The 56,982-nt window shown below is 73.3% G+C and carries 48 protein-coding genes and 3 pseudogenes (2 of these 51 cut by a window edge); 33 read left to right on the plus strand and 18 right to left on the minus strand.

The genetic code is table 11. The features are described from left to right. From ACGFYU_RS10320 to ACGFYU_RS10335, 4 genes are all read left to right on the plus strand, one after another. Positions 1-483, plus strand: partial view of a LysR substrate-binding domain-containing protein gene (locus ACGFYU_RS10320; protein ID WP_393826844.1) — the 3' portion only. The gene continues 318 nt to the left of window position 1, outside the view; the window shows 483 of its 801 coding nt (coding positions 319-801); its start codon lies off the left edge, out of view; it ends in the stop codon at positions 481-483. Positions 484-630: 147 nt separating this feature from the next. Then, a complete protein-coding gene (locus tag ACGFYU_RS10325) occupies positions 631-1,713 on the plus strand; it encodes a PP2C family protein-serine/threonine phosphatase (RefSeq protein WP_393826845.1) in 1,083 nt (360 codons plus the stop codon). 37 nt (positions 1,714-1,750) lie between these two features. After that, the gene (locus ACGFYU_RS10330; RefSeq protein ID WP_393826846.1) at positions 1,751-2,122 is read left to right on the plus strand and encodes a VOC family protein; all 372 of its coding nucleotides are present in this window, start codon (positions 1,751-1,753) and stop codon (positions 2,120-2,122) included. Positions 2,123-2,292: 170 nt separating this feature from the next. Further along, complete coding sequence (locus ACGFYU_RS10335) at positions 2,293-3,774, plus strand: cellulose binding domain-containing protein (RefSeq protein ID WP_393826847.1); 1,482 nt, start codon at positions 2,293-2,295, stop codon at positions 3,772-3,774. A 110-nt stretch (positions 3,775-3,884) separates the two neighbouring features. Here the strand turns inward: ACGFYU_RS10335 and ACGFYU_RS10340 are convergent, their stop codons facing one another. Further along, positions 3,885-5,015, minus strand: a complete 1,131-nt coding sequence (locus ACGFYU_RS10340) for an FAD-dependent monooxygenase (protein ID WP_393826848.1) — start codon at positions 5,013-5,015, stop codon at positions 3,885-3,887. A gap of 219 nt (positions 5,016-5,234) precedes the next feature. Here ACGFYU_RS10340 and ACGFYU_RS10345 point away from each other — a divergent pair, with 219 nt between their 5' ends. The 5 genes from ACGFYU_RS10345 to ACGFYU_RS10365 all read left to right on the plus strand — a co-directional run bounded on the left by ACGFYU_RS10345 (position 5,235) and on the right by ACGFYU_RS10365 (position 10,642). Then, positions 5,235-6,473 (plus strand): serine hydrolase domain-containing protein, encoded by a 1,239-nt coding sequence (locus ACGFYU_RS10345; protein WP_393827136.1) that lies wholly within the window; start codon positions 5,235-5,237, stop codon positions 6,471-6,473. 163 nt (positions 6,474-6,636) lie between these two features. Next, a complete protein-coding gene (locus ACGFYU_RS10350) occupies positions 6,637-8,073 on the plus strand; it encodes a recombinase family protein (protein WP_393826849.1) in 1,437 nt (478 codons plus the stop codon). Between the two features lie 199 nt (positions 8,074-8,272). Further along, positions 8,273-9,016, plus strand: a complete 744-nt coding sequence (locus ACGFYU_RS10355) for a DUF2182 domain-containing protein (protein ID WP_393827137.1) — start codon at positions 8,273-8,275, stop codon at positions 9,014-9,016. Between the two features lie 63 nt (positions 9,017-9,079). Continuing rightward, positions 9,080-9,733: a DUF1326 domain-containing protein gene (locus ACGFYU_RS10360; RefSeq protein WP_393826850.1), complete on the plus strand. Its 654-nt coding sequence runs from the start codon at positions 9,080-9,082 to the stop codon at positions 9,731-9,733. A gap of 165 nt (positions 9,734-9,898) precedes the next feature. Then, on the plus strand, positions 9,899-10,642 hold the full coding sequence (locus ACGFYU_RS10365; protein WP_393826851.1) for a carbonic anhydrase: 744 nt from the start codon (positions 9,899-9,901) through the stop codon (positions 10,640-10,642). 43 nt (positions 10,643-10,685) lie between these two features. Here ACGFYU_RS10365 and ACGFYU_RS10370 read toward each other — a convergent pair whose 3' ends face one another. Next, positions 10,686-11,147, minus strand: a complete 462-nt coding sequence (locus tag ACGFYU_RS10370; RefSeq protein WP_393826852.1) for a hypothetical protein — start codon at positions 11,145-11,147, stop codon at positions 10,686-10,688. On the opposite strand from ACGFYU_RS10370, the pseudogene ACGFYU_RS10375 reads away from it, so the two are divergent. The 3 genes and pseudogenes from ACGFYU_RS10375 to ACGFYU_RS10385 form a co-directional block, all read left to right on the plus strand. After that, a pseudogene (locus ACGFYU_RS10375) lies at positions 11,049-11,282 on the plus strand (bacillolysin); the annotation flags it as partial. The gene ACGFYU_RS10370 and the pseudogene ACGFYU_RS10375 sit on opposite strands and share 99 nt — an antisense overlap. A 154-nt stretch (positions 11,283-11,436) precedes the next feature. Further along, a pseudogene (locus ACGFYU_RS10380) lies at positions 11,437-12,705 on the plus strand (M4 family metallopeptidase); the annotation flags it as partial. 193 nt (positions 12,706-12,898) lie between these two features. Beyond that, entirely contained in the window at positions 12,899-14,995 is a 2,097-nt protein-coding gene (locus tag ACGFYU_RS10385) for a SpoIIE family protein phosphatase (RefSeq protein WP_393826853.1), read from the plus strand. Here ACGFYU_RS10385 and ACGFYU_RS10390 read toward each other — a convergent pair. Next, on the minus strand, positions 14,992-15,546 hold the full coding sequence (locus tag ACGFYU_RS10390) for a YbaK/EbsC family protein (protein ID WP_393826854.1): 555 nt from the start codon (positions 15,544-15,546) through the stop codon (positions 14,992-14,994). The two genes, ACGFYU_RS10385 and ACGFYU_RS10390, sit on opposite strands and share 4 nt — an antisense overlap. A gap of 52 nt (positions 15,547-15,598) precedes the next feature. Beyond that, entirely contained in the window at positions 15,599-16,522 is a 924-nt protein-coding gene (locus tag ACGFYU_RS10395; protein WP_393826855.1) for a LysR family transcriptional regulator, read from the minus strand. A 72-nt stretch (positions 16,523-16,594) separates the two neighbouring features. On the opposite strand from ACGFYU_RS10395, the gene ACGFYU_RS10400 reads away from it, so the two are divergent. From ACGFYU_RS10400 to ACGFYU_RS10420, 5 genes are all read left to right on the plus strand, one after another. Beyond that, complete coding sequence (locus ACGFYU_RS10400) at positions 16,595-18,094, plus strand: aminotransferase class I/II-fold pyridoxal phosphate-dependent enzyme (RefSeq protein ID WP_393826856.1); 1,500 nt, start codon at positions 16,595-16,597, stop codon at positions 18,092-18,094. Positions 18,095-18,209: 115 nt separating this feature from the next. Beyond that, positions 18,210-19,043: an alpha/beta fold hydrolase gene (locus ACGFYU_RS10405; RefSeq protein ID WP_393826857.1), complete on the plus strand. Its 834-nt coding sequence runs from the start codon at positions 18,210-18,212 to the stop codon at positions 19,041-19,043. 57 nt (positions 19,044-19,100) lie between these two features. Beyond that, a complete protein-coding gene (locus tag ACGFYU_RS10410) occupies positions 19,101-19,520 on the plus strand; it encodes a DUF6153 family protein (RefSeq protein ID WP_393826858.1) in 420 nt (139 codons plus the stop codon). Positions 19,521-19,600: 80 nt separating this feature from the next. Beyond that, positions 19,601-20,239, plus strand: coding sequence for a DUF305 domain-containing protein (locus ACGFYU_RS10415; protein WP_393826859.1), 639 nt, complete (start codon positions 19,601-19,603; stop codon positions 20,237-20,239). A gap of 397 nt (positions 20,240-20,636) precedes the next feature. Continuing rightward, on the plus strand, positions 20,637-21,119 hold the full coding sequence (locus ACGFYU_RS10420; RefSeq protein ID WP_393826860.1) for a hypothetical protein: 483 nt from the start codon (positions 20,637-20,639) through the stop codon (positions 21,117-21,119). Between the two features lie 28 nt (positions 21,120-21,147). Here the strand turns inward: ACGFYU_RS10420 and ACGFYU_RS10425 are convergent, their stop codons facing one another. After that, positions 21,148-21,426: a hypothetical protein gene (locus tag ACGFYU_RS10425; RefSeq protein WP_393826861.1), complete on the minus strand. Its 279-nt coding sequence runs from the start codon at positions 21,424-21,426 to the stop codon at positions 21,148-21,150. Positions 21,427-21,643: 217 nt separating this feature from the next. On the opposite strand from ACGFYU_RS10425, the gene ACGFYU_RS10430 reads away from it, so the two are divergent. The 4 genes from ACGFYU_RS10430 (at position 21,644) to ACGFYU_RS10445 (ending at position 25,075) form a co-directional block, all read left to right on the plus strand. Next, positions 21,644-22,018 carry a hypothetical protein gene (locus tag ACGFYU_RS10430; RefSeq protein ID WP_393826862.1) on the plus strand — a complete coding sequence of 125 codons (375 nt, stop codon included), beginning with the start codon at positions 21,644-21,646 and terminating at the stop codon, positions 22,016-22,018. 175 nt (positions 22,019-22,193) lie between these two features. After that, a complete protein-coding gene (locus ACGFYU_RS10435; RefSeq protein ID WP_393826863.1) occupies positions 22,194-22,604 on the plus strand; it encodes a hypothetical protein in 411 nt (136 codons plus the stop codon). 75 nt (positions 22,605-22,679) lie between these two features. Then, complete coding sequence (locus ACGFYU_RS10440) at positions 22,680-23,789, plus strand: PLP-dependent cysteine synthase family protein (protein ID WP_393826864.1); 1,110 nt, start codon at positions 22,680-22,682, stop codon at positions 23,787-23,789. Further along, positions 23,789-25,075, plus strand: coding sequence for an MDR family MFS transporter (locus tag ACGFYU_RS10445; protein WP_393826865.1), 1,287 nt, complete (start codon positions 23,789-23,791; stop codon positions 25,073-25,075). The genes ACGFYU_RS10440 and ACGFYU_RS10445 overlap by 1 nt, the downstream gene beginning before the upstream one ends. Before the next feature lie 46 nt (positions 25,076-25,121). Here ACGFYU_RS10445 and ACGFYU_RS10450 read toward each other — a convergent pair whose 3' ends face one another. Further along, positions 25,122-26,015, minus strand: a complete 894-nt coding sequence (locus ACGFYU_RS10450; protein ID WP_393826866.1) for a hypothetical protein — start codon at positions 26,013-26,015, stop codon at positions 25,122-25,124. Between the two features lie 256 nt (positions 26,016-26,271). On the opposite strand from ACGFYU_RS10450, the gene ACGFYU_RS10455 reads away from it, so the two are divergent. After that, positions 26,272-28,524 (plus strand): heavy metal translocating P-type ATPase, encoded by a 2,253-nt coding sequence (locus ACGFYU_RS10455; protein WP_393826867.1) that lies wholly within the window; start codon positions 26,272-26,274, stop codon positions 28,522-28,524. 83 nt (positions 28,525-28,607) lie between these two features. On the opposite strand, the pseudogene ACGFYU_RS10460 reads toward ACGFYU_RS10455, so the two are convergent. From ACGFYU_RS10460 to ACGFYU_RS10500, 9 genes and pseudogenes are all read right to left on the minus strand, one after another. Further along, positions 28,608-28,955: pseudogene (locus ACGFYU_RS10460) on the minus strand (holo-ACP synthase); the annotation flags it as partial. 6 nt (positions 28,956-28,961) lie between these two features. Continuing rightward, positions 28,962-29,789 carry a hypothetical protein gene (locus ACGFYU_RS10465; RefSeq protein WP_393826868.1) on the minus strand — a complete coding sequence of 276 codons (828 nt, stop codon included), beginning with the start codon at positions 29,787-29,789 and terminating at the stop codon, positions 28,962-28,964. Continuing rightward, positions 29,786-30,055 carry a phosphopantetheine-binding protein gene (locus ACGFYU_RS10470; protein WP_393826869.1) on the minus strand — a complete coding sequence of 90 codons (270 nt, stop codon included), beginning with the start codon at positions 30,053-30,055 and terminating at the stop codon, positions 29,786-29,788. The genes ACGFYU_RS10465 and ACGFYU_RS10470 overlap by 4 nt, the downstream gene beginning before the upstream one ends. Continuing rightward, entirely contained in the window at positions 30,052-31,011 is a 960-nt protein-coding gene (locus ACGFYU_RS10475) for a 3-oxoacyl-[acyl-carrier-protein] synthase III C-terminal domain-containing protein (protein WP_393826870.1), read from the minus strand. The genes ACGFYU_RS10470 and ACGFYU_RS10475 overlap by 4 nt, the downstream gene beginning before the upstream one ends. After that, a complete protein-coding gene (locus ACGFYU_RS10480; protein ID WP_393826871.1) occupies positions 31,011-31,835 on the minus strand; it encodes a class I SAM-dependent methyltransferase in 825 nt (274 codons plus the stop codon). The genes ACGFYU_RS10475 and ACGFYU_RS10480 overlap by 1 nt, the downstream gene beginning before the upstream one ends. 53 nt (positions 31,836-31,888) lie before the next feature. Beyond that, positions 31,889-32,149: an acyl carrier protein gene (locus ACGFYU_RS10485; protein ID WP_393826872.1), complete on the minus strand. Its 261-nt coding sequence runs from the start codon at positions 32,147-32,149 to the stop codon at positions 31,889-31,891. Positions 32,150-32,159: 10 nt separating this feature from the next. After that, complete coding sequence (locus ACGFYU_RS10490; RefSeq protein ID WP_393826873.1) at positions 32,160-32,603, minus strand: holo-ACP synthase; 444 nt, start codon at positions 32,601-32,603, stop codon at positions 32,160-32,162. A gap of 1 nt (position 32,604) precedes the next feature. Beyond that, positions 32,605-33,450: a hypothetical protein gene (locus tag ACGFYU_RS10495; protein ID WP_393826874.1), complete on the minus strand. Its 846-nt coding sequence runs from the start codon at positions 33,448-33,450 to the stop codon at positions 32,605-32,607. Continuing rightward, the gene (locus ACGFYU_RS10500) at positions 33,447-34,325 is read right to left on the minus strand and encodes a diiron oxygenase (RefSeq protein ID WP_393826875.1); all 879 of its coding nucleotides are present in this window, start codon (positions 34,323-34,325) and stop codon (positions 33,447-33,449) included. Before ACGFYU_RS10500 ends, ACGFYU_RS10495 begins: the two co-directional genes overlap by 4 nt. 277 nt (positions 34,326-34,602) lie before the next feature. Between ACGFYU_RS10500 and ACGFYU_RS10505 the strand changes: the two genes are divergently transcribed. The 6 genes from ACGFYU_RS10505 to ACGFYU_RS10530 all read left to right on the plus strand — a co-directional run bounded on the left by ACGFYU_RS10505 (position 34,603) and on the right by ACGFYU_RS10530 (position 44,269). Continuing rightward, positions 34,603-38,244, plus strand: a complete 3,642-nt coding sequence (locus ACGFYU_RS10505) for a BTAD domain-containing putative transcriptional regulator (RefSeq protein WP_393826876.1) — start codon at positions 34,603-34,605, stop codon at positions 38,242-38,244. A 232-nt stretch (positions 38,245-38,476) separates the two neighbouring features. Continuing rightward, the gene (locus ACGFYU_RS10510) at positions 38,477-39,139 is read left to right on the plus strand and encodes a hypothetical protein (protein WP_393826877.1); all 663 of its coding nucleotides are present in this window, start codon (positions 38,477-38,479) and stop codon (positions 39,137-39,139) included. A 306-nt stretch (positions 39,140-39,445) separates the two neighbouring features. Next, positions 39,446-41,242, plus strand: coding sequence for a condensation domain-containing protein (locus ACGFYU_RS10515; RefSeq protein ID WP_393826878.1), 1,797 nt, complete (start codon positions 39,446-39,448; stop codon positions 41,240-41,242). Then, complete coding sequence (locus tag ACGFYU_RS10520) at positions 41,239-42,546, plus strand: MFS transporter (protein WP_393826879.1); 1,308 nt, start codon at positions 41,239-41,241, stop codon at positions 42,544-42,546. The genes ACGFYU_RS10515 and ACGFYU_RS10520 overlap by 4 nt, the downstream gene beginning before the upstream one ends. Before the next feature lie 5 nt (positions 42,547-42,551). Next, positions 42,552-43,637, plus strand: coding sequence for a LuxR family transcriptional regulator (locus tag ACGFYU_RS10525; protein WP_393826880.1), 1,086 nt, complete (start codon positions 42,552-42,554; stop codon positions 43,635-43,637). Continuing rightward, positions 43,634-44,269: a pyridoxamine 5'-phosphate oxidase family protein gene (locus tag ACGFYU_RS10530; RefSeq protein WP_393826881.1), complete on the plus strand. Its 636-nt coding sequence runs from the start codon at positions 43,634-43,636 to the stop codon at positions 44,267-44,269. The genes ACGFYU_RS10525 and ACGFYU_RS10530 overlap by 4 nt, the downstream gene beginning before the upstream one ends. 70 nt (positions 44,270-44,339) lie before the next feature. Here ACGFYU_RS10530 and ACGFYU_RS10535 read toward each other — a convergent pair whose 3' ends face one another. Further along, positions 44,340-45,002 (minus strand): prolyl oligopeptidase family serine peptidase, encoded by a 663-nt coding sequence (locus tag ACGFYU_RS10535; RefSeq protein WP_393826882.1) that lies wholly within the window; start codon positions 45,000-45,002, stop codon positions 44,340-44,342. A 335-nt stretch (positions 45,003-45,337) separates the two neighbouring features. Here ACGFYU_RS10535 and ngcE point away from each other — a divergent pair, with 335 nt between their 5' ends. Next, complete coding sequence (ngcE, locus tag ACGFYU_RS10540) at positions 45,338-46,633, plus strand: N-acetylglucosamine/diacetylchitobiose ABC transporter substrate-binding protein (RefSeq protein WP_393826883.1); 1,296 nt, start codon at positions 45,338-45,340, stop codon at positions 46,631-46,633. A gap of 17 nt (positions 46,634-46,650) precedes the next feature. Here ngcE and ACGFYU_RS10545 read toward each other — a convergent pair whose 3' ends face one another. Both ACGFYU_RS10545 and ACGFYU_RS10550 read right to left on the minus strand, forming a co-directional pair. Continuing rightward, positions 46,651-49,098, minus strand: a complete 2,448-nt coding sequence (locus tag ACGFYU_RS10545; RefSeq protein WP_393826884.1) for a WD40/YVTN/BNR-like repeat-containing protein — start codon at positions 49,096-49,098, stop codon at positions 46,651-46,653. 36 nt (positions 49,099-49,134) lie between these two features. After that, positions 49,135-49,857: a PQQ-binding-like beta-propeller repeat protein gene (locus ACGFYU_RS10550; RefSeq protein ID WP_393826885.1), complete on the minus strand. Its 723-nt coding sequence runs from the start codon at positions 49,855-49,857 to the stop codon at positions 49,135-49,137. A 196-nt stretch (positions 49,858-50,053) separates the two neighbouring features. Here ACGFYU_RS10550 and ACGFYU_RS10555 point away from each other — a divergent pair, with 196 nt between their 5' ends. The 4 genes from ACGFYU_RS10555 to ACGFYU_RS10570 all read left to right on the plus strand — a co-directional run. After that, the gene (locus ACGFYU_RS10555) at positions 50,054-52,318 is read left to right on the plus strand and encodes a protein kinase (RefSeq protein WP_393826886.1); all 2,265 of its coding nucleotides are present in this window, start codon (positions 50,054-50,056) and stop codon (positions 52,316-52,318) included. An 11-nt stretch (positions 52,319-52,329) separates the two neighbouring features. Continuing rightward, positions 52,330-54,735 carry a PQQ-binding-like beta-propeller repeat protein gene (locus ACGFYU_RS10560; RefSeq protein ID WP_393826887.1) on the plus strand — a complete coding sequence of 802 codons (2,406 nt, stop codon included), beginning with the start codon at positions 52,330-52,332 and terminating at the stop codon, positions 54,733-54,735. 156 nt (positions 54,736-54,891) lie between these two features. Continuing rightward, entirely contained in the window at positions 54,892-55,566 is a 675-nt protein-coding gene (locus ACGFYU_RS10565; RefSeq protein ID WP_393826888.1) for a pyridoxal 5'-phosphate synthase, read from the plus strand. A 336-nt stretch (positions 55,567-55,902) separates the two neighbouring features. After that, positions 55,903-56,982: the 5' portion of a methyltransferase domain-containing protein gene (locus ACGFYU_RS10570; RefSeq protein ID WP_393826889.1), read on the plus strand. It continues 120 nt past the right edge of the window; the window shows 1,080 of its 1,200 coding nt (coding positions 1-1,080); the start codon lies at positions 55,903-55,905; the stop codon falls past the right edge of the window.

A 56,982-nucleotide genomic window follows, 5' to 3' on the forward strand; every position in this document is an offset into this window, starting at 1 on the left:
CATCCTCTCGACGACACCCTCGGCTGGGAGCGGCTGCCGGGCCGGCCCGCGATCGAGCGCCCCGCGACGACGGCGGACGCCATCGAGCTGGTGGCCGCCGGGGTGGGCGTCCTGGTCGTCCCCCAGTCGCTGGCGCGCCTGCACCACCGCAAGGACCTCACCTACCGCACGGTCACGGACGCCCCCACCTCGCGCGTCGCGCTGTCGTGGCCGCAGGCGGAGACCACCCCCGACCTGGTCGAGGAGTTCATCGGCATCGTCCGCGGGCGGACCGTCAACAGCACCCGCGGCCGGGCGCAGACCGCGCCGCAGCCGAAGGCCACCGCCAAGGCGAAGGCCAAGGCCAAGCGCCCGGAGGCGGGCGGCGGGCAGCGGAAGCCCGGATCAGGCAAGGCGGCCGGCAAGTCGACGGGCAAGAACCCGCGTGGCGGCTCCGGCGGCCCCAAGGGCGGCAAGACCGGCAAGCCGCGCCGCCGCCCGTAGAGCCGGCCCGCCGCCCGTGGGCGGCGGAGCCGACGGGGGAAGGGCGGCCGTCGACGGCCGGGGCGAGGGGCGCACGATCGCCGTTCGGTGTATGCAGGAGGGATGGACCTCCGCCCGCCGCGTACGTCTCGCCCACGATCCCGGCGGATGCGCCACGCGCAGCTGGCGGTCCCGTTCGCGCTGATCGCCCTCGTGACGGTGGTCGACGTCCTCGCCCCTCGCGATGTGCACCTCGGTCCGTTCCTGGTGGCCGCGCCGGCCTTGACGGCCTCGTTCGCCGGGCCGCGGATGACGGGCTTCGTGGGCCTGGTCGCCGTACTGGCCCAGTCGGTGGTCGCGGCGGTGCGCACCACCCTGACCGATCTGAACCACACCTTCCAGATCGGTGCGCTGGTCATGATCTCGGTGTTCGTGACCTTCTTCGCCCATCTGCGCGAGGTGCACGAGAAGGAGCTGGTCCAGCTGCGCTCGGTGGCCGAGACGGCGCAGCAGGTGGTGCTGCGGCCGCTGCGCGACCGGATCGGGCCGCTGGGCGTCGCCTCCGTGTACCTGGCGGCCGCGGCCGAGGCCCAGATCGGCGGCGATCTGTACGCGGCCGCCCGGACGGCCCGCGGCACCCGGCTGATCGTCGGTGATGTCCGCGGCAAGGGCCTGGAGGCGGTCGGGGACGCCGCGCTCGTCCTCGGCGCGTTCCGGGCCGCCGCCCACCGGGAGGCGGGGCTGCCCGGGCTGGTGGACTACCTGGAGGGCGCGGTCTCCCCCGACGTGGACGACGGCGTGGACCGGGGCGAGAGCTTCATCACCGCGGCCGTGCTGGACGTCCCGGACGACGAGCCGGTGGTGCACCTGGTCAGCTGCGGGCATCCGCCGCCGCTGGTGCTGCGGCGCGATGGGCGGGTCGATCCGCTCGATGTGGAGCAGCCCGCGCCGCCGCTGGGCCTGGCCGGGCTGGTGGAGTCCTCCCGCGGCGTCGGTCTGGGGGCACCCCCGGTCACCTCGCAGACGTTCGACTTCGGGGAGGGCGAGGTCCTGCTGCTCTACACGGACGGGGTCCTGGAGGCACGCGACCGGTCGGGGGCCTTCTACCCCCTCGCCGAGCGGGCGGCCGCCTGGTCGGGCCTGCACCCCCGCGTCCTGCTGGAGCGGTTGTGCGAGGACCTGCTCGCCCACGCGACCGGCAACACGCTCGGCGACGACGCCGCGATGGTGGCGGTCGAGCGGCTCGGGTAACCGCCGGGCGCTCCGGCCCCTTTGCCAGAATCGGATCATGCTGAGCATCGGAACGATCGTGATGGGCGCCGCCGACGTACGGCGGGCGGCGGAATTCTGGGGCCGGGCGCTGGGGTACGTCCCCCGCGACGGCGAGGTCGACGACGCCTGGACCGTCCTGGTCCCGGCCGACGGCGCCGGGCCCGGGCTGGCCCTCGGCCGCAGCACGACGCCCGTACAGGAGCATCCGCGCGTCCACCTGGACCTGTACGCCGCGGACGCGGCCGAGCAGGAGGCGGAGGTGGCACGCCTGGTGGCGCTGGGAGCCCTGCGGGTCGACTGGGACTCCTACCCCGACGACCCCGACTTCGTGGTATTGGCCGACCCGGAAGGCAACCGCTTCTGCGTCATCGACGCCACGCACGGCTGACCGCCCGCACGGCGCCGGATCCGGCCAGGGCGGCTTAATGGCCGCCGATCCCTTCCTTAAGCGGAACCTAAGTTCTCGGCCGCCGCCCCGAAGCGAACGAATGTCCGTTTCGGGGCGGCTAGCGTGCTGCCGCACCCCCAACTCCCCGGTAATAAAGAGGCAGGCACGCGATGAGCAGCACAGGTGGGCACCGGCGCAGGACCAGTCGTACGGCGAAGGTCACCGGCGCGATCGTGGCGGCGGCGGTGATCGGTGGCGCGGCCTTCGCGTTCACCGGAACCGCGCAGGCCAGCTCCGTCGGAGCCGTGTACACCAAGTCCAGCTCCTGGAGCGGCGGTTACACCGGCCAGTACGTCATCACCAACCACACCGGCGGCAAGCAGTCGGACTGGACGCTGCAGTTCGACCTCCCGGCGGGCACGAAGATCGACTCGCTGTGGAACGGGACCCACACGGTCGACGGGCAGCGCGTCACGGTGAAGCCCGCGGGCTGGAACCGGGAGCTGGCGGCGGGCGCTTCGGTCACCGTCGGCTTCGTGACCAGCGGATCCGCCGCCCCCGGTGACCCGACCGGCTGCCGCATCAACGGGCTGAAGTGCTCGGTGGATCCGGGCGCGACGGCCGGTCCGAGCGGACGCCCGACCGTCCGGCCGACACAGACACCGACACCGACACCGACGGCCACGGCCGCGCCGACCTCCGCACAGCCCACCCGGACCCCGTCAGCCACCCCCACCGCGACGCCGACCGCCCCGGCGGCGGGCGCGCGCTTCGCCCCGTACGTGGACACCTCGCTGTACCCGACGTACGACCTGCTCGACACGGCGGCGGCGACGGGCGTGAAGGAGTTCCACCTCGCCTTCATCACCTCCGGCGGCGGCTGCGCTCCGCTGTGGGGCGGGGTCACGGACCTGTCGGGCGACAAGGTCGCCGCCCAGATCGGCGCGCTGCGCGCCAAGGGCGGCGACGTCCGGGTGTCCTTCGGCGGGGCCGCCGGGCACGAGCTGGCGCTGAACTGCGCCACCGTCGACGACCTGGCCGCCGCCTACGGCAAGGTCATCGACCAGTACCGGCTGACCAAGGTCGACTTCGACATCGAGGGCGCGGCCCTGCCGGACACCGCGGCCAACACCCGCCGCGCCCAGGCCATCGCCCGGCTCCAGAAGTCCCACCCGGGCCTGGACGTGGCGTTCACCCTGCCCGTGATGCCGGAGGGGCTCACCCAGCCCGGCGTGGCCCTGCTGGGCGACGCCCGCAAGAACGGCGTGCGGATCGACGCCGTCAACATCATGGCGATGGACTACGGGCCGGCGTACGGCGGCGACATGGGCTCGTACGCGATCCAGGCGGCGACGGCCACCCAGGCCCAGCTCAAGGGGGTGCTCGGGCTGTCCGACGCGGCGGCCTGGAAGGCGGTCGCCGTCACCCCGATGATCGGCGTGAACGACGTGGCGAGCGAGATCTTCACCGTCGCGGACGCCACGCAGCTCGTGGACTTCGCGGCGTCGAAGGGCATCGGCCGACTGGCCATGTGGTCCTCGGCCCGGGACCGGCAGTGCGCGGCCGGGGCCGTCGGCTACGCGGACGCCACCTGCAGCTCGATCCTCCAGCAGCCACTGGCCTTCACCAGGGCGTTCTCGGCCCTCAAGTAGCCGACCCGGGGGTGTCCGGCGGGCTGCCGTACACCCCCGGCCCGGCCAGGAGCTGCCGCCATGCTCGTGCTCGAGTCCTCCCGTACGCCTGAGCGGGCCCGGTGGAGCGGTCAGTCGTCGAGGCTGATGGCGTTCTTGGCCCGTGCCACCGACTCTTCGGGGGCGGGTCCGCCCGGGTTCTCGGTGGCCAGGGCCTGGTTGAGCTCGACGAACGGCCGCATGCGCTCCTCGTACCGGGCGAAGGCGGCGCGGTGGTCCGCACCCGGCCGGGCCAGCTCGTCCGCGAGGACGCGGGCGCCGACGAGGGCCAGGCTCGTGCCCTGACCCGACAGCGGGGACGGGCAGTAGCCGGCGTCGCCGAGCAGCACGACCCGGCCGCGCGACCAGTGGTCGACGTGGATCTGGGCCATCGCGTCGCAGTAGAAGTCGGGCGCCTCGGCGGCGGCCTTGGCCAGCCTCTCCCCCTCCCAGCGCAGGGCGGCGGCCTTCTCGGTGACCAGCCTGCGCAGCCGTTCGGGGTCGCGCTGGTCGCCGTCGAGCGGGCCGGAGGCGAATCCGAGGGCGATCCGCAGCTCGGTGTTGTCGCGGACCGGCATGATCCCGAAGCCCACCTCGCCGTCCTGGAGCCACGTCTGCCAGTTGTCCAGCCCCAGGAAGTTCTCGGCGCCGAACACCGAGAGGTAGCTGCCGAGATGCCGCGAGAACTGCTCCTCGGGGCCGAAGACCAGCCGGCGCACCGTCGAGTGCAGGCCGTCGGCCGCCACCACCAGGTCGAATGTGCGGGAGGGGCCGTTCGCGAAGTCGACCCGTACGCCGCCGACTCCCCCGGCGTCCTCGCCCTCGTCCTGCGTGAGCGCCGTGATGCTGTCGCCGAAGAGGTACTCGACTCCCTCGCGCGTGTGGTCGTGCAGCAACCCGACCAGGTCGTCGCGGAGCACCTCGATGTCGGCGCTGTCGAGCCGGCCGCTGCTGAAGGTCGCCTCGGTGGACCGGTGGACCTCGTTGCCGTCGGCGTCGAGGACCGACATCCCGCGCATGTGGGTGCGTACCGCTCTCGCGCGCTCCAGCAGACCCATGCGCTCGACGACGTCGAGGGCGACGCCTCGGATGTCGACGGCCTGGCCGCCCCGGCGCGGGCCGGGCGCGCGCTCCACGACGGTGGGGACGAGGCCGCGGTCGCGCAGCAGGCCGGCCAGCGCGGAACCGGCGATACCGCCACCCGAAATCAGGACCGTTCGCATCAGATACCCCCCAATTGGATACGGTGTACGCGGCTGAATCTACGACGTACCCACCTCCCGATGAACGACTGTTTTCGGCCATCCGTCCTGAATCGGACCGTCCTGCCGCCACCGCCCGGGCGCGGAACACACCCTGACGGCATGCCCGTTCGGCCCGTGGATCTTCCGTAGGCTCGGTACCCCTACCCGGTACCCGCTGAGTCGAGGATCCCCGTGCCCCTGCCCGTGACCCCGCCCCCGAACCGACGTCTGGTCCTCGGCGCCGCCCTGCTGGCCCTGGTCGCCGGCGTGGTGCCGATCACCGTCACCCTCGCCGCGGCCACCGCCGCCCGGGCCGCCGAGGCGCCGGCCGCCGATCTCCCGGCCCTGGACCGGGCGTTGCGGAACACCATCGACGCCGGGGCGCCGGGCGCGGCGGCCCGGATCACCGGACCGGACGGCGTCCGGACCTCGGCGGTGGGCGTACGCGACCGGCGCACGGGCGCGGCCATGGACCCCCGGGCCCGCTTCCGGATCGGCAGCGTCACGAAGAGCTTCACCGCCGTGGTGGCGCTGCAGCTCGTCTCGGAGGGGCGGATCCGGCTGGACGATCCCGTCGACCGGCACCTGCCGGGGCTGCTGCCCGACCGGCGGATCACCGTGCACCACCTGCTGAACCACCGGAGCGGACTGGCCGATTACACGGACGCGATGTTCGCCCGGACCGTTCCCGGCTTCGAGGCCGTACGGAACAAGGTGTTCGACTACCGGGACCTCGTGGCGCTCTCGCTCCGCGAGCCGAGGACCACCGAGCCGGGCGCCTCGTACCAATACTCGAACACCAACTTCGTCGTCCTGGGCATGCTCATCGAGAAGACCACCGGGCATCCGGTGGCCGAGGAGTACGGCCGCCGCATCATCGAGCCCCTGGGGCTGCGGAACACCTCGTACGTCCACCCCGGCACGCGCATCCGGGGGCTGCACGCCCGCGGCTACCTCCACCCGGACGAGACCGGCGGGCCCCTGGTCGACTCCACCGAACAGACGGCGTCCTGGGCGCAGTCCGCCGGTGCGTTGATCTCGGACGCCGCCGATCTGAACACCTTCACCTCCGCGCTGCTCGGCGGCCGGCTGCTGCCCGCGCGGACGCTGGACCTGATGCTCGCCATGACCCCGACCGACCCCGCGGGCACCCGCTTCTACGGGCTGGGGCTGCGCCGCTACGACCTCTCCTGCGGCACCTCGGTGTACGGCCACACGGGCACCGTGCAGGGCTTCTACACCTACGCCTTCGCCACCCGGGACGGCCGCCGCAACCTCGCCGCCATGGCGAACACCTCGAACCGGGGCACCGCGAACACGGCCCTCGGCGGAACCCTCGAAGCCGCCTTCTGCGGCCGGCGCACCGCCCCGCCCGGCACCCGCGGCTTCACGATGGCCCCCGCCGAGGTGGACCTCCCGGAACGCCACGCGCGCTGACGACGGGGGCTGGCCCCCGGACCCGGTGGCGGGGATCATGGGAACACGCCGGCCCGCCGGGCCCCGCGCCCCCACCGAGTCCTGGATTCACGTGTGTTGCGTGCCTCCTGATACCCATCCGCTTCCGCTGCCAGTGCTACTCGCTGCGGGTAACCTTGCCGCTGTGACGAAGCGCCAGGGGGACGGCCCGGTCCGGGCAGTCATCTACGTCCGTATTTCGAAGGATCTCACCGGCGAACAGCTCGGCGTGGCGAGGCAAGAAGAGGAGTGCCGGGAACTCTGCGCGCGCCTCGGGTTCAAAGTCGGGGAGGTCTTCTCGGACAACGACATCAGCGCCGCCAGGGGTAAGGTCCGGCCAGGCTTCGAGGCACTGTTGGCCAGCCGACCAGAAGCGGTCGTGTGTTGGCACACGGACCGACTCGTCAGGGTGACGAAGGACCTTGAGCGGGTCATCGCGCTCGGCGTCAACGTGCATGCTGCGCGTGCCGGACACCTCGACCTCTCGACTCCTGCTGGTCGAGCCGTCGCCCGTACGGTCACAGCATGGGCGACGTACGAAGGCGAGCAGAAGGCGGAGCGCCAAGCTCTCTCGAACCTGCAAGCGGCGAAGGCCGGCAAGCCCTACACGGCAGGCATCCGACCCTTCGGATACAGCGAGGATCACGTGACGATCGTTCCGGCCGAGGCCGAGGCCATACGCGCGGGCGCCTCGATGATCCTCTCCGGTGATTCCTTGTCAGCCGTCGCCCGGACGTGGACCGAGGCAGGTCTCCGGTCGCCTCGCTCGATCGCGGCCGGAGCGAACGCGTGGACCCTGCGAGGGGTGAAGAACGTGCTCATCTCCCCGAGGTACATCGGCCTGCGAACCTACCGGGGCGAGGTCATGAGCGAGGCCCAGTGGTCGGCCATCCTCGACGACTCGACCCACTATGCGTTGGTGTCCATCCTGTCGAACCCCGACAGGTTCAGCGGAGGGCCGAGAACCGGCAGAACGGCGACGACGCTCCTGTCCGGCATCGCCCTCTGCGGCGTGTGCGGCGAGACCGTGAGCGGTAGGGGGTACCGGGGGACGAAGATCTACGGCTGCCGTCAGACCCATACGCGTACACCTCGGGACGTCGCCGACCAGAGGGCCGAGAGGACGACACTCGCCCGCATGGCGCGACCTGACTTCCTACCGACCGTCCTCACCGTGCATGCAGGGGGCGGAGACGCCGATACGGCGCGCCTCCATGCCGAGGTGAAGAGCGTGCGGGAGCGCCTCGATGGCCTCGCCCTGGCCTACGCCGAGGGAGCCATCAACCTCTCGCAGATGACGGCCGGAAGCCAGGCTCTGCGGGCCAGTCTGGAGAATGCCGAGTCCAGGCTGTCCGGAGTCACCGGCCTGCCTCCCCTCGACCCCGCTACCGGTATCGCCGGACTGCTTGAAGGATGGACCGGCACACCCTTGCCGGTGAAGCGGTCATGGGTTCAGTTCTGCACCATCGTGACCCTTATGCCGGCCAACGGAAAGCACGCCAGGAACATGACTCCGAGCGACCACGTGTCCATCGACTGGCGAGACCTCGACAGCTCCGAGCGTGACGGCCAGGCGGTGTAGGCCGGCGCGGTCTTACCCGTGTGGGGTACTGCGTGCCCGAGAAGGCGGGGCGGGCGTGTGCTCTGCTGGAGGTGTCGGGAACTCTCGTTCCTGGGAGGCCGCCGTGTCGCATCCCACCCGCCCCCGCCTGGCGCCGCCGGCGCCCACGCGGCCCGCCACCCTGCTGCCCGCGCGGGACCTGGCGGTCGCCTGGATCCTGATGGTCCTGCTGGCGGCCCTGGCGTGGCTGCTCACCATCGGACAGGCCCGCCACATGGGGATGGAGCCCGGCACCATGGGCCTGGCGCTGCCCCTCTTCCTGCTGCTGTGGCTGGTCATGATGGCGGCGATGATGCTGCCTTCGGTGGCGCCGGTGGCCATCACCTGGGTGCGCGCCATCGGGCGCCGCACGCCGGCGGGCCCCGTCCGTGCGCTGCGGATCGCCGAGTTCGTCAGCGGTTACCTGTTCGTCTGGACCGCATTCGGGCTGCTCGCCTACGGGGCCCTGGCGGCGAGCGGGGACCTCGTGGGCCGCAGCCCCGGGGCGGGGCGCTGGATCGGCGCCGCGGCGTTCCTGCTCGCGGCCGTGCAGCAGTTCGGGCCGCTGAAGCGGGTCTGCCTGCGGCACTGCCGCAATCCGTTGTTCCAGCTGGTCCGCTACGCGCGCTTCCGGCCGTGGGCGAAGGACCTGCGGGTGGGCGCGCACCACGGGCTCTACTGCGTCGGCTGCTGCTGGGGGCTGATGATCGTGCTGATCCCGCTCGGTGTCATGAACGTGGCCGCGATGGCGGGGGTGGCCGGGGTGATCTTCCTGGAGAAGCTGTGGCGCCAGGGGCCCTGGCTCGCCTGGGCCGTCGGGCTGGCCTTCCTCGTCCTGGCCGTGCTGGCCCCCTTCCAGGACTGGATGCTGCCGGGCCTGGGGACGCCCGGTCCGATGGGGGACATGGACCACATGGCGCGGTGAGGGGGAGGATGGGGGTGACGACCCGTGGTGCCCGCCGGCGCGGCGCCATGAGGAGGCGAGGACATGTCCGAGACGACAGCGACCGTTCCGAGATGGCACGCGGCCGGGGACTGGTTCGACACCTGCAGGTGCAACGTTCCCTGCCCTTGTTCCTTCGCCCAGCTCCCGACGTACGGGGAGTGCGACGGCATCCTGGCCTGGCACATCCGTGAGGGCAACTACGGCGAGGTGCCGCTGGACGGCCTCAACGTGCTGATGCTCGGGTCCTTCGTGGGCAACGTCTGGGCCGAGCACAGCGACACGTACGCGGCGTTCTTCGTCGACGAACGCGCGGACGAGGCGCAGCGCCAGGCCCTGCAGATGATCTTCGGTGGCCAGGCGGGCAGCTGGCCGGCCGAGATGGTGACCATGATGCAGGCCGAGATGCGGGGCATGGACTTCGCCCCCATCGAGATCGAGGTGGACGAGGACCTCGGCGGCTGGAGGGCCACCATTCCCGGGCGGGTCGAGGCGAGCGCCGAGGCCCTGAGCGGACCGACGACTCCGGAGGGTGCGCGGGTCCAGACCACCAACCTGCCGGGATCGGAGACCGGGCCCGGACAGGTCGCCACTTGGGGCCGCTCGACGGCGAACCGCGCCGACGCCTTCGGCTTCCGGTGGAGCCGTGAAGGCCAGTCCAGCAAGCACATCCCCTTCGATTGGACGGGTCCTGGCTGAGCTCGGTCGGGGCGGGCGCCCTCGGGGGCCGGACACTCGCGTGCGCGGGGGCGGTTTCCGCATGCTGAGATCGATTCGCCACCATTCGGTCGGCTGGCGAACGGATCAAGCCATTGCGGCCGACGGGTCAACACCGGTGTCCCCGCGCCGGGTTACCGTCCGGCCATGGATTCGAACATACGGACCTCTGTCGCTCCTTCGCCCAGTCGACGCGCCCTGCTGCGCACCGCCGTGGCGGGTACGGCGGTCGCCGGCGCGGGGCTGACCCTCGGGTCGGCCTTTCCCGCTTCCGCCGCCTCCTGGGAGGCGGAGAGTACGGACCGGCCCACCACGCCCGCGCAGGCGCTGCGCCGGCTGGCGGCGGGGAACGAGCGCTGGCGCACCGGGCGTCAGGAGCACCCGCACGAGTCCGCGTCCCTGCGCCGCCGACTGGTCGGGGGGCAGCAGCCCTTCGCGGTCGTGCTGGGCTGCATCGATTCCCGTGTGCCCCCGGAGCTGGTGTTCGACCAGGGGCTGGGCGATCTGATGACCGTACGGTCCGCCGGTGAGGTGCTCGACGAGGCGGTGCTCGGGAGCATCGCGTACGGGGTCCTCGAACTGCACGTTCCGCTGGTGCTCGTCCTGGCCCACCAGTCCTGCGGGGCCGTCGCCGCGGCGGTGCACGCCGACGAGACCGGCGAGCCGCTGCCCGCCCACATCCAGTACCTGGCCGACCAGATACGGCCGTCCATCGACCACGGCCAGCACGGCGAGGCCCGTATCGACGCCACGGTCAACGCGCACGTGCGGGCCGTCCGCGCGCGGCTGGCGGCCGAGCCGGATCTGGCGGGCAAGGTGGCCTCGGGCGAACTGGCCGTGGTCGCCGCCCGCTACGAGCTGCGCGACCAGCGGGTACGCACCCTGTCCTGACGAACCCGCGGCGTCCGGCGTCCGCCCGGGAAGGCCGCCCCCGTCAGCCCGTACGGAGCCGGGCGGCCGCCTCGCGGGCGGCGTCGACGGCCCCGGCCCGGGCGGCCTGCCGGTCGGCGTCGCCGCGCGCGTACGCGACCCAGACCACCATGTTGCTGCGGCGGAAGCAGACCTGCGCCGAGGCGGCGCCGCCCGGCGCGGCCTTGAGGCCCAGGAGTACCTGCAGGGCCTCGGCTTCGGCACCGAGCTGCCCGGGGCCAACGACCGGGCCCAGCCCGTCCGTATCAACCAGTGGGGCGCGGACAATTCCTTCTTCTCCGACAAGAAGGCGGAGATCCGCTTCGGCAAGGGCGGTGTCGACGACGCCGAGGACGCGGAGGTGATCGTCCACGAGTACGGCCACGCGGTGCACAACGCGCAGGTTCCCGGCTTCGGCACCTCCCCCGAAGCCGGCGCGATAGGCGAGGCCTTCGGCGACTACCTGGCCGTCGAGGTCGGTTCGCACGCGGCCGCCTCCTACGGCTGGCCGCAGCGGGCCGACCTGGCGTGCGTGGCCGACTGGGACTCGATCGCGTACAGCGCCGCCCCGCACTGCCTGCGCCGTATCGACGGGAACAAGGTCTACGCCGACCTGGAGGGAGAGGTGCACGCCGACGGCGAGATCTGGTCCCGCGCCCTCTTCGACATCCGCGGCGCCCTGGGCGCCCGGACCGCCGACCGCATCATCGTCAACGCCCAGTTCGGCTTCGCGCCCGACACCTCCTTCCAGGACGCGGCGCTGACGACGATCTCGACTGCCGGTCCTCGGCGGCGATCTGGTGGTCCACCAGAAGAAGGACGGCAGTCGCAAGACCACCAAGGGCGTCGAGGCCCGAATAGCCCCGTCCGCCGCCCGCACCTCCCTGAAGGCCGCGCCCGCCGGCGCCCGCCAGGTCGTGTGGGCCGCGAGCGGCAAGCCGGTCTTCGCCTACGAGGCCGTCGTCACCGGCACCCAGCCCGACGGCACCCCCAGCGAGCGCCACGTCATCACCGACGCCGCCACCGGCGCAGAGCTGTACTCCTACGAGGCCATCGACTCCGGCACCGGCACCAGCGAGTACTCGGGCTCCGTCACGCTCGGCACCACCCAGTCAGGGTCGAAGTACAGCCTGACCGACGGCGGCCGCGGCGGCCACAAGACCTACGACCTGAACGGTGCCACGTCCAGCGCCACGGGCACACTGTTCACCGACGCGGACGACCAGTGGGGCGACGGACTGCCGTCGAACCGTCAGACGGCCGCCGTCGACGCCCACTACGGCGCCGCCGTGACCTGGGACTTCTACAAGTCCGAGCTCGGTCGCAACGGCATCGCCGGAGACGGCAAGGCCGCCTACTCCCGCGTCCACTACGGCAACGCCTACGTCAACGCCTTCTGGTCCGACAGCTGCTTCTGCATGACCTACGGCGACGGGGCGAACAACCAGAAGCCGCTCACCTCCCTGGACGTCGCCGGGCACGAGATGAGCCACGGCCTGACCGCCGCCACGGCCAAGCTGAACTACAGCCGCGAGTCGGGTGGTCTCAACGAGGCGACCAGCGACATCTTCGGCACCTCGGTGGAGTTCTTCGCCAACAACACGTCCGACGCCGGCGACTACCTCATCGGCGAGAAGATCGACATCCGCGGCAACGGCACGCCGCTGCGGTACATGGACAAGCCCAGCAAGGACGGCGCCTCGGCCGACTACTGGTCCAAGAACGTGGGCCGGCTCGACGTGCACAACTCCTCGGGCGTCGCCAACCACTTCTTCTACCTGCTCTCCGAGGGCAGCGGCGCGAAGACGGTCAACGGGGTGTCCTACAACTCGCCCACCTACGACGGCTCCACCGTCACCGGGATCGGCCGGACCAAGGCCTACAAGATCTGGTACAAGGCGCTCTCGACCTACATGACGTCGACCACGAACTACGCGGGAGCGCGCACCGCGACCCTGCAGGCGACGGCCGACCTGTACGGATCCACCGGCGTCGAGTACCAGCAGGTGGCAGCCGCCTGGAAGGCCGTCGACGTCAACGGCTGAGCCGTCCGGCGGGCCCCGTCCGGGGGCGTCCGGCGGATCGTGTGACCGATCCGCCGGGCATCCCGGCAGCCCGGTCCTGCCGGGATGCCCGGCAGGACCGCGGGTCCCGAGAGACGATGGGGGGTAGCCCCGCGAGGCTCGTCCGCCAGAAGTCCCACGGCGCCGGGCCGACGGCCGGAAGGGAGCCATCCCGATGGATGCAGCCGATGCGCCCAGGGCTGACACCGACCTGGCCAGGGCCGGTCTCTCCCCGCCCAGCGGGCTGCTCGACGTCCTGAACGTGGCGGCGGTCGTCCTCGACGAGCAGGGGCGGATCGCCCTGTGGAGCCCGCAGGCCGAGCAGCTGTTCGGCTGGAAGGCGGAGGAGGCACTGGGGCAGCCGGCGGCCCGGCTGCTGGCCTCCAGGGAGCACTTCGACCTGGTCCTGGAGCTGTTCGCGCGGGTGATGGGCGGCGCCGGCGACTGGGCCGGGGCCTTCCCCGTACGGCACAAGGACGGCAGCACCAGCCTCGTGGAGTTCCGCAACATGCGGCTGCTGGACGAGCGCGGGGACCGGTACGCCCTGGGGATAGCGACCGACCGGGCCCGGCTGCGGCACCTGGAACGGGACCTGGCCCTGTCGGCCCGCCTGGTGGCGCAGTCCCCGATCGGGCTCGCGGTCCTGGACACCGATCTGCGGTACGTACTGGTCAACCCGATGCTGGAGCGCATCAACGGGCTGCCGGCCTCCGCGCACATCGGCCGCCGGGTGCGCGAGGCCCTGTCCTTCCTGGACGACGCGGAGGCCGTCGAGGCCGCGATGCGCCAGGTGCTGGCCACCGGCACGCCGCTGCTGGAGCAGTTCACCGCCGGCCACACCTACGCCGACCAGGGCACCGAGCACGCCTGGTCGGTTTCGTACTACCGGCTGGAGGACGCCACCGGCCGGGTACTGGGCGTGGCCACTTCGGTGGTGGACGTCACCCAGAGTCACCAGGCGGCCAAGGAGATCGGCCACAGCCGCCGCCGGCTCGCCATGATCGCGGACGCCACGGTCCGTATCGGCACCACCCTCGATCTGGACCAGACCGCCCGCGAGCTGGCCGATGTCGTCGTGCCGGAGCTGGCCGACATCGCGGCCGTGGACATCCTGGACTCGGTCCTGGAGGGGCGTCCCAGCATGGCCATGACCTCGCGCGGGCCCGCGGTCTTCCGGGCGCTGGCGGTCGCGGCCGCCTATCCGAGCGAGGCCGTGCGCGCCGCGGACCCGCCGGGCGACATCGCCCGCTACGAGGCGGACCGGCTGGTCACGCAGTCCGTGACGACCGGGCACCCGGTGCTCGTGGCCCACGTGCACGCCCGGGACCTGTCGCGGATCGCCCGCAACGACGACGCGGCCGCCCTCCTGGCCCGGGCCGGGCTGCGCTCCTACCTGGCCGTGCCGCTCATCGCCCGCGGCGAGGTCCTCGGGGCGCTCGACCTCAAGCGGACCCGCAATCCGCTGCCCTTCGACGACGACGACATCATCCTGGCGGGCGAGCTGGCCGCCCGCGCCGCCGTGTGCATCGACAACGCCCGCTGGTACCGCAACGCGCACCACACCGCGCTGGCCCTCCAGCACCACCTGCTGCCGCACCACCCGCCCCTCACCCCGGGCCTGGAGGTCGCCTACCGGTACCAGCCGGCGGCGGCCACCAGTGAGATCGGCGGCGACTGGTTCGACGCCTTCGCACAGCCCAACGACACGACGGCCATCGTCATCGGCGACGTCATGGGCAGCGGGATCAACGCCGCCGCCAGCATGGGCCAGCTGCGGACCGCCACCCGTACGCTCGCCGAGCTGGGCCTCGACCCCGCCCAGGTCCTCGAGCACCTCGACCGCACCACGGCCGGGCTGGACGAGACCATCGCGACCTGCATCTACGCCGTCTACGACCCGCGGCGCGCGCAGTGCCGCATGGCCGTCGCCGGTCACCTGCCCCCGGTCCTCATCCGGAAGGGCCGGGCGCCCCGGCTGCTCGACCTGCCGACGGGCACCCCGCTGGGCGTGGGCGGGATCCCCTTCGAGGCGACCACGGTGCCGATGCAGACCGACGACCAGCTGGTCCTGTACACGGACGGCCTGGTCGAGACCCGCGACCGGCCCCTCGACGACCGGCTCACCCTGCTCCTGGAGCTCCTCGCCGGCAGCGGCCGGACGCTGGAGCAGACGTGCGACCGGCTCCTGGACTCCCTGCGCCACCCGGACGACCACGACGACGTCGCCCTGGTCATCGCCCGGGTCCGCCCCTACCTCCCGGACGTCTCCTAGAGGGAGAGACCGTCGACCAGCTCGGCGCCCGGCAGCTCGGCGAACAGCTTGCCGGGCGCGATGATCTTTCCGCGTCGGCGGCCGCTGCCGACGAGGACGTACGGCATGTCCGCGACCGCCGGGTCCACGAGCAGCGGCCAGTCGGCCGGCAGGCCTACGGGGGTGATGCCGCCGTACTCCATGCCGGTCAGCTCCACGGCCGTCGCCATCGGGGCGAAGGACACCTTGCGGGCCCCCAGGTGGCGGCGGACGGCGCCGTTCACGTCGACCCGCCCGGCCGAGGGCACCAGGCAGGCCGCGAGGGCGGTCTCACCTCCGCGCTTGGCGGCGACGACCACGCAGTTGGCGGACTGGCCGAGCAGTTCCTGCCCGTAGTGCGCGACGACGGCGGCGGTGTCGGCGATCTCCGGGTCGGTGTCGACGTAGAGGATCTGTTCGGCGGGAATGGCCCCACGCCAGGCGCGGACGGCGTCGGCCACGGGCCGGGTGAGTTCGTCGAGGCAGTCGGGGGCGGGCCTGGCGGGGTCGAAGGGACCGATGGGAGCGCGCATACCCGCACGGTAACAGGGCCCGCACGGCAACAGAGGCCGAACGGCCGCCGGTTCAGGTGTCCGCGAGGGTCCAGCGGTCGGTGGTCAGCGCGGCCTGTTCCTGGAGTGCCGAGACCAGTTCCCGGGCGCTGCGGGCCGCGGTGGAGCGCAGGACGGCGACGCTGATCTCCCGGGTGAGGTCGGGGCCGTCGAGGCGGCGTACGACCAGGTCGGGGTGGGGGGCGCCGAGCGCGAGCCGCGGCACGAGGGCGATGCCGGCGCCGGCGGCCACCAGGCCCTGGACGACCGCGTAGTCGTCGGTGCGCATGGCGTGGACGGGTTCGAAGCCGTACTGGGCGCAGGCCCAGGACAGGACCCGGTCGCAGGGGTCGTGCGGGTCGGCGGCGCCCACCCATGCCGTGTCGCGCAGTGCGGTGAGCGGGACCGTGTCCAGGGTCGCGCACGGGTGGTCCCGCGGCATCACCAGGAGCAGCGGATCGGCCAGGAGGGGGTGGAGTGCGAACTCCTCGTCCAGGTCGAGCCGGTCGCCGGGCTGCGAGAAGACGAGGGCGGCCTGCAGCTCCCGGGCCTTCAATCCGCGCAGGAGTACGGGGAGTTCCCCCTCGGTGAGGGAGATGTGGACGCCCTGTCGGTGGAGGCGTTTGACGGCGGGGGCGAGCAGGAGGGCGCCGGCGGTGGGGAAGGTGCCGATGTGGAGGGTGCGCATGCCGCGCTCGGCGAGCCCGCGGACCTCCAGCTCGGCGTGGCGCAGCCGTTCGAGAACGGCCTCGGCGTGCGGCAGCAGGGCTTCGCCGAGCTCGGTGAGGGTGGCGCCGCGCGGCCCGCGCTGGACGAGGCGGGCGTCGAAGTGGGATTCCAGGGCGGCCAGGTGGTGGGTGATCGTCGGCTGCGTGTAGTGCAGCGCCCGGGCCGCGGCGGCGAGCGAGCCCTCCTGGGCGATGGACCGGAGCACCTGGAGGTGCCGAATCTCGAGCATATAGACAGAATATGGAGGGTCATCGAAAAGACCAGCATTCCTCTATGGCTGCGCGGCTGGCACGCTCCGGGTGTGAACACGCGAACCACCCCTCTCCCCGGCCGCCCGCCGGCCCCGGACCAGCTCCGCGCCCCGTACGCCGAGGCCCTGCGCGCGCACGCCGGACGGGACTGGCTGCGGCTGAACGTCCCCGGCCACGCGGCCGCCCCCGGCTCGGAGCTCTCCGACGCTCTCGGCCCGCGGGTGACGGCCCTGGACTTCCCGCCGCTGCTCGACGGGATCGACCTCGGGGCGCACACCCCGCTGGACGAGGCGCTGGAGCTGGCCGCCCGCGCCTGGGGCGCCCGGCGCACCTGGTTCCTGACCAACGGCGCCTCCCAGGGCAACCACATCGCCTCGATGGTCGCCCCCGCCCTGGGCCGCACCCTGGTCGTGCAGCGCAGTGTGCATTCCAGCGTCGTCGACGGGCTGGTGCTGTCCGGCCTGAAGGCCGTCTTCGTCCAGCCCTCCGTCGACCCCGGGCAGGGCATCGCCCACGGGGTGACCGCCGGGGAGGTACGGGCCGCCCTGGAGCGGACCCCGGACGCCGCGGCCGTGTACGTGGTCTCGCCGAGCTACTTCGGGGCCGTGGCCGACGTACGCGCTCTGGCGGACGCCGCGCACGCCGCCGGGGTGCCCCTGATCGTCGACGAGGCGTGGGGATCGCACTTCGGCTTCCACCCGGCACTGCCCGAGGGGGCACTGGCCCTCGGCGCGGACCTGGTGACCTCCAGCACCCACAAACTCGCCGGCAGCCTGACGCAGTCGGCCATGCTGCACCTGGCCGAGGGGCCCTTCGCGGACCGGCTCGAACCCCTCGTGGACCGGGCCTTCCGGCTGGTGCAGTCGACCAGCGCGAGCGCCCTGCTGACCGCCTCCCTGGACCTCGCGCGGCGGGCCCTGGCCGCGGGCGCCGACCGGATCACCGGCTCGCTGGAGGCGGCGGACAAGATACGGGGAGTCGTGCGCGCGCTGGGGCGCTTCGGGGTGGTCGCCGACGGCTTCCACCGATTCCCGGACATCACGGCCGCCGATCCGCTGCGCATCGCCATCGACACCCGCGTCGGCGGGATCACCGGGCACGAGGCGCGGCGGCTGCTCCACCGGGACCACCAGGTCATGGTCGAGGTCGCCACGGACGCGGCGATCGTCGCCGTGGTGGGGGCCGGGTCCGTGCCGGACGCCGATCGCTTCGTCGAGGCGCTGCACCGCTTGCCCGCCCCGCTGGGCGACCCCGGCTCCGGTCTCGCGGAGCGAGCGGCGTTGCGGCTGCCGCGCCCGGGGCCCGCGCGCCTCACGGCCCGCGAGGCGTTCCTCAGTCCGGCCCTGGTGGTGCCCGCCGAGGAGGCCGTCGGCAGGGTGTCCGCCGACACGCTGGCCGCGTACCCGCCGGGCATCCCCAACGTGCTGCCGGGCGAGGTCATCACGGCCGAGGCCGTCGACTTCCTCCGCCGTACGGCGGCCGCGCCCGGCGGCCACGTACGAGGAGCCCTCGATCCGGACGTCTCCCGCCTCCGGGTCGTCGCACCCTGACCTGGGCCACTGAGCGGCGGATCGCACAACATCGAACAGGAAGCTCACGGTATCCGCGCGGCGAACCGGGCCGCCAGAGCGCGGAGTTCGCCGGCCGGGCGGTGATACTCGGCCGATGGACTCCATATACCGCAGCCCGGCCGGCCGGGAGCGAATCCGCGGCTGGTGCACCGACCGGCTCGACGCGTGGCCGGTGGCGCACGAGCGGGCGACGGTGACCGCCAACGGGGCACGGACACACGCGGTGCTCGCGGGCTCCGGCCCGACCACGGTCCTCTTCGTGCCGGGGACGAACTTCAACGCCGCGGCGTCACTGCCCCTCGCCACCGCCCTGGTCGCGGCCGGCCACCGCCTCGTCCTGCCGGACGTGCCCGGGCAGCCCGGACTCAGCTCCGGGCGGCGGGCCCTCTCCGGCGGCCGTCTGTCCTGGTACGGCACCTGGCTCAGCGAGGTGCTGGACGCGGTCACGGCGGGCCCGACGGTGGTGGTCGGCCACTCCTTCGGCGCCGCCATCGCCCTCTCCAGCCCGTCGCCGCGCATCGACCGGCTCGTACTGCTCTCCCCGGGAGGACTGGGCAGGCTGCGCCTGTCGCCCGCCCTGCTGGCCGCCTCCGCCGCCTGGTTCCTACGGCCGACGGCGGACCGCAGCGCCCGGCTCCTGCGGGCGATGCTCGCACCCGGCCACCGGCCGCGCGCGGAACTCGTGGAGTGGATGACGCTGGTCGCACGCCACTCCCGTTCGAGCGGAGCCCCCGGAGCGGCCGAGCTCCCGGACCGTGCGGTGCCGCGCCTGGTCGCCACGGGCGCGCACGACACCTTTCTGCCACCGCGCCGGCTCGCCCCGGCGCTCCGCGCGACCCTCGGGACCGGTCTGCACGTCGTGGCCGACGCCGGTCACCTCCTGGTCGAGGAGCGTCCGGACCGGGTCGCGGCCCTCGTGCGTGGCTGAGGTCCGCCATGTGACCCGGTCGCGCGGGTCCGAGGGGCTCCGCATACGATGCGCGGTATGAGTCGGCAGGCGAGGCGAGCGGTGGTGCCCTTCGGGCTGCGCTCCTGCGTGCTGACCGTGCTGTTCGGACTCGTCGCGATGCACGGCCTGGGCCCGGGGGGTCTCCCCGCGGCCGCACACACCACGGCGGGCGCGCACCACGGCGCCGAGGCCGAGGCGGTGCACGACGGCTGTGTCCACGCCGGTGATCCGTCGGACGGCGGTGCCGTCGGCGGTGGCGGCTGCGGGCATGCCGATCACGCCGATGCGACCTGCGCGGCCGCCGGCATCGCGGGTTCCCCCGTCCTGCCGGTACCGGCCGTGCTGCCCGGCACGGTCCACGCTCCGAGGGCGGCGGGGCACGGGCTCGTTCCCGACGTCGTCCTCGGCGGACGCGCTCCCCCGTCACGGAGCGAACTGCAGCTCCTGCGCATATAGGGCGGCCCTTTCCCCCGGCCACCGCCCTATCTTCGGCACGCCCCGCGTGCGCGTGCCCTCACACCAGGAGCAGCACCAGCATGACCACCAAGCGTTCCCTCATCCGCCGCGCCACCGCCGTGGCCGCGGCCACCGCCGCCGCCCTCGTCCTCGCCGCCTGTGGCGGCAACGGCACCAACGACAGCGGCTCGGCCCACAGCGGCGGCCACAACGCCTCCGCTTCGCCGTCCGCCTCCGCCTCCGCTCCGCAGCAGGGCGCGCGCAACGCGGTCGACGTCGCCTTCGCCCAGGGGATGATCCCCCACCACCGGCAGGCCGTGGAGATGGCCGCCCTCGCCTCGACCCGCGCCGAATCGGCCGAGGTGAAGGCGCTCGCCGACGAGATCAAGAAGGCCCAGGACCCGGAGATCAAGACCCTGTCCGGCTGGCTGACCACGTGGGGCGAGCAGGTCCCCGCCGAAGGCGGCGGCCACAGCGGGCACGGCACGTCCGGGATGATGACGGCCGAGGAGATGGCCGGCCTGGAGAAGGCGTCCGGCAAGGCCTTCGACACGGCGTTCCTCCAGCTGATGGTCAAGCACCACGAGGGCGCCGTCGCCATGGCGAAGACCGAGCAGTCGGGTGGCTCGTACCAGCCGGCCAAGGACATGGCCGGTGCTATCGTCTCCTCGCAGAGCGCCGAGATCACCCGGATGAACAAGCTCCTCGGCAAGGGCTGATCACCATCCCCGCAGGGGTGTGGGCCCGCCGCCCACACCCCCCGCGGGGCCTTCCCCCCACGCCGCCGTGCCCGACATGCGGCTCCGCCGCGTGGGGGCGGCTCCGCCCCCCCGCCCCCCGTTCCCGGGGCTCCGCCCCGGACCCCGCGGGGGCTCCGCCCCGGCCAAGGAGTCCCATATGACCCCCGCCCAGCTCGCGCCCCCGCCCCCGCCCCCGGTCACACCCGAATCGGCACCCTGACCCGTCGGCCGCGCCGCCCTGCGCCAGGCCCGCTCCCGCCGCACGGCCCTCCTCGCCCGGTACCTCGGCTACGTCGGCTACTTCGTCGGCGCCGGGCTGATCAGCGGCGCCGTCGTCCACCACCCCCTCGACCCCGGCCGCTACACCCGCATCGCGGTGTACGGCGTGCTGGTCTTCCTCGCCGCAACGGCCCTGAACGAGTTCCTCCTCGCCCGCCGCAAGCCGACCCTCCGGCAGGTGGCGAGCATCATGGGCGCCTCCCTGCTGCTCTCCTTCGGCATCGGGATGCTCAGCGGCGGGCTCCAGCACTTCGAGGACTTCCCGACCCGAGCCGCCGTCCTCATACCCATCGGGATCGTGCTGTCCTTCGCCGCCTACGTGATCAAGGACGAGGACACCTCGTGGCGCCGCCTCTTCGGCCTCGCCGGACTCGCCGTGCTGGTGACCGCGCTCCTCGCCCTGGGCGGGCTCCGCTACGTCGCCTCCTCGATCGCCGAGCAGCCTGACGGCGGCGGGCACAGCCACGGCACGCCGGACGCGCCGTCCCCCGGTCCTTCGACCCCCGCGACCACACCCACCCCCGCTCCCGCGCGGAGCGCGACCGGCGCACCGGCCCGCGGCGACGGCCACGCGCACTGAACGGGCCGGCCCCGGGACGCCGCGTCGGTCAGTACGGGCGCGGCGACATGATGTGCGGCTCGACCCCCGGCGCCTCCAGGAGGCAGCGCGGCAGGCCGGGGCCGGGCGTCGCGCGGACGGAGACCCGTTGCGGCGGGTCGGTCGGCAGCTCCACCTGCACCGACACCGGGTGGTCGCCATGCGTCGTGGCGTACCCGGTCTCCTTGCCGTCGACGAGGATCTCCACGACGGCGGTGTGGCCGGTCTGGACGGTGGCACTGACCGAGTGCCCGGCGTGATCGATGTGGAAGTGATGGCGTCGTCTCATCGGTGCCGCCTCCCTCTGCCCACTTCCAGCGTAGCCACGGCCCCCGCGCGGGGCCTGCCCACCGGCCGGGCCGATCCCCGCGGCGGGGCACCTTCCGATATGCCTGGCCGGATCGCATCGTAGATTTCTCCAAGGAGCCTGCCGCGCCCGTGAGTTGTTCGCCGCAACTTCTCGGGGGCACTCCCGGCTCCGCCACAAGACCCCTTATGATCACGGCATGGTTACAGCTTGGTCGCGTTCCGGTGGCCGGTCGATCCGCCCGTCCGCGGGTCGGCTGGCCGTCGTCGCGTTGGCCCTGCTGATCCTGGGCTTCCTGTGCCCGCACAACAGCGAGCCGGGAAGCCCCACCTCCGCTTCTCCGGTGGTCGCCGGCTCCCCTGTCGGCGAAGAGCACCACGGGCCTTCGCACGACTGTGCGCCGCTCTCGCCGCAGGCGGCGGCCGTCGCCGACGCGCCGAAGCCGCTCACCGCGCCCGCCCTTCGCCCGCAGTCCCTTCTTCCGGGCCACTCCCCCGCGCCCGCCCGGGTGCAGCCCCACTCGGAGTGTCCCGGCCCGGCACATCCCGCGGTGCGCGCCGTCCTCCAGGTGTAGGCCACAGATCCGACGACACTCGACGCGCTGCGCGGTGTGCCCATAAAAGGGCGATATGTTCAGAGCCCTTCAGGATCTGATGCTCCGACACCCGCGATCGCGCGCAGCCGACCGGAACCGCCGACGACACTTCCGAGCCCCAGGGGCGCGGCAGTGACTGTTGTACGGAGGAACTGTGCCTCGCCACCACCCCGCGCCCTGGCCGCGCGCCCTGCTCGCCTGCCTGCTGAGCGGACTGCTGCTCGCAGCGGTCCACTGCTCCTCCTTCCTCTCCGGTGACACCCACGGCCATCTCTCCCTCGGCACCCCGGCCGCGGCCTCCGCCGCCGACCACCACCAGCAGCAGCACGCACCGGCGCGCCCCCGGCACGATCACAGCGCCGCGTGCACCTTCCCCGGCCTGGCCGCCCAGGCCGCCCACGGCCAGGTCCCGTACCCGGCGGGCCCGGTCCTCGCCCCGCTTCCCGTCCTGAACGCGGGGCGGCCCACGGCGGAGACGCCTTCGCCGGCCCCCGGCTCCCACAGAACCCACATAGCCCGCCCGGGCCGCACCACGCTCGCCGACGTGTGTCGGTGGCGCATCTAGGCCGCTCGTCCCGCAGCCGTTCGCACGGCTCCCGAACGAGTACCCGACGCGTACCACCGAAACGAAAGCGCAGCCATGCATCCCTCGATCACCGATACGTCATCGGCCACGCCCTCCACCCTGTCCGGGCTGGTCGGCAACACCCCCCTGCTTCGGATCTCCGAGCCTCTCGCCCCGGCCGGCCGCGGCTTCTGGGCCAAGCTGGAGGGCTTCAACCCCGGCGGCATCAAGGACCGCCCCGGCCTGCACATGGTCGAACGCGCCCGCGCCCGCGGCGACCTCAAGCCCGGCGCGCGCATCATCGAGTCCACCAGCGGCACCCTCGGGCTCGGCCTCGCCCTCGCGGGCATGGTGTACGGCCACCCCGTCACCCTGGTGACCGACCCCGGTCTGGAGACCTCCATGACCCGGCTGCTCGCCGCCTACGGCGCGCAGGTCAACGTCGTCTCCGAACCGCACCCGACCGGCGGCTGGCAGCAGGCCCGCCGCGAACGGGTCACCCAACTGCTGGCGCAGCACCCGGACTCCTGGTGCCCCGACCAGTACAACAACCCCGACAACACCACCGCCTACACCCCCCTGGCCCTCGAACTCGCCACCGAGCTCAAGCACATCGACGTCCTGGTGTGCAGCGTGGGCACCGGCGGGCACTCCGCGGGCATCTCCCGCGCGCTCCGCCAGCTCTATCCGGACCTGACGCTCGTCGGCGTGGACACCATCGGCTCGACGATCTTCGGGCAGCCCGCCCGGCCCCGGCTGATGCGCGGGCTCGGGTCCAGCATCTATCCGCGCAACGTCGCCTACGAGAACTTCAACGAGGTGCACTGGGTGTCCCCGGCGGAAGCCGTGTGGACCTGCCGACGGCTGGCGGGCTCCCACTACGCCACCGGCGGCTGGAGCGTCGGCGCGGTCGCGCTGGTCGCGGGCTGGACGGCTCGCGCCCTGCCCAAGGACACGCGTATCGCCGCGGTCTTCCCGGACGGCCCGCAGCGCTACCTCGGCACCGTCTACGACGACGACTACTGCGCGGCCCACGGCCTGCTCGACTCCCCGCCGGCGCCCGAACCCGACCTCATCGGACGCCTGGACGAGAAGGAGGTCACCCGCTGGACCCGTTGTACGACGGTGGTCGACCCGCTCACGCTCGGCACCCCCGGCACCCCGGGCTCCGGGGAGCAGGCGTGATGAAGGGCCTCGCACAAGTCCGTTCGTACGAGCGGAGCGTCCGGCTGTTGATGGTGAACCAGTTCACCATCAACCTCGGCTTCTACATGCTCATGCCCTATCTGGCCACCCACCTGGCGGGCCCGCTGGGGCTCGCCGGCTGGCTGGTCGGGCTGATCCTCGGCGTGCGCAACTTCAGCCAGCAGGGCATGTTCCTGATCGGCGGGACCCTGGCCGACCGGCTCGGGTACAAGCCGATGATCATCGCGGGCCTGGTGCTGCGCACCGTGGGCTTCGCGGTCCTGGGGCTCGTGGAGTCCGTGCCCGCCCTGCTCGCGGCCTCCGCCGCGACGGGGCTGGCCGGGGCCCTGTTCAACCCCGCGTCCCGCGCCTACCTGGCCGCCGACGCCGGAGAGCGCAGGGTGGAGGCGTTCGCCCTGTTCAACGTCTTCTACCAGGCCGGCATCCTGCTCGGCCCGCTGGTCGGGATGGTGCTCACCGGGGTCGACTTCCGCGTGACCTGCCTGGTGGCATCGGGGATCTTCGCCGTGCTGAGCCTCGTACAGATCCGGGCCCTGCCCGCCCGCCGGGCGGAGGACCGGAAGACCGGCGAGGGCGTCCTCACCCAGTGGCGCGGGATCTTCGCCAACCGCCCGTTCCTGCTCTTCTCCGTGGCCATGGTCGGCTCGTACGTCATGTCCTTCCAGGTCTACCTCGCCCTCCCGCTGGAGGTCCGGCGCCTGGGCGGGGAAGGGCGGTTCGGCACGGCCGCGGTGGCGGTGCTGTTCGCCGTCTCAGGGCTGAGCACGATCCTCTTCCAGACGAAGGTGACCGCCTGGTGCAAGGCCCGGATGGAGCCCGGCCGGGCCCTGGTGTGGGGCCTGCTGACCATGGGGGTGGCGTTCACACCCCTGCTCCTGGCCTCGGCGGTACCGGTGCCGGGCGGCGGGGTGGGGCGGTGGCTGCTGGCCTCCGTACCGCCCACGCTGTCCGCACTGCTGCTGGCGCTGGGCACGATGATCGCGTACCCCTTCGAGATGGACACGATCGTCCGGCTGGCCGGTGACCGGCTCGTGGCCACGCACTACGGTCTGTACAACACCATCTGCGGGGTCGGCATCACCCTGGGCAACCTGCTCACGGGCGCGGCACTGGACGCCGCGCGCGACGCCGGCATGTCGGCGCTGCCGTGGCTTGCGCTGTGCGCGCTGGGCCTCCTGTGCGGCGGCGCGCTGTACGGGCTGCACCGCGGCGGGCGCCTCGCACCGCCCGCGCCGCAGTCCCGCTCCGAACCCGTGACCGTCTGACGGTGTCACCGGCGGCCTGGGGGCGGGCGCGTGAAAGCGCCCGCTCCTAGGCCACCTGGACGGTGAAGGCGGCCGTACGGACCGTGCCCTCGTGCTGGAAGTCCAGGAAGAGCCGGTAGCTTCCCGCGCTCGGCGCCGTCGCCGTGAAGGAGACGTCCGGCCCGGGGCCGCCCTCGTTGGGGTGGACGTGCAGGTAGGCGAGGTCCCCGTCGCGCAGGGCGACGAGGTGGCCGTACGCCCCGAGGTACGGTTCGAGGTTCGTGACCGGCTTGCCGTCCTTGCTGACCGTGAGCCGCAGTTCGCCCGCCTCGCCGGGGTCGAGGGTGCCGCCGAGTGCCACCCGGTAGCCGTCCACCTCCGCCGTACGCGCGGCCGGGGGCAGGGGGTTCGGCGCGTACGCCCCGGGCACCGACAGGTCCGCGCCGAGGGTGACGCCCTTCGCGCCCTCGGCCGCCGGGGCGAAGTCGGCGAAGGCTTTGTACCCGCCCGCCGCCGGCAGGTCGACGGGCGTCGACCAGGTGCCGTCGGCCGCCCGTACCGGGTGCAGGTGGCGGTAGACCGTCAGATCGCGCGAGGCGACGATGAAGTGCAGTTCCTTGCCGTGCTCCGTCTTGTACGCGGTGACGTTGCGGCCTTGCGCGTCCTTGATCGAAAACCTCAACTCGCCCTGCCCCGCCGCGATCCGCGGGGTGTCCAGGGCCAGGGTGTAGCCGTCCTCGGAGACCTGGAAGCCGCCGGCGGCCGGCCCCCGGTCCGCCGCCTCGTGCTCCCCGTGTCCGGCGTCCGCGCCCGGCCGCGCCGGTGCCTGCGCCGCGTGGCCCGCGTGCTCCGGCTTCGCCGGGGCGCCGGTGGGGCCCACCCCCTTCCCGACCCCGTACGCGGTCCCGAAGGTCGCGGCGAGCGCGGCGGCGAAAGCGGTGATCTTGATTCCTGTGTTCATGGCTGCTCTCCCGTGCCAGTGCCTGTCCGGCGGATTCACGGGCCACCATACCCCTAGGGGGTATCAAGTCAAGACGGGTGAGCGCTTGCGTATCCATACCCATGGGGGGTATATCTGTGGAGCCATCCCGGGGTACCCCTACAGGGTATCCGTACATGACCAAGGAGCTCCCATGCCCTCCTGCTGAGGCCCCGACGGCAGCTGCGGCACGACTCCCGGCCCACTCTCATCCACGCCCACACGAGGAGCAGTACGCATGACCACCCTCACCACCGGCGCCACCCACGTCGAGCTCGCCATCGGCGGCATGACCTGTGCCTCGTGCGCGGCCCGCATCGAGAAGAAGCTCAACCGCATGGACGGGGTCGAGGCGACCGTCAACTACGCCACCGAGAAGGCCAAGGTCACCTTCGACCCCGCCGTCTCCGTCGCGGACCTGATAGCCACCGTCGAGGCCACCGGCTACACCGCGCAGGAGCCCGTACGAGCCCCCGCGGCCGGCGGACCTGCCGCGGCGGAGGAGGCGGACGAGCCCGACGAGCTGCGCCCGCTGCGGCAGCGGCTGGTCACCGCTGTCTCCCTCGCCGTGCCGGTCGTCGCGCTGTCCATGGTCCCCGCCCTCCAGTTCGACTACTGGCAGTGGCTCTCCCTGACCCTCACCGCGCCGGTCGTCACCTACGCCGCCTGGCCCTTCCACCGCGCCGCCTGGACCAACGCCCGGCACGGCGCGGCCACCATGGACACGCTGATCTCGGTCGGCACGACGGCCGCGTTCCTGTGGTCCCTGTGGGCACTGTTCTTCGGCACGGCGGGCATGGTCGGCATGACCCACCCCTTCTCGTTCACCATCGGCCGCAGCGACGGCGCGGGGAACATCTACCTGGAGGCGGCGGCCGGAGTCACCGCCTTCATCCTGGCCGGCCGCTACTTCGAGGCCCGGTCCAAGCGGAAGGCCGGCGCCGCCCTGAAGGCCCTGCTGGAGCTGGGGGCGAAGGACGTCACTGTGCTGCGCGGCGGCCGTGAGGAGCGCATCCCGACCGGTGAACTGCGGGTTGGGGACCGGTTCCTGGTCCGCCCCGGCGAGAAGATCGCCACCGACGGCACCGTCGTCGAGGGCTCCTCGGCGGTCGACGCCTCCATGCTCACCGGCGAGTCCGTGCCCGTCGAGGTGTCCGCCGGGGACTCCGTCACCGGCGCCACCCTCAACGCCGGCGGCCGCCTGGTCGTCGAGGCCACGCGGGTCGGCGCCGACACCCAACTGGCCCGGATGGCCCGGCTGGTCGAGGACGCGCAGAACGGCAAGGCCGCCGCCCAGCGCCTAGCCGACAAGATCTCCGCGGTGTTCGTACCGGTCGTCATCGGCCTCGCTCTGGCCACCCTCGGCTTCTGGCTCGGCGCCGGCTCCGGCCTCACGGCCGCCTTCACCGCCGCCGTCGCCGTCCTGATCATCGCCTGCCCCTGCGCCCTCGGCCTGGCCACCCCGACCGCCCTCATGGTCGGCACCGGGCGCGGCGCGCAGCTGGGCATCCTGATCAAGGGGCCGGAGGTCCTGGAGACCACCCGCAAGGTGGACACCATCGTCCTGGACAAGACCGGAACGGTCACCACCGGCCGGATGACCCTGCTGAAGGTGCACACCGCCGAGGGCACCGACGAGGCCGAGGTACTGCGTCTGGCGGGTGCGCTGGAGCACGCCTCCGAGCACCCGATCGCGCAGGCCGTCGCCACGGGCGCCGCCGCCAGGGTCGGCACGCTGCCCACCCCCGAGGACTTCGCCAACCTCCCCGGCCTCGGCGTCCAGGGCGTCGTCGAGGGACACGCCGTCCTCGTCGGCCGCGAGAAGCTGCTCGGAGAGTGGGCCATGGAGCTGCCCGTGCCGCTGGAGCGCGCCAAGGCCGCCGCCGAAGCAGCGGGACGCACGGCCATCGCGGTGGCCTGGGACGGCGAGGCCCGCGCGGTCCTGGAAGTCGCCGACGCGGTCAAGGAGACCAGCGCCGAGGCGATCGTACGGCTGCGCGCGCTGGGCCTGACCCCGATCCTGCTCACCGGTGACAACCGGGCCGTCGCCGAGGCCGTCGCCGCCGAGGTCGGCATCGACGAGGTCATCGCGGAGGTCATGCCGCAGGACAAGGTCGACGTGGTCAAGAGGCTCCAGGCCGAGGGCCGCAGCGTCGCCATGGTCGGCGACGGCGTCAACGACGCGGCCGCCCTCGCCCAGGCCGACCTGGGCCTGGCCATGGGCACCGGCACGGACGCCGCCATCGAGGCGGGCGACCTGACCCTCGTACGGGGAGACCTGCGGGCCGCGGCCGACGCCATCCGGCTCGCCCGCAGGACCCTCGGCACCATCCGCTCGAACCTGTTCTGGGCCTTCGCCTACAACGTGGGCGCCCTGCCGCTCGCCGCGGCCGGCCTGCTCAACCCGATGATCGCCGGAGCGGCCATGGCCTTCTCCTCCGTCTTCGTGGTCGGCAACAGCCTGCGGCTGCGCGGCTTCCGGGCCGCCTGAGCGGCGAACTCCGCGGTCACGGAGGCGGTCAGGGCATCGAGCGGGGGCAGGTCCACGGGGCCTGGTGCGGCCAGGGCGACGGCCAGCACCAGGTCCCCCTTGTGGGTGATCGAAACCTCGACGGCGCCCAGGCCCGCCGCGGCCGCCCGGTCGGCGGCGGCTCCCGAGAGGCGGACGGCGGGCGCCCCGTCGTCCCCTCTCAGGACGGCCACCTGGCAGGGCCGCACCCCGCCCGCCATGCCCGTGCCGATAGCCTTCAGCACCGCCTCCTTCGCGGCGAAGCGGCCCGACAGGAACTCCCGGGCCCGCTCGGGCCCGTATCCGGCGGCCACCGCCAGCTCGGCCTCCGCGTAGGCGAAGGCCCGGAACCAGGGCCGGCCGAGCAGCCGGTCGAGCTCGTACAGGCGGAGCAGGTCGACGCCGATCCCCATCGGCCGTCAGCGCCCGTCCGCCTCGGCGGTGGTGAACACGGCGTGGTGGCTGCGGCCGGTGAGCGGGTCGGTGTCGCTCAGGACGACCCGGCGGTAGGACCGCTGCCACCGCTCCCGGTGCAGGGCGAGTTCGAGCCAGACACCGGTGCAGTAGGTGTCGCCGGGCGTCCGGTGCACATCGGCCCGGCCCGCCGCCGTACCGCGCGCCGCCCAGGGGCCCAGGACCAGCAGGGTCCCCTCGTCCTCCGCCTCCGCGTCGAAGGGCCCGGACCGCACCCCGGCCAGCCGCAGGCCCGTTCCCGGCCCGGTGCGCTCCCCCGCCCTCAGGACCAGGGCCGCCGCCGAGTCGATCAGCGGAGTCTCCCGTACGAGGGGCAGGGCGGTCGGGAGCGTGGTCTGCTCCAGGACCGCGAGGACCACCTCGGCGGCCCGCCCGGACCGCTGGTAGGCGGCGGCGATCCGCAGCGCCGTGAAGGGCGCGGCCAGCCCCTGCTGGCCGATGGCGAAGTTGGTCGCCTCACCGCCGAGCCGGCCGGTCAGGTGTGGTGAGACGGCGGTGAACGGCACCACGTCCGGCAGGGCGTGCGTGACGATGAGCAGTTGGGGCCGCGCCTCGCGCACCCCGTCGGCCTCCGCGAGCAGGTCTGCGAGCTGCCGGTGCGAGACGTGGGCGCCGCCGGCCAGGAGTTCCTCGTCGGCCTTGGCCCCGAACGGCCCGAGCAGGTCGTGGTGGAAGGCCCGAATGGTCGCCGCCCGCTCCGAATCGGCCGGTGCGGGCCCGGGCCCCTCGGGCGAGCGGACGGCCGCGGCCGCTTCGAGTACGAGACCGGTCATGGCCCTACCTCCCCTTCGGCCGGCAGCCCCGCCACGTAGTCGGCGAAGGACCGGACCGTGCGCAGATGGTCGATGTCGAGTTGCTCGGGGTCGACGACGGCCCCCGTGCCGTCCTCGACCAGCAACAGCAGCTCCAGGACGGAGGAGGAGTCGAGCCGCAGGTCGTCGAAGAGGCCGGTGTCCTCGGACAGTTCGGTGACCTCCCGCTCCAGTACCTCCGCGAGCGCCTTCTCGATGGCGCGGAGCACGACGTGTCGATCGGTCATGCCGGCGACCCTCCCGTGCGGTGGGTGATCACCATCGCGCCGAAGGTGGCGCCGAGGCCCACCGAGACCATGACGTAGTGCGCGCCCGGCACGAGCCGTCCCTCGTCGCGCAGGGTCGCGTAGTTGACGAAAACGTCCGAGGCGAAGGTGTGGCTGTAGCGCGGCACGTTCTCCAGGAAGACCTTCTCGGCGGGGACCTCCAGCGCCTTGATCGTCTGGCGCCACGCCAGCATGTTGACGTTGTGGGGGATGATCAGCTCGATGTCGGCGAAGTCCAGCCCGGCCTCGGCCACGGCCCGGTGGATGACCTCGGCGATCCGGGTGCCGTACTGCTGCCCGAACTCGTTGTTCTGGTCGGCGGTCAGCTCCAGCCACTCGGCGTACTCGCCGAGCGTGCGGGTGACGAAGGAGCGGACGCGGTCCCCGCGGCCGTCCAGGGTGACCAGGCAGGCCGCCGCCGCGTCGGCCATGATCGCGGTGTTGGGGATGTGCTGGACGATCGGGGAGTAGGCGCGCTCGCCGGTGACCATCAGGGCGTAGGCGTTCTCCTCCCCCTCGGCGCGCAGGAGTTCGCCGATGACGTCCAGTGCTCCCAGGCTGGAGACGCAGGCCTGGTGGCTCAGGCCGAAGGCCTCGGACCGCTCCAGGCCCAGCTCGTCGCGGACCCGCTGGGCGACGTCCACGTCGGCGGGCGCGACGGCCTGCGTCGTGTGCGCGTACACCAGGTAGGCGATCCGGCCGCCGGCCGGCAGCGCGTCCAGCGCGCGCCGGGCGGCGGGCCGCAGCAGGTCGAAGAGGTCCAGGTCCGGGTCGAAGCGCAGGGTGTCGAGCCCGTAGAACTTGCGGAAGACGCCCAGTTCGGCGCGGCGCAGGCCCAGGTGCTCCCCGAGCTCTTCGATGCGGACGCTGCGTTCGGGCAGGTACGACTCGATGCGTTCGAGCGTGGTGTGTCCCATCAGCGGGCCGCGATCTCGGCGCGGATGAGCCACAGGCGGTTGGCGCCGCGCCGGGTACGGGGCTGTACCGCGTACGGCCAGCGGCCCTCGCCCGCGCCCGGCTCGCCGGGCTCCTTGAGGTCCGTGACCTTCCATCCGTGGGCGGCGACGAACTCCTCGGGCTCGTCGGTGCCGAAGATCCACGGGGTGCCGTCGGCGGCGAGGGTGTCGAGGAAGGGCTTGGAGAAGGGGCTGCGGAGCAGGGCGCGGCCGAGGATGTCGAAGGAGAGCCGGCTGCCGGGCGCGGAGGCGGAGGCCAGCAGCCGCAGCAGCCCGCCGGCCTGCTCGTCGGTGAGGAAGAAGGTCAGCGCCTCGGCGATCCAGAGGGTGGGGCGGCTCGGGTCGAAGCCGGCCTTCTCCAGCTCGGGGAGCCACTCGCCGGTGAGGTCGGCGGACACCTCGCGGCGGTCGGTGCGCGGGACGGCGCCCAGGGCGTCGAGGCGGCGGCGCTTCTCCTCGATGAGGGGGCCGTGGTCGACCTCGTAGACGGTGGTGCCCTCGGCCCAGTCGAGGCGGAAGGCGCGGGTGTCCATGCCGGCGGCGATCAGGACGACCTGGGTGATCTCGCCCTCGGCGAGGACCGAGCGGATGCTCTCGTCGAGGAAGGCGGTGCGGATGGAGATGAAGGGCAGCAGGCCGCCGCCCTCGTAGCGCTCGATGAGCTCGAAGCCCTTGGGCGCGGCGAGGTCGCGGGCGAGCGGGTCGGTGTAGAGGGCGTCGTCCCGGTCGGACTCCAACGCGCGGGCGGCGGCCATCCACTGGGCCGTGTAGGAGACTGCGTGCATGGTTCGGCCTCTTTCGGGGGGGGTCGGTCGGTGGGCGGAGGGGGCGGCGCCGGTCAGGCGAAGAAGGCCTTCTCGATGGTCGCCAGGGACTGGAAGTCCTCGATGTCGATCGCGTCGAAGTCGATCTCGGTGCCGCTCGCGCCCTCGATCGCGTAGACCAGCTCGACGAAGGAGAGGGAGTCGACCAGCCGGTTCTCGATGATGTTGGTGTCGTGTGCCAGCTCGATCGGGTCCTGGTGGCGCCCCAGGATCCAGTCGCGGACCTGGTCGATTCCCGCGCGGGGGCCGGCGGTGGGTTCGGTGGTGACGCTCATGGTGTTCTCCTCAACTGGGGGGTGTGGCCTGGTGTGTGGTGGGGGGCGTGGCCAGGGCGGCGGCGACCGCCACGGCCCAGCCGCCGTCGTGGCTGATGCTGATGTCGACGGGGCCGAGCCCCGCCTGTTCGGCGAGGCGCGCGGCCCGGCCGGTGAGCCGGAGCACGGGGCGGCCGCCCGGCCCGCGCAGGATCTCGGTGGTGAGCCAGGGCAGGGGCTGTCCGGTGGCGCCGAAGAGTTTGAAGACGGCCTCTTTGGCGGCCAGCCGGCCCGCGGTGCCCGCCGTGTCGCCGGCGCAGAACGCGCGTTCGGCGTCGGTGAGCATCCGGTCGAGCGCCGGGCCGGACCCCGGGGCGCTCAACTCCGCGATGCGGGAGAGCGGTACGAGGTCGACTCCGATGCGGGGGGTCGCGGGGAAGGGGGCGGCGTGGCCGGTGTGTGCGGCGGGCTCCACCTCAGTGGCCGCCGGCCGCGGTGGCCGCGGTGCGTACGGCGTCGAGCGCGGCGTCCAGGTCGGCGTCGTGCAGGTCGGACAGGACGAGCAGCCAGCGCTCCAGGCCGAAGGCCACGCAGGAGGTGAAGGCGTGTTCGCCACCGCCGAGGCGGATGTCGCAGCGCTCGCCGAAGAAGTTGCGGTGGGTGTTGACGGAGGCGATGGCGAGGTCGCCGTACTGGAACTCGTACTTGACCGGGCTGAGTTTGGCGAGGAGCGCCCGGGCTCCGTCGTTCTTGAAGAAGGGGTCCGTGGCGGCCTGCCGGTCGAGGCCGAGGCCGAGGGCGGCGGAGAAGGCCTCGATGCGCTCGGTGAAGCGGGCGATGACCCGCTGGGTGTGATCGTAGCTGCCCAGCGCGACGATCTCGCGCATCTGGAAGCTCGCCAGCCGGCGCAGGCCGCTGTAGTGCTCCTCGTTGCGGAAGCAGCGGTTGACCAGGGTCACCAGGGTGTCGTCCGCGACCGTGTCGCCCTCGTGGTAGAGGTAGGCGCCGTAGCAGGTGGCGTGCGGCAGTCCGTAGCGGGACTCCCTCAACTGGTCCGGCGCGAAGCGGCCGTCGACCGGTTTGGGCTCCCCCTGTTCGAGGTCGAGGGAGCCCGCCACCCAGGCGAGGTGGGGGAAGTTGGTGTAGACGTCGAACTTCTCCAGGTCGGTCACCGGGAAGAGCGGCGGCGGGCTGATCTCCTCGGCCCCGGCGGCGAGGCCCCATCCGGTGAAGATTCCGTCGAGCTCGCGGACCAGCCGGGTCGATCCCGGTCCCAGGATGGCCAGTGCGGGGGAACCCGCGCTGCCGGTCAGCCGGTTCATCGGATGATTCCCGTCTTCTCGAGGAACTTGGCGGTCTTGCGGAAAGTGCGTTCCTCGGCCCTGGCCCGGGCGGGCGACGCGAGGAGGGCGCGCCGCACCTCGTGCGGGTTCTGCAGACCGGCGTCGCGGTAGACCTGCGGGTGGTAGAGCGACTCGAAGCTGTGGGTCATGTAGCGCCGCAGGTAGGCGGAGATCCCCGTGAGCTCCTCCTCGCTCGCGGTGGCGCGCACGTCCTGGTAGAGGAGCTGGACCAGTTCGCGGCCGAAGGCGATGTGCCGGGACTCGTCCTGGTGGTGCAGGCGGTTGATCCCCCGGATCGTCTCGTGGAGCCGCTCGTCCACCGCCATCGCGGAGTTGTAGTGGTCGACCAGCTCTTCGAAGATCATGATCCGCGCGAACACCAGCAGGCTCTCGATCTTCGCGGAGGGTGCCTCGGAGCCGCTCCCGGCGCCGGCCGGCTGGCGGTAGATCCTGCCGTTGCCGTAGCGCAGGCAGAACTCGGCGAAGAACCACATGTGCTCGTTCTCCTCACCGATGAAGTGGTGGAAGAACTCGGAGGGAATCTCGAATCCCTTGGTGTGGATCCGGCCGACCACCTCGATGAGCAGTTCCCGGATGCCGTGCACGTTCAGGCTGTAGAAATTGATGCTCTCATGGCGGGAGAGCGCGTAAAGCTGCTGTGCGTCGAGAGAACCGGCCAGTTCGGTGTCGTATGTGGTGGTGAGTTCCGGGCTCATCCACCACATGTCCTCCGGCAGTTTTTCGGGCCACTCGAAGAGCCGGTAGGGATTGTAATAGTCGTCGATCGATTTCGCGGTGAGGCGTCCCAGTATCCCCTGGAACCGCTCGTTGCGCTCTAGGACCTCGCTGACCATCGGGTCAATGGCCTCCGTTCGGCTCGGAGTTGGTCGGTTGTTCCGGATTCGAAACTAGGGGCGGTCCCGGCGTCCGTTCAATGCCCGGAAGTGGCCTGGCCGGGTTCGGACAGCGCCCGGGCCCGATGTTCCGGAGCGCTGTTCTCGGATACGGTCAGCGGGCCGGGCTGTTCGACCGGACAGCGACAGGTGGGTGATTTGCACGAGTGCTGAGGGATTCGAGCGGATCGCTCCGACCAATTTGACATGAACGGCCGCACCAGAAGGGATCACGCCTGTGTCACCGCATTCCGTAGGGAACAATCCGGCTTCCTCCGGCGAGCCGGAGAGCGGCGCGGGGAGTGGTGCGGAGGACGGTTCGGCCGCCATCGGACGGCAGATCCAGGCGCTGCGCGGGCGGGCCCGGATGAGCCAGCGGGAGCTCGCGGCCAAAGCCGGGATGAGTACGAGGGCGTTGCGGGACATCGAGCGCGGCCGGGTGCGGCGGCCGCAGTTGCGGACCGTGCAGAGCCTCGCCGCCGCTCTGGAACTCCCCGATTTCGAGGCGGGCGAACTGCACGCGGCGGCCCGTGAGAAGCCCGCGCGGAACTCGGGCCGGCTGCGCTTCTCCCTCCTCGGCACCTTCGTGGTGCGGCGCGGCGACAGTCACGTCCCGCTGACCCGCCCGATGATCCGCCGGCTGCTGGGCCTGCTCGCCCTGCGGCACCCCCACGCGGCCACCCACCAGGAGATCGTCGACACCCTCTGGCCGGCCGGTCCCCCGCAGTCCTCGCAGAGCCTGGTCCACACCTACATCAGCCAAGCCCGGCAACTCCTGGAACCGGAGCGGCCGCCCGGCGATCCGGCCCCCGCAGTCGAGCTCCTCCCCAGCGGGTACCGGCTGCGCCCCGAGAGCACGCAGACCGACCTCGGCCGCTTCCAGGAGCTGCTCACGCGCGCCAAGCGCACCCACGCCGTCGGTGATCTGGAGGTGGCCCAGGAGGCACTGGACCAGGCGCTGTCGTGCTGGCGGGGCCCCGTCCTGAGCGATGTCGACGCGCTCTTCGGCCAGCACCCCACCGCCGTCCAGGCCGCCGAACGGCGGGTCGAGGCGGCCCTGTTGCACGCCGACCTGTCCCTCACCCTGCGCCGGCCCGGCCAAGCCCTGCCCGCCCTGTGGGAGATGGCGGGCATCGAGCCCCTCCACGAGGGGCTGCACGCCCGGCTGATGCTCGCCCTCGCGGGCTGCGGGGAGCAGGCGGCCGCCCTGGGCGTCTACGCGGGCCTGCGCGGGCGCCTCGACGAGCAGCTCGGCATCACCCCCGGCCGGGAACTGCGCGAGGCCCACATGCGGGTGCTGCGCCAGCAGATCCCGCACCCCGAGCGGAACCGGCCGGCGCCCCTCCCGGCGCCTGCGGCCGCCCCCGATGCCGACGCACCGCCCCCGGTGCCCATCACGGCCCGGCCGTCCCAACTGCCCGCCTCCGCCTCCTCGTACGTGGGCCGCGCCCAGCAGCTCCAGGAGCTGGACCTGCTGCTGGCCGCCGACCGGGAGGGCCACGCCACCGTCATGACCGTGGTCGGCCCGCCGGGTGTCGGCAAGACGGCGCTCGCCCTGCACTGGGCCCACGTCCACCAGGAGCACTTCACCGACGGCCAGCTCTTCGTGGACCTGCGCGGCCACTCGCCGCTCCCCGCGCTGAGCCCCGCCGACGTCCTGGCCCGCTTCCTGCGCGCCCTCGGCGCCCCGCCCGACCGCGTCCCGGCGGGCGAGGAGGAGGCGGCCGCCCTCTTCCGCACGCTCCTGGCGGGCCGGCGGATGCTGATCGTCCTGGACAACGCGGGCAGCGCCGACCAGGTCCGCCCCCTGCTGCCGGGCAGCGGCCGCTGCCGGGTGGTCATCACCAGCCGCAGCCAGCTCGCCGGGCTGGTCGCCGCCGAGGGCGCCCGCCGGCTGGGCCTGGACGTGCTGAACCTCTCCGAGGCGCACACCCTGCTCGGCCGCATCCTCGGCGAGCAGCGGGTCGCCGCCGAACCGGACGCCGTCGTCAACCTGGCCCGGCTGTGCGGCTGGCTGCCGCTCGCCATCCGCATCGCGGGTGCCAACCTGATCGCCAACCCCTCCCTCACCGTGAGCCGGTACTGTGCCGAGCTCGCCGGCGGCAGCCTGATCGGCGGCCTCCAGGTCGAGGGGGACGAACGCTCCACCGTCCGGGCCGCCTTCGACCTGTCCTACCTCGCCCTGCCCGAGGCGGCGCAGCGGATGTTCCGGCTGCTGAGCCTGATACCGGGGACCGACCTCACCCCTCCGGGGGCGGCCGCCCTCACCGGGCAGAGCGCCGCCGACGCGGGCCGGCTGCTGCGCGGCCTGGCCCACTCGCACCTGGTACTGGAGCCCTCGCCGGGCCGGTACGGCATGCACGACCTGCTGCGCTCCTACGCCCGCGAACTCGCCGACGGGCCGGAGGAGGAGTCCGTACGGCGGCTGCTGGACTGGTACCTGGCGCGGGCGGAGGCCGCCGCCCGCCTGCTCGACGGCGACGGGACCGCGCCCGGCGACGCGCCGGCCCCGGGGCGGCCCGACGCGATGGCGGATGCCGCCCGGGCCGCCGAGTGGCTGGCCTCCGAGCGGGAGAACCTCGTCAGCGCCGTGCTGTACGCCGGGCAGCACGGGGCACACGGGCTCGCGTGGCGGCTCGCGGAAGCCCTGCACGGGCACCTCTCGCTCGGCATGCACACGGCCGACCGGCTCACGGTGGCCCGCGCCGGCCTCGCCGCCGCCACCGCGGACGGCGACGTACGCGCCCAGTCGGCCGCCCGGCTCCGGCTGGCCGACTGCCACTGGGTCAGCGGCCGCAACGCCGAGGCCGAGGAGCAGTACACACGCGCGCTGGAACTGGCCGAACGGGCCGGGTGGACCGACGGGCAGGCCGTCGCGCTGCGCCGGATCGGCGCCGCGCACCAGGAGAACGGGGCCATGCGGGAGGCGGTCCACTTCCTCTCCCGGGCCCGCGGCCTGACCGAAGCCGGGGCGGTGCCGGGCGCGGCGGGGGGTGCCGGGGCGGCGGACGACCTGATCAACCTGGGCCTGATCTGCTGGAAGCTGGGCCGGCTGCAGGAGGCCGTCGGCCACTACACGCAGGCGGCCCGCCTCTTCGAGGGGCTGGGCTCGGCCGGCGGCGCGGCCATCGCGCACACCAACCTCGGCATCGTCTACCGGGCGATGGGACGCCCGGTGGACGCGATCGAGGTGATGAGCCGGGCCCTGCCGGTCTTCACCGCCGCGGGCAACAAGGCCAGTGAGACGGTGGCGCTGAGCTGTCTGTCCGCCGCCCACTCCGATCTGGGGGACCACGCCCGCGGCCTGGGCCTGGCCCGCAGGGCCCTCGCGCTGGCGCAGGAGCTGGACAACCGGCGGCTGGAGGCCAGCGCGTGGTTCTCGATGGGCGCCGCCCGGGAGCGCGCCGGGGATCCGGCCGCCGCCGACGGCTACCGCCGGGCGCTGCGGCTGGCCGACACGGTCAACGACCGCTATCCGCAGGCCTACGCGCTGATCGGGCTCGCCACCACCACCCTGCGCGAGGGCGCGGCCGAGGAGGCCCTCGCCGCGACCGGCAAGGCCCTCGACCTGGCCGTGGAGGCGCGGTTCCAGGTGCTGGAGGCCTCCGCGCTGACCGTGCTGGCCCTCGTACGGACCCGCCTGGGCGATCCGCGGTCCGCGCTCGAACCGGCCGGGCGGGCCCTGGAAATGCACCGCGAGACCGGCCACCGGCCCGGCGAGGCACGCAGCCACATAGCGCTGGGCGGCGCGTACGCGGCCCTGGGGGACGTCACCCGGGCCTTCGGGCACCGGCGCAGGGCGCTGCTGCTCTTCCGGGAGATGCGCATTCCCGGCTTCCGGGATCCGGTGCCGGTGGACGGGCCGACCTGCACGGGCTGACCCTGCCGCCGCGGCAGAAAGGGGCGACTGCCGGGGGGAGCCGTTGCGGGTTCTGCCGCCGTACGTCGGCCCCTTCCGGAGACCGGGAGGTCCGCGCAGGTCAGAGCCGGTGCGGGGCGGTGGGCGCGGTCGCCGCCCGGGGCCCGGGGGTTATGGCCGCACTGGAGCCGGGCGGCGACCGGGCCTCCGTACGCTCTCCCCAAAGGTACAGACCATCGGGGTGGGGAGAAGCGTGGAGATCACCAGCGCCACACGGCCCGGACAGAGCCTCGGCGACGGCGCGGAACTCGTCGTCACGGGCGGACACTTCGCCGTCCTCCTGGACGTCGGGGACGGTGACGGGCGACACAGCGCGCGCAGACTGGTGCGCGACCTCGGCGGCCGGCTCGCCGACGGACTGATCCGGCAGGAACCGCGGCCGCTGTCCCAGCTGCTCCGCGAAGCCTGCCGGGAGCTTCCGGCCGAACACCGGGCGGCCCGGCGGGTCCTGGTGCCGTCCGCGCCCGAGGGCGGCCGCCGCCCCGACTCCCGATCGGCCGCGGCCGCCGTCGTACGGGAGCGCGGCGACTTCCTGGACCTGCTGGTGCTGGGGGACGCGGCCGTGGTGCTCCAGTTCCCCGACAGGACGGTCAACGTCGTACGGGGAGGCCCCCGGACGGCGGTGGCCGCTCCGGGCGCGGCCGAGCACGCCGTCGTCGGCAGCCTGGCGACCCGGGACGTCCACCGCGTCTGCCTCCTGACGGGCGCCGCGCACGAGCTGGCCGAACTGTCCAACGCGGGCTGGCCGCGACTCCTCGACCGCCTCGCCACGGCGGGCCCCGCAGCGTTGGCCGCGGGCAGCCCCCACGCCTCGGCCACGCTCGCCCTGTGCGTCCCTTCCGCGCCCCACCCCTGACCCGCCGCAACCGTCTCCGGCTCGAACCCCGGCACGCTCCGGGGCTGACATCGCCCTGCGGGCAATCCAGCCGCGCCAGGCCGGCGGCACCAGCCGGAATCCAGCCTCGCCGGCGTTTGAGGCGCGGGGGCTGGGGCGGAGCCCCGGCACGGCGCCGCGGGCGCCCCTTGACGCTCCGCCTCCGATGCACCACCGATCCGACCGCCCGGCTCCGGCCGACCCCGCATCCGCCATCCGCCGGCCCGGCCGGCCCCGCGCGGCCCGACGGCCCCCGCCCATCCTCCCCCCACCTCAGAGGTGACCACGTTGTCCCAGCTCACCGTGAACTTCTCCGGCCTGACCGCCCGCAGTGGCCCCCTCTCCTTCGGCCACGCCAACATCGTCCGCGCCATCACCGTCGACGAGGACCCGACCCGGCTCAACCTGGCGATGGTCTTCGACGCGCCGACCGGAGAGGGCGCCGATTCCGGACTCGACCGGATCGCCGCCCAGTTGCGCACCCTGATCGAGCGCCACGAGGCCCTGCGCACCACCTACCCGCCGGCCACCCCGCCCCGCCAGCAGGTCGCCGCCGAAGGCCACCTCACCGTCGAGCTCGTCGAAACCGCCGGCGACCCCCTCGAAACCGCCGAGCGCACCGCCCGCCGGCTGCGCGCCCGGCCCTTCGCCCTCGACGCCGAACTGCCCTTCCGCGCGGCCGTCGTCACCATCGGCGGCGTCCCCCGCCACCTGGTCTGGGTCGTCACCCACGCCGCCATGGACGTGGCCGCCTGCGAGACCCTGCACGCCGAGTGGGCCGCGCTGTCCGCGGGCCGGCCGCTGCCTCCCGCGGGCCTCCAGCCGATCGACGTGGTCGCCCTGGAGCAGAGCCCGACCATCGCCCGTCTGGGGCAGGGCGCACTGCGCTACTGGCAGGCCCAGCTGGAACGCGTACCGCAGGCGATGTTCACTCCCCCGCACGACGCCCCGGCCAAGACCTCCTGGCTGCACGCCGGGCTCAGCATCCGGTCCAGTACCGCCCCCGCCCACCTGGAAGCCGTCGCCGAGCGGACCGGGGCCAGCCCCTCCGCCGTCGCCCTGGCCGCGCTCGTCACCCTGGTGGGCCACCGCACCGGGCACCGCACCGTGGTCACCACCTCGCTGTCCGGCAACCGGGTGGTGCGCGCCCTGCGCGGCTTCTTCGGCTCGCTGGCGCAGGACGCCCTGCTCCCCGTCGCCTTCGACGGGACGGAGACGGAAGGCGGGACCACCGGCGCGCTGGACACCTTCGACGCCGTGGTACGCCAGGTCCGTTCCGCCGCCCTGCCCGCCTACCGCAGCAGCTGGTTCGACCCCACGGCCGTCTGGCAGGTCATCAACGGCGTCAGCGGCGAGCGCGGCATTTCCTTCGCCCGCGACCTCGTCTTCAACGACATGAGCGCCCTGGCCACCGCGGCCGGCTCCCCCGACCAGTCCGCCCTGGGCCGGCTGCCCGCCGTGTGGATCCCCGGTCACCAGCCCCCGCCGGAGGAGGACCCGCAGGTGGGCGGCGCCCTGACCTGGCTGCCCGCCGAGGACATACCCTGCCGCTTCTTCGCCTGCCTCTACCGCATGGACGAGGAGTTCGAGCTCACCCTCTGGGTCGACCCGCAGACCCTCGACAAGGACGAGGCCGAGGAGTTCGGACGCGCCCTGCTGCACCTGCTGCGGGCCGCCGCCGAAGGGGACGTGCCGCTGTCCGGCCTGCCGGACCTGACCCGCCTCGCCCCCGTCTCCCGCGGGCCGGGCTGGCTGCTCAGCGACCGCTCCTGGATCGAGACCGACGCCGTACGGGCGCTGATGGCCGAGGTGATGGGCGACGCGCCGCACCTGGTCGTCGCCGAGCCCGACGCGCGCGGGGGCCACCGCCTGGTGTGCCACCTCACCGCCCCCGCCAGCCCCGAGGCCGTCCACGAGCGCACCCTGCTCGCCCTGCCCGGCCGGGTCACCGCCCTGGCCCCGCACCACTACGTCGTCCACCCCACCGCCCCCGCATCCGGCCAGGCCGCCGACCCCGCCGCCTGGACCGCCCTGCCCGTCACCGCCGCATCCACCGGCCGCCCCCAAGGACGTGACCACGCGTGAGCGCCGACACCGACACCCTCGCCGACGACACCCCGGCCGACCCGAAGGCCACCGAGTCCAAGGCCACCGGCCCGAACCCCGCCGCACCCCTGTGGACCACCAACTTCCGCCTCTACTTCGGGGCCCGCACCAGCTCCCTCCTCGGCGACGCCATGCTTCCCGTGGCCCTCTCCGTCGGTCTCCTCGAAGCCGGCTACGGCAGCGCCGGCGTGGGCTACGCCCTCGGTGCCTGGATGGGCGCCCTCGCCCTGTGCATGCTCTTCGGCGGAGTGCTGGCCGACCGGTTCACCCCGCGCCGCATGATGGTCATCGCCGACCTGGCGCGGCTGGTGATCCAGGCCGCGATGGCCCTCATGTTCCTCACCGACCGCACCTCGCTCTGGGTGATCGTCCTCCTCCAGGCCCTCAGCGGCGCCGCCACCGCCCTGTTCCAGCCCGGAGTGGCGAGCATGGTTCCCCAGGTCGCCGCCGACGTACAGCGCGCCAACGGCGTCCTGCGGATCGCCGAGTCCAGCGCCGGCGTCCTCGGCCCGGCCCTCGCCGGTGTGCTGGTCGGCTTCTCCGGGGCCGGCACGGTCTTCGCGATCTACGCCGCCACGTACGCCATCAGCGGCGGCTGCCTCTTCGGGCTGCGGCTGACCTCCGCCACCCCGGCGGGCGAAGGCTCCTTCCTGCACCAGCTCGCCACGGGCTGGCAGGAGTTCCGGGCCCGGAGCTGGCTGTGGGGCGTCATCTCCACCTTCCTGCTGTACGGGTGCTTCGTGGCCGGAGTCTCCCTGCCGGTCGGCGCCGACCTCGTCGTCGACGGCCTCGGCTCCACCGGCCTGGGCATCGCCATGGCCGCCCTCGGCGGCGGCGGAGTCCTCGGCGGCCTGGCCGCCATCAAGGTCCGCCCCACCCGCCCCCTCGCCGTCGGCTCGATCGGCTGGGCCCTGTTCGCCCTCAACCCGGCGGTCACGGCCATCCGCCCCGGCATCGTCCTGCTCTGCCTGGTCTGGGCGCTCTCCGGGGCCGGCCTCGCCTTCTGGGCCGTCATCTGGACCACCACCGTGCAGACGCAGATCCCCGCCGAACTCCTCAACCGCGTCTACGCCTACGACGTGGCCGGGTCCCTCGTGTCGATGGCCCTCGGCCGCTCCCTGGCCGGGCCCCTCTCCTCCCTGACCGGACAGCGGCCGCTGATGGTGTTCGCCACCCTGCTCGGCCTGCTCTGCACCCTGACTCTGCTCGCCGTACCCGCCATCCGGCGACTGCGCGCCGTGCCGTCCGGCACGCCGGCCGCCGAGGACAGCACGAGGAGTTGACGATCATGGACAGCACCGCCGCTCGGAGCCTGCTCGCCGAGCCCGGACCGGACGGCACCGTGGACGAGTTCGCCGTCCGGGTCTACGAGCACGCCCTCGGCCGCCGGGCCGTCACCCCCGAGGCACTGGTCCGCGAACTGAACGCCCCGCGCCGCCGCGTCGACGAGGCCGTGCGCGTGCTGCGCGGGCTGCGGCTGGTCAAGGACGCGGCCGGCCGCCGGGGCGAGCTGGTCGCCGTGGACACCGAGGCCGCCCAGGTCGAGCTCCTCGTACCGCTGGAGCAGGCCATCCACGACAACCGCCGCCGGCTGGCGGGGGTCAAGGGCCAACTGCACTCCTTCATGGAGGCCTTCAACAGCAACCGCCGCGACCGGCCGCGCGGCGAGAGCGTGGTCGTCACCGACGATCCCGAGGAGATCCGGCTGCGACTGCTGGAGGCAGCGCAGCAGTGCACCGGCGAAATCCTGCTGATGCAGCCCTGCGTTGCCCGGGAGCACACCGAACTGCGGCACGCCCACCCGCTGATCCTCGAAGCGCTCCGGCGCGGGGTCCGCACCCGGGCGCTCTACCCCCACACGGCGCGCGGCGACGCCGCCACCCGGGCCCGGGTACGGGTCCTGACCGAGGCGGGCGGGGAGGTGCGCACCTCTCGCGAGATCCACGGGCGCTTCCTCGCCTTCGACCGCAAGGTCGCCTTCGTGCCCGCCGACGCGGCCGACGCCGAGGCCGGTGTCGCGATCGTCTACGAGCCCAGCGTGGCGACCTTCCTCGGCACCATCCACGATCTGGTGTGGCAGTCCGCGTTCCGCCTGGAGGCGGGCGCGGTCGGCTACGCGGACACCCTCGACGACCTGCGGTCCACCATCCTGGAGCTGCTGGCCTCGGGCATCAAGGACGAGGTCGTCGCCCGCCGGATCGGCATGTCCGACCGGTCCTTCCGCCGCCATGTCGCCGCCATCATGCAGGACCTGGCCGCGGAGAGCCGGTTCCAGGCTGGGGTCAGGGCCGCGCAGGCGGGGCTGGTCGGCTCCGCACGGGAGCGGCGGGACCAGCGGCTGCACGCCCTGATGGCGATGGAGGAGCCCGCATGAGCCGCTACGCCCGCCTCGCCTACACCCCGGCGGTCCGCGAGGTCCAGTACGAGATGGGCAGCGGGCGGGCGGCGGGCCGCCGGCTGGCCGTCCCGGCCGAGGAGCCGGACCCGCTCACCGAGAACGAGGCGGCCTTCATCACCGGTCTCGACGGCTTCCTCCTCGCCACGACCGGCGAAACGGGCTGGCCCTACGTGCAGTTCCGCGGCGGCCCGGCCGGCTTCGTCCACGTCCTGGACGCGACCACCCTCGGCTACGCCGACGTCGGCGGCAACCGCCAGTACATCACCACCGGGAACCTGCGCGGCAGTACGAAGGCGGCGCTGTTCTTCATCGACCACGCGCACCGCACGCGGCTGAAGCTCTACGGGCACGCCGTCGCGGTGCCCGTCGACCGGGCCCCCGCCGAGCTCGTCCGGCGGCTGTCCGCACCCCGTACCGAGGGCCGGGTGGAGCGGCTGGTGACCATCGCGGTGGAGGGCTGGGACTGGAACTGCCCGCGCCACATCACCCCCCGCTACAGCGAAGCGGAACTGGCGCGGGCACTCGATCCGGTGCGGTCCCGCATGGCGGACCTGGAGGCGGAGAACGCGGCCCTGCGCGCCGAACTCGCCGCGCTGCGCGGGACGTGAGGCGTGCGGGCACGCGCGAAGGCCCGCCGGGAGGATTCCCGGCGGGCCTTCGTGCGGGGCGGGCGCGGGCTCAGCCGGGGCGCCGCTGGGCCAGCAGCCAGTCGTACACCTCGGGGTTGTCGTAGGTCCGCGTCCACGCGTCGTGCCCGACGCCCGGATACCGGGTGTACTGGGCCTCGTTGCCCCGCTCGCGCAGGGCGGCCACCACCTTGTCGGTGTGGGCGACCGGGATGTTGAGGTCGTCCTCGCCGTGGAAGGCCCACACCGGCAGCATGCCGATCCGGTCGGCGGCCTCGGGCATCCACGAGCCGCAGATCGGCGCGGCGGCCGCGAACCGCTCGGGGTAGCGCGCGGTGATGGCCCACGTCCCGGCCCCGCCCATGCTCAGGCCGGTGACGTAGGTGCGGTCCGGGTCCGCCCGGTAGCGCGTGCCCACCTCCTCCAGCAGCGCGTACACGCCGCTGATCTCGCAGGCCCAGGTGCTGTACGCCGGACACTGCGGCGCCACCACGATGAACGGCAGTTCGGCGCCCTCGGCGAGCTGCTTGACCGGTCCGTGCGCGACGAGGTCCATCGGGTCGTCGCCCCGCTCCGAGGCGCCGTGCAGGAAGAGCAGAACAGGCCATTTCCGGGCCTCGTCCTCCCGGTAGCCGCCCGGCAGGTGCAGCAGGTACGGGAGGCTGTTGCCGGTGTCATCGACTTTGAATACGTGGGTTTGCAGAACTGTGGTCACACACACCTGCCTCGAAATGGTGGGGCGGAATTCCGGAGTTCAGCATCCCGCCCCCGTCCGGGGCTGTCAACGCATCATGCGGATCCCCGGCGGAGCCCGCCGCAATACTTCCGGGGAAAAGCGTCCAGAACTTCCCCCCGCACCCCAACCCTCGTACGACTGCACCCGTTTACACAGGTCAAAGGGTGTGCCCGAGAGCGCCGGAAGGCCCTTCTCCCTGTGGCCGCGCTATGGCCGGAGCAATACCGGGCCCGACTAGTCTTCTTCCGTACATTCACTCCCGCCAAATCCGCGCCATCACGATAATCGCGTGCCCGAATTCAAGCCTGCTGAGGGTGGACACATTGGAAACACAATCCGGCAGCCCCTTCGGAGTGGACGGCTCCGCCGACCTGGACGTCGTCGTATTCGACGGCGGCCTCGGCGACCGGTACGTCCTGGAGGCCGAGGACCGCTACCGCGCCGCCTTCCCCGGCGCGGAGATCACCCACACCGCGGTCCCCGACATCCGGGCCGCCCTCCAACCCCGCTTCGACGTCGGCACGCCGCCCGACCTCCTCGACAACACGGGGCCCGAATCCCTGCCGACGGCCGCACTGGCCGCGGCCGGGGCCCTGACGGACCTGCGCCCCCTGCTGGCCGTCCCCTCCGTAGACGACCCGGCCCGTACGGTCGGCGAGACGCTGATCGACGGCGTCGCGCAGAAGGGCAGGTTCGGCGGAGAGGAGGTGTGGGCCCTCAACTACGCCTACAGCGTCTTCGGCCTCTGGTACTCGGAGCGGCTGCTGGAGGAGCACGGGTGGAGCTATCCGAGGACCTGGGACGAGATGCTGGCGCTGTGCGCGGCCGCCGCGCGGCAGGGCATCGCGGGCTGGACCTACCCGGGCCGGTACCCCTTCTACCTCCAGTGGACCCTGTACCCCTTCATCGCCAAGATCGGCGGCCCCGCGGTGATGAAGGCCATCGAGAACCTGGAACCGAACGCCTGGCACCATCCGGCCGTCCGGCAGGCCTTCGAGGCGTACCACGAGCTGGCGGCGAAGGGCTACGTCCTGCCCGGCACGCCCGAGCTGGACCACACCCGGTCCCAGACCGCCTGGACCGAGGGCAAGGCCCTGTTCATCCCCAACGGCACGTGGGTGGAGAAGGAGGCCGCTGCCACGACCCCGCCGGGCTTCCGGATGGCGGTCGCCGCTCCCCCGGGGCTCGACTCCTCCGACGCGATGCCCTTCGAGACCATCTGGGCCCAGGTCGGCGAGGCGTACGTCGTCCCGCGTGACGCGGCCAACCCGCAGGGCGGCCTGGAACTGCTGCGGCTGATGCTGGCCCGGGACTCCGCCCGGAACTTCTCCCGCACCTCGTCCTCCCTGACCACCGTACGGGGAGCCGCCGAGGGCATGGACCTGCCGCCGGGCCTCGCCTCGGCGAGCGCCCTGGCCGCGGCGGCCGGCGCCCATGCGATCGCGCCGCGCACCGACTGGTACCAGACCCTCAACCGCGAGGTCATCGCGGGCCTGATCGGCGAGATGATGGCCGGCCGCCTGTCCCCGTCCGAGACCCTCACCCGCATCCAGCAGGCCGCGGACCGCACCGCGATGGACCCCTCCGTCCCCAAGTACCGCCACCCCTGACCCGCGTGCCCGACGCCCTACGGGACGGTCGAGAGGTCGATGCGGAACATGCCGCGGCCGTGGGTGACGCAGACCAGAGTCTCGTCCATCCAGAAGAGGTCGTCGACCGAGCAGTTGGTCGGCCCCTCGTTCGTCGGGGACCATGTCGCCCCGGCGTCCTCGCTCGCGAAGAGGCCGACCTCCGTGCCGCAGTAGAGGAATCCGGTGCGGCGCGGGTGGAGGGCGAGGGCGCGGATCGGGGCGTCGGGGAGGAGGGCCGCCAGGTCGTCCCAGCGGGAGCCGCCGTCCTGGGTCACCCACAGGTTGTCCGGCTCGTAGCCGCCGAAGGCGACGTAGGCGGTGTCCGCGTCCGCCGGGTGGGCGGTGACGGACGTGCAGTAGCGCCGCGGCCGCAGCGGGTGGGTGCCGGTGACGCCGAGGCGGGACCAGGTGGGGGTGGCGGCCGTGCCGTTGGTGGTGCGGAAGACCATGCCGTTCTCGTGGCCCACCCAGATCACGTCGGAGTTGCCCGGCGCCACCGCGATCGCGCTGATCAGAGATCCGGCGGCGGGTTTGACGGCCCGCCAGCTCGGCCCCGAGTTCACCGTGTTGGGCCGCTTCGCGTCGTTCGTGCGCCACAGGGAGAGGCCGCCCGCCAGCAGCCGGTCCGCGTTGTTCGGGTCCAGTACGAACGGGGCGATGAACAGCGCGTCGCGGTTCATGGCGTCCGTGATCCGGAACGGCACCGGCTTCCAGTCCAGGTCCCCCGTCGCGGGGTTCGGGAACTGGCCGTGGATGAAGGTGTTGCCGGGGATGTCCTCCGTGGTGCCGCCGTCGGTGTTGCGGTGGATGGCCAGGTGGACGTACTCGCCGTACAGGACGTTCGGGTCGGTCGGGTCCGCGGCGCACCAGCCGCCGTCACCGCCGAAGAAGGAGACCCAGCCCTCGGTGCCGGCCGCCGGGTCGAAGCAGATCGTTCCGTTGTCCTGCGCACCGCCGATGATCTTCCCGCTGATGGTGTTGCCGGCGCCGCCGAAGAACTGGGTGACCCCGTAGTTGTTGACCAGTTCCGTCCAGCCGTCGACGAACGGCGGTTCGGGTTCGTTGCCCACGTCCGCGAGGTCCGCCGCCTTGAACACTCCGCCGTCGTTGCCGAAGAACACCGTCCGGTTGGCGACCCCGTCGTAGCCGGGGTGCGAGACGATGGCGTGGTGGTCGGCGTGTGCCGACGCGGGGTGCCACCACGTACTGATCTCGGCCACCCGGTCGCCACCGTCCGTACTGCGCCACAGGTTGATCCCGCCCGCGATGACGAGGTTCTCGTCGGTCGGATCACCGGCCCAGATCGTGTTGTCGTACCAGCCCTGGTCGCCCAGGTACTCCGCCTTGCGCCCCTCCGGGTCCCGCGTCTTCCTGCGCCGGTACGTCTCACCGCCGTCGTCCGACCGCCACAGCTCCCCGGTGTCCATCTGGACCGACGCGTACACGACGTCCGGGTTCTTCGCCGCGTACGCGAGCTCCACCCGGCCCACCCACTGCCCGTGGGCGGCGGCCTCCCAGGTGCGGCCCCCGTCCTTGCTGAACCACGCCTCGCCGACGTCCAGCGAGCCCGCCACCGCACGGCCGTTGTCCCGCGGATCGAAGGCGACGTACCCGACCGGGACGTCCAGGACCCGCGTCCACCGCGCCCGCGCCGGACCGGAGCTGCGGAAGACGCCGGTCGCGGTGGACACGAGGAGCACGGCCCCCGTCCCCGACACCGCGATCCGGGTCACGAACTGGAAGTCCGGGGTCTGGGTCGATTCGATCGGGGCCCAGCCGGCCTGGTCGGTGGTGCGGAACACGCCGTTGCCGCGCAGCGCGTCGCCGTTCGAGAAGCCCTCGCCCGTGCCGACGTAGATCGTCGAGGGGTCGGCGGGGTCCATCGCGATGCACGAGCAGGCGAGGTTGCCGAGGAAGTCGTCGACGGGCGCCCAGCCGGTGCCGCCGTCCTTCGTGTGCCATACGCCGCCGCCCGCGCTCACGGCCCACATCCGGCGCGGCTGGGTCGGGTGGATCGCGATGCCGCGGGTGCGGCCGCCGATGTTGCCCGGCCCGAGCCATTCCCAGCGGGTCAGGGACATCCCGGCGGTCGGCGAGGGCCGGCCCGCGGCCCCCCGTCCGCGGCCGCCTCCGGGGCCCGTCGGAATGCCCGCCGTGACCCGGCGCCGCGCGGTGCTCCGCAGCCGGGACTCCGTCTGCCTGAGCGCCGTCCCGAGCGCGTGCGGGGCCACCGTGCCGTCGTCCCCGCGCTGCTGATCGAGCCGGAAGCGCTCACGGGCGGCGGGCATGTCCGGATAGTTGAGGCGCCGCAGCGCCCGCTGCATCCGCGCCTCGGGAAGGCTTTCGAGGGTCGCGTTCGTCGTCCCCCGGCTCTCGCGCAGCAACCGCACCTGCTCGACGGTGATGTGCTTGGCCTCGGCCAGCTGCTTGTCCGACATGGCCATGATGGGCTCCTGCGGGTGTACGGGGTGGAGTTGGGGTCACGGGCGGAACCTGCGGGCACGGCTCTCGACCGTCCGGTCCAGGACCATCTCCCAGACGGGTGAGGCGGTGGCCGGGTCCACGGCGCGCAGGAGGAGCGCTGCCTCGCCGCCCGAGCCCGTGCGCACGACCGACTCGACGCGCAGCTCGCCTACCTGGGCGTACTCCAGCACGTCGGGGGCGGGTGCGGGGGCGGGGGCGGGCCGAGACGGGGGCCGGTCGGCCGACTCGGTCAGCGGCTCCACCGAGGGAGGGTCGCCCGACAGATCGACGCGCAGCGCCCCGTACGCCTCGTGCGCCTGTTCGGCGGCCGCGCGCGGACTCGGCGACGCCCCGCCCGCGTACCACGATCGCGCGCTCCATCGGATGACGAGCCGGTCATCACCTTCCTCTTCGGTGTCCACGGTGAACCCGGGTGAGTCGTCGAGGGCCGGGCGCACCCACGTCGGCAACACGACCTCCGGAGAGGTCCAACGCTCCTCCCCGGTCCCGGCGTCGAGCACGACCACCCGCGGCGCTCGCGAGGCCTCGATGCGCAGGGCGACCACGACGCCCGCACCGGCGCCGCCACCGCCGAGCAGCGCGCACGGCCGCAGGCCGCTGCCGTGGCGCCACCGCACGGCGCCGGTCGCGGGGTCGAGCGCGATGAGGGTGCCGCCCCGGTCGTGCACGACCGCACGGCGGCCCTCCCCGTCGACCACTCCGCGCGGGAAACCGGGCACGACGGGTCATCCCCTGGCTGTTGTCACATCCGGCCACAGGACATGGCTCGGTATTCATCGTCCCGCCGGCGGGGAGGGGCGGCAACCGGAGCCGCCGGGGCCCATTGCCTCCCATATCACCCCGGTGCCGGGGAACGATCTACCTACCGGGGCCCTGGGCAACTAGCCTGTGGCCCCACGGGAGGGGAATCGAGACATGGAACGACTGGGTGCCGCCGATCCGTTACGGATCGGGCCGTACGCCCTTGCCGGACGGCTCGGCGCGGGTGGCATGGGGGAGGTGTACCTCGGCCGCTCGGCCGGCGGCCGGACGGTGGCGGTGAAGGTCGTACGGCCCGACCTGGCACGGGATCCGGCCTTCCGGAACCGGTTCCGGCGGGAGGTCGCGGCGGCCCGGCGGGTGTCGGGGGCGTTCACGGCCCCGGTGGTGGACGCCGACACGGACGCCGAAGTCCCGTGGATGGCGACCTCGTTCGTCGTCGGACTCTCGCTGCACAAGGCGGTCGCCGCCCACGGCCCGCTGCCCGAGGACGCGTTACGGATGCTGACGGCCGGCCTCGCGGAGGCCCTGGTCTCGGTGCACGCGGCCGAGGTGATCCACCGCGACCTGAAGCCCGGCAACGTCCTCCTGGCCCTGGACGGGCCGCACGTGATCGACTTCGGCATCGCCAGCGCCACCGACGGGACGGTCCTCACCTCCACCGGGTCGGTGATCGGCTCGGCCCCCTACATGTCGCCGGAGCAGGCGATGGGGCAGCATCTCACCCCGGCGAGCGACCTGTTCTCCCTCGGCTCCACGGTCGCCTTCGCCGCGAGCGGCGCGAGCCCCTTCGGGGACGGCGCGGGGGCCGCCGTCCTGTTCCGGGTGGTCCACACCGACCCGAACCTGGCCGCCCTCCCGCCGAGCCTGCGGCCGTTGATCGAGCGCTGCCTCGCCAAGGACCCCGGCCGGCGCCCCACCCCGCGCGAGGTGATCGCGTACGTCGAGCAGGGCGAGCGCCCCCGCCCCTCGGCCGGCTGGCTCCCCGAGCCGGTGGCGGCGGACGTCCTCGCCCTGCGGGCGGTGCTCACGGCGCTGCCCGGACCGGACCCCGCGGAAGCGCCCACCGCCGCCCTCGCACCCCCCGCACCGACGATGCCGCTCACCGGCCCGACGCAGGTCCTCCCCGGCGGCTCCGGGACGGTGCCGGAGCAGACCCTGCCGGGCCTCGGCCCGAGCCGCCGCAAGCTGCTCCTCGGCCTGGCCGGCGGGACCCTCGCCGTCGGCGGCGGCGGGACCGTGTGGGCGCTGAACCGGGACACCTCCAGGGGAGCCGGCGGCTCGCCCCGCCCCTCGGCGAACGACGTCCCCGACGCGAAGCTGGCCTGGCAGGTGCACGCGCCCGCCGGCAGCACCCAGGTGCTCTCCGCGAACGGGATCGTCGCGTGCGTGACCCTGAACCAGATCTGGGCGGTCGACTACCAGGGCCGCCCCAAGTGGACCGTGAGCAGCAAGGACCACGGCCTCACCTTCAATGTCACAGGGCCCCTCCCAAGGAACATCGCCGCCATGGACGGCGGCCGCCTCTACGTGGGCGGGACCACCGGCATCCAGCCGGCCGATCCGAAGTCCCCTCCCAGGACCGCCGTCCTCAGCATGGGCCTGGCCGACGGCAAGGACCCCTGGAAGGCCACGCTGAACGAGGTGGGCGGCCTGGGGGTGTCCGGCTTCTGCGGCATCCGCGACGGCCGCGCCCACGCGATCTCCATGACGTACCAGGAGGGAGGCGTGACCGGGGGATTCGGCGTGTGGGCGCTCGACCTCGCCACGCGCGGCACCGCCTGGTACCACACCGCGGAGACGCTGCCCGCCCTGTGGGCCCTGCCGCACACCGGCGGCGGCGCACTGTACGCCGGCGCGGAGAAACTGGTCGCGCTCGACGCGAAGGGCAGCGTCGCCTGGACGAAGGGATACAAGCCCGCCACGGTCGCCGCCGCGGGCCGGTACTTCGTCCTCGTCGACGCCGCGGGCACGATGTCCGCCCTGGAACCCGCGACCGGCCGGCAGGCGTGGAAGTCCGCTGGCGCCGTCGGCATGTCCGCACGGGGCGACGGCATCGCCACCGACGAACAGGGCGGCGTCCTGTACGCCCTGTGGCGGGACAAGGACGGCGGCCGCTCCCTGGCCGCCCTGGAGTCCGCGACCGGCAAGACCAAGTGGAAGGCGCCGCTCCCGGCCGAACCCAAGGACTCGGCCGCCTTCGGGGCCCGCCTGCTGTACTCCGACGGGAACGTCTACCGGATGGGGGCGGACTGCGTGCTGTGGGCCTTCGACGCCTCGAACGGCAAGTTCCGCTGGAAGTTCACCGGTTGGAAGGACACCGACCCCCTGAGCCTCGCCTGGACCGCCGGCGACGGCCGGCTCGTCCTGTCCAACCCGGGCACGACGACCGTCGCCGCCCTGAACGCGAACGGAGCCTGAGGATGCAGCCGTTGGAACCACAGGACGCGCAGGAACCCCAGGGCCCACGGCCGCCGCTGGAGCCGCTGGACCCCTCCGACCCGCTGCGGATCGGCCCGTACGCGCTGCTCGGCCGGCTGGGCGCCGGAGGCATGGGCGCGGTGTACCTCGGGCGTTCGGCCGGCGGCCGGACGGTCGCGGTGAAGCTCGTACGGCCGGAACTGGCCGCCGACGCGGACTTCCGGGCCCGGTTCCGGGCCGAGGTGACGGCCGCGCGCGCCGTCTCCGGCGCCTTCACCGCGCCGGTCGTGGACGCCGACCCCGACGGCCCGGTGCCGTGGATGGCGACGGCCTTCGTGCCGGGCGTGTCCCTGGGGCGGGCGGTGGCGATCGGCGGCCCGTTACCGGAGTCGGCGCTGGGCTCGCTCGCCGCCGGCATCGCCGAGGCACTGGAGTCCATCCACGCGGCCGGGCTGACCCACCGTGACCTCAAGCCGGGCAACGTGCTGCTCGCCCTGGACGGCCCGCACGTCATCGACTTCGGGATCGCACGGGCCACGGACGGCACGGCCCTGACGGCCACCGGGATGATCCTCGGCACGCCCTCGTACATGTCGCCGGAGCAGGCCACGGCCGCCCCGCTCGGCCCGGCGAGCGACGTGTTCTCGCTGGGGGCGACCCTCGCGTTCGCCTCGCGCGGCTCGGGGGTGTTCGACGGCGGACGGCCCGTGGACGTCCTCAAGCGGGTGGTACGGGAGGAGCCGGACCTGTCGGCCGTGCCGGACTCGCTGCGGCTCCTGGTCTCCGCCTGTCTGTCGAAGGACCCCGCCGACCGGCCCACCCCGCGCGAGGTGGTCCAGTACGTCGAAAGGGTCGCGGCCCCGCGCCCCGCGGGGGCGTGGCTACCGCCCGCCCTGATCACCGCGATCGAGGAGGCGGCGGCGGTGATGGCACCGGCGGTGACCGCCTCCACTCCCCCACCCGGGGGGAACGCTCCGGCTCCCCCGTACGCGCCACAGCCCGGACTCCAGCCCGCGGATCAGCCCGCGGACCAGCCGGTCCCGACGCCCCCGCCGAGCGGTCCCAGCCGTCGCCGCCTGCTGCTCGGGGTCGCGGCCGGGACGGTGGCGCTGGCCGGCGGCGGCACGGGGCTCGGGCTGTGGCTCACGCGCGACGGCTCCGGGAAGTCCTCCGGCGCCAAGTCCTCCTCCCACGCCCTCACCGACCCGGAGCGCCCGCTCGGCACCGAGGTGACCGCGACCCCGTTGTGGACGGCTCCGGTCGCCGAACCCCTCGTACAGATCGCGGGCGAGGGCGAGACGGTCCTCGCGCTCAGCGCCAAGAACATCTGGGCCGTCGGCCGGACCGGCGCCCCGCTCTGGGGCCCGCTGGCCAAGCCGGGTGACCCGGTCTACGCACCCCTCATCACCAACGTCGCGGCCATCGGCGGGGGCCTGGTCTTCACCGTCGCTCCCGCCGGCGCGAGCGTGACCTCCAAGATCCTGCGGGCGATCCGCCTCGACAACGGCGCCGAGGCGTGGACCCTGCCGCTGCCGCAGCAGACGGCGACCAACGTGTCGGTGCTCGGTCTCCTGGACGGGCAGGTCTACATCACCGGCACGTCGACCACGATGACCATGAACCCCTCCGCCGATCCCAAGGACAAGTTCCAGTACCGCAGCGGGCCGTTCGTCTGCACCGTGGACCCCGCGCAGCGGAAGGTCACCTGGGCGGTGAACATCACGGACCCGGACACGCAGTACAGCCAGGGCAAACTGTTCCTGCCGTCTTCCGGTAACCAGCTGATGTGGGTGAGCGCCAACACCGACGGAAGCGCCCCCAAGATCGCGGGCATCCCGATCGGCGGCCAGGGGAGGGGCACCTGGGAGCAGCCCGCCCCCGGCGCCGCGGGAAGCAGGATGGACGCCATCATGCAGGGCGCCGGAGGCTGGGCCGACGGCGCGCACTCCTCGGCCGGCGGCTTCTTCCTCCACGTCACCGACGGCCTCTACGCCATCGACCCGGCCAACGGCCAGGTCGCCTGGCAGTCCCCGAAGGTGCCGTTCAAGGCGGTGGTGGCGAGCCCCGACGGAAAGACCGTCTACGCCGCCGGGCGCGGAACCGGCCTGAAGGCACTCTCGATCCTCGTCTACGCCTTCGACGCGGCGAACGGCAACGTGCGCTGGGCGGGCGCGATCGACGGCGGCGTGAACATCGGCATGCTGGGCCTCCAGAGCGCCGACGACACCGTCTACCTGGCGGCGGGCGGCAAGATGTGGGCCATGAACGCCCAGGACGGCAAAGCCCGTTGGACGTACGAGCTGAACGCGACCGTGACGTACAGCCAGGTCCCGCTCTGGGCGGGCGGCGGACGCGTGTACGGGAACGGCCCGAAGGGCCTGGTGGCCATCAGCGCGTCCGGGACGACGACTTCCTGAGCCCGTCGGGACGTACAACTCCCCCAGACCGCAACTGTGGCCCTCTTGGGCGATTGAACAAGCATTTGCCAGCCGATTTACGAACCCAGCCTCGCGGATGCAGGATGCACAGTGCTGAAGTGTGCGTCCGGTTGTCGGTGTCCGAAGGAGCTGGGAATGACAGTGCGCTCGGAGCGTGTGGACGGCACGCGGCAGTGGCTGCGGGGCCTCGAGGTGTTCGCGGGCCCGCTGCCGGAGTTCGACCCGGCGGCGGCGCCGGCCGAGCCGGTACGGCTCTTCCTCTCCTGGCTGCTCGAAGCCGTGGCGGACGGCGTGCGCGATCCGCACGCCATGACCCTGTCCACGGTCGACTCCGCGGGCGATCCCGACGCCCGCGTGCTGATCCTCAAGGGGGTGGACGGCTCGGGCTGGCAGTTCGCCGCGCACGCCTTCAGCCCGAAGGGCGGCCAGCTCGCCTGCCACCCGCGCGCGGCGCTCACCTTCTACTGGCCGGAGCACGGCCGCCAGGTGAGGATCCGCGGCATCGTGACCCCCGGCTCGGCGGAGGACAACGCCGCCGACTTCCTCGGCCGCTCGCGCACGGCCCGCGCCGAGTCCCTGCTGGCCCGCCAGAGCCAGTACCTGATGGACACCGCGGAGCGCGACCGGGCCCTGGAGAAGTCCCTGGCCCTGATCGACAAGGAACCCTCGCTCGTCGACTCCGCGTGGACGCTCTACACCCTCGCCCCCACCGAGGTCGAGTTCTGGCAGGCCGCGAGGAGCCGCATCCACACCCGACTGCGTTACGAGCGCACCGCCGACGGCTGGGACCGCTTCCAGCTCTGGTCGTAGCGACCATGAACACACGCACCCAGGACGGCAGCGCCGACCTCGCGTCCGGGGCCTGAGGCCAGCGCTTCAGCAGTTACAAGCTGAATGTGGATTTTTGCTCGCAGATGCTGGCCACTCTGGCAGATTCACCTCTTGAATGATTCACTGTCCCCAGACAGGCCAACCTGGCCGGTTTCCGCACGCGCCCCCGGACCGCTTGGCGGCTCTCGCTGTCACGGCGGGCGTGGTGAGGAAGCCCCTGCTCGCCGATCGCGGTGTTCGGAGAGCAGGGGCTCCGTCATTCCGTCGGGCGGTTTCGGCGCGGAGCCGCCATGGCTCGTACGTAAGGAGTGGCCGGTGGCAGTCGTCATCCTGCAGCACACACCAGAGGCACGCCCCCACGCCCTCTGCGCCGCCGTGGCAGCCGCCGGGCTGGACCTGCGCGCGTACCGGGCATGGACGGGCGACCTGCCCGACGACCTCGCCGGAGTCGACGCACTGGTGGTGGCGGACGGCCCGAAGGTGACCCGCTCCGCGGAGCTCGCGCTGCTGCGCGGCGCGCTGGCGGCCGAGGTGCCCGTACTCGGGCTCGGCGAGGGCGCACAGCTGCTGGCCGTGGCGGCGGGCGGTGCCGCCCGCTCGGCGTCGAGCCCTTCCGACGCGCCGAGCGGCCCGAGCGGCTGGGGGCCGCTGGGGCTCACCCCGGCGGCGGGCTCGGATCCGCTGTTCGCCAGTACGCCCGCGCGGTCGCAGGTACTGCACCGGGACGGCGACTGCGTGGAACTGCCCGCGCAGGCCGTGGTCCTGGCCTCGGACGAGCACCACCCCGTACAGGCGTTCCGCATCGGCGCCAGTGCCTGGGGCGTGCGGTTCCCCCTCGGGGAGTCGAACACCGCGCCCGCCCTCCCTGAGCCGTGGCAGGAGCGCGTACTGGCACGGTTCGCGGCGCTGGTGGCGGCCCGCGCCGAACACACCGCCACCCGCGCCTTCTTCACCCGGCGGGCCGGCGCGTGGGAGGACCGCTTCGCCTACCAGACCCCGGCCTACGAAGCCGCGGTCGCCCGTATGGAACTGCCGCGCGGCGCGGCCGCGTTGGATCTGGGCTGCGGCACCGGACGGGCGATGCCCGCCCTGCGCGCACAGGTCGGCGCCGAGGGCACGGTCCTCGGGGTCGACGTCACCCACGCCATGCTCACCGCGGCCGCCGGCATCGGCCGCGTCGACTGCGGGCAGCTGCTCCTGGCCGACTGCGCCCGACTCCCCCTCCCCACGGCATCGGTGCACGGCATCTTCGCGGCGGGCCTCCTCGACCACCTGCCCCACCCGCGCACCGCGCTGCGCGAGTGGGCGCGCGTCAGCGCCGACGACGGCGTGCTCCTCCTCTTCCACCCGTCGGGCCGTGCCGAGCGGGCGGCCCGCCACGGGCGCCCCCTGAGC

Source organism: Streptomyces sp. NPDC048337 (genome assembly GCF_043201175.1).
Lineage (GTDB): Bacteria > Actinomycetota > Actinomycetes > Streptomycetales > Streptomycetaceae > Streptomyces.

Bases quoted from the DNA above. Each gene is read 5' to 3' on its own strand.
- ACGFYU_RS10330 (WP_393826846.1), top strand. From the start codon at position 1,751: ATGCTGAGCATCGGAACGATCGTGATGGGCGCCGCCGACGTACGGCGG.
- ACGFYU_RS10450 (WP_393826866.1), bottom strand. From the start codon at position 26,015: ATGAACACAGGAATCAAGATCACCGCTTTCGCCGCCGCGCTCGCCGCG.
- ACGFYU_RS10325 (WP_393826845.1), top strand. From the start codon at position 631: ATGCGCCACGCGCAGCTGGCGGTCCCGTTCGCGCTGATCGCCCTCGTG.
- ACGFYU_RS10385 (WP_393826853.1), top strand. From the start codon at position 12,899: ATGGATGCAGCCGATGCGCCCAGGGCTGACACCGACCTGGCCAGGGCC.
- ACGFYU_RS10360 (WP_393826850.1), top strand. From the start codon at position 9,080: ATGTCCGAGACGACAGCGACCGTTCCGAGATGGCACGCGGCCGGGGAC.
- ACGFYU_RS10430 (WP_393826862.1), top strand. From the start codon at position 21,644: ATGGTTACAGCTTGGTCGCGTTCCGGTGGCCGGTCGATCCGCCCGTCC.
- ACGFYU_RS10340 (WP_393826848.1), bottom strand. From the start codon at position 5,015: ATGCGAACGGTCCTGATTTCGGGTGGCGGTATCGCCGGTTCCGCGCTG.
- ACGFYU_RS10525 (WP_393826880.1), top strand. From the start codon at position 42,552: ATGGACAGCACCGCCGCTCGGAGCCTGCTCGCCGAGCCCGGACCGGAC.
- ACGFYU_RS10480 (WP_393826871.1), bottom strand. From the start codon at position 31,835: ATGCACGCAGTCTCCTACACGGCCCAGTGGATGGCCGCCGCCCGCGCG.
- ACGFYU_RS10565 (WP_393826888.1), top strand. From the start codon at position 54,892: ATGACAGTGCGCTCGGAGCGTGTGGACGGCACGCGGCAGTGGCTGCGG.
- ACGFYU_RS10545 (WP_393826884.1), bottom strand. From the start codon at position 49,098: ATGGCCATGTCGGACAAGCAGCTGGCCGAGGCCAAGCACATCACCGTC.
- ACGFYU_RS10465 (WP_393826868.1), bottom strand. From the start codon at position 29,789: ATGACCGGTCTCGTACTCGAAGCGGCCGCGGCCGTCCGCTCGCCCGAG.
- ACGFYU_RS10455 (WP_393826867.1), top strand. From the start codon at position 26,272: ATGACCACCCTCACCACCGGCGCCACCCACGTCGAGCTCGCCATCGGC.
- ACGFYU_RS10495 (WP_393826874.1), bottom strand. From the start codon at position 33,450: ATGAACCGGCTGACCGGCAGCGCGGGTTCCCCCGCACTGGCCATCCTG.
- ACGFYU_RS10500 (WP_393826875.1), bottom strand. From the start codon at position 34,325: ATGGTCAGCGAGGTCCTAGAGCGCAACGAGCGGTTCCAGGGGATACTG.
- ACGFYU_RS10485 (WP_393826872.1), bottom strand. From the start codon at position 32,149: ATGAGCGTCACCACCGAACCCACCGCCGGCCCCCGCGCGGGAATCGAC.
- ACGFYU_RS10405 (WP_393826857.1), top strand. From the start codon at position 18,210: ATGGACTCCATATACCGCAGCCCGGCCGGCCGGGAGCGAATCCGCGGC.
- ACGFYU_RS10355 (WP_393827137.1), top strand. From the start codon at position 8,273: ATGGTCCTGCTGGCGGCCCTGGCGTGGCTGCTCACCATCGGACAGGCC.
- ACGFYU_RS10395 (WP_393826855.1), bottom strand. From the start codon at position 16,522: ATGCTCGAGATTCGGCACCTCCAGGTGCTCCGGTCCATCGCCCAGGAG.
- ACGFYU_RS10365 (WP_393826851.1), top strand. From the start codon at position 9,899: ATGGATTCGAACATACGGACCTCTGTCGCTCCTTCGCCCAGTCGACGC.
- ACGFYU_RS10425 (WP_393826861.1), bottom strand. From the start codon at position 21,426: ATGAGACGACGCCATCACTTCCACATCGATCACGCCGGGCACTCGGTC.
- ACGFYU_RS10475 (WP_393826870.1), bottom strand. From the start codon at position 31,011: ATGGGACACACCACGCTCGAACGCATCGAGTCGTACCTGCCCGAACGC.
- ACGFYU_RS10530 (WP_393826881.1), top strand. From the start codon at position 43,634: ATGAGCCGCTACGCCCGCCTCGCCTACACCCCGGCGGTCCGCGAGGTC.
- ACGFYU_RS10410 (WP_393826858.1), top strand. From the start codon at position 19,101: ATGAGTCGGCAGGCGAGGCGAGCGGTGGTGCCCTTCGGGCTGCGCTCC.
- ACGFYU_RS10335 (WP_393826847.1), top strand. From the start codon at position 2,293: ATGAGCAGCACAGGTGGGCACCGGCGCAGGACCAGTCGTACGGCGAAG.
- ACGFYU_RS10445 (WP_393826865.1), top strand. From the start codon at position 23,789: ATGAAGGGCCTCGCACAAGTCCGTTCGTACGAGCGGAGCGTCCGGCTG.
- ACGFYU_RS10415 (WP_393826859.1), top strand. From the start codon at position 19,601: ATGACCACCAAGCGTTCCCTCATCCGCCGCGCCACCGCCGTGGCCGCG.
- ACGFYU_RS10440 (WP_393826864.1), top strand. From the start codon at position 22,680: ATGCATCCCTCGATCACCGATACGTCATCGGCCACGCCCTCCACCCTG.
- ACGFYU_RS10470 (WP_393826869.1), bottom strand. From the start codon at position 30,055: ATGACCGATCGACACGTCGTGCTCCGCGCCATCGAGAAGGCGCTCGCG.
- ACGFYU_RS10390 (WP_393826854.1), bottom strand. From the start codon at position 15,546: ATGCGCGCTCCCATCGGTCCCTTCGACCCCGCCAGGCCCGCCCCCGAC.
- ACGFYU_RS10555 (WP_393826886.1), top strand. From the start codon at position 50,054: ATGGAACGACTGGGTGCCGCCGATCCGTTACGGATCGGGCCGTACGCC.